49 protein-coding genes (2 of these 49 cut by a window edge) are annotated in these 56,111 nt (G+C 73.7%); 25 read left to right on the plus strand and 24 right to left on the minus strand.

The genetic code is table 11. From position 1 onward, the window contains the following. A protein-coding gene (locus tag ACIGAN_RS18360) for a S1 family peptidase (RefSeq protein ID WP_399858690.1) crosses the window boundary here: on the plus strand, positions 1–914 show its 3' portion. It extends 169 nt beyond the left edge of the window; 914 of the gene's 1,083 nt are visible here — the last part of the coding sequence; the start codon falls outside the window, past its left edge; the stop codon is at positions 912–914. 46 nt (positions 915–960) lie between these two features. Here ACIGAN_RS18360 and ACIGAN_RS18365 read toward each other — a convergent pair whose 3' ends face one another. Continuing rightward, positions 961–1,965, minus strand: a complete 1,005-nt coding sequence (locus tag ACIGAN_RS18365; RefSeq protein WP_399858693.1) for a DUF3533 domain-containing protein — start codon at positions 1,963–1,965, stop codon at positions 961–963. 152 nt (positions 1,966–2,117) lie between these two features. Between ACIGAN_RS18365 and ACIGAN_RS18370 the strand changes: the two genes are divergently transcribed. Further along, complete coding sequence (locus ACIGAN_RS18370; RefSeq protein WP_399858695.1) at positions 2,118–5,612, plus strand: DNA polymerase III subunit alpha; 3,495 nt, start codon at positions 2,118–2,120, stop codon at positions 5,610–5,612. After that, entirely contained in the window at positions 5,609–6,592 is a 984-nt protein-coding gene (locus ACIGAN_RS18375) for a DNA polymerase Y family protein (protein ID WP_399858698.1), read from the plus strand. The genes ACIGAN_RS18370 and ACIGAN_RS18375 overlap by 4 nt, the downstream gene beginning before the upstream one ends. Positions 6,593–6,632: 40 nt before the next feature. Here ACIGAN_RS18375 and pcaB read toward each other — a convergent pair whose 3' ends face one another. Together pcaB and ACIGAN_RS18385 are read right to left on the minus strand one after the other, a co-directional pair. Next, positions 6,633–8,048, minus strand: a complete 1,416-nt coding sequence (pcaB, locus tag ACIGAN_RS18380; RefSeq protein WP_399858701.1) for a 3-carboxy-cis,cis-muconate cycloisomerase — start codon at positions 8,046–8,048, stop codon at positions 6,633–6,635. Beyond that, positions 8,045–10,021, minus strand: a complete 1,977-nt coding sequence (locus ACIGAN_RS18385; RefSeq protein ID WP_399859180.1) for an FAD/NAD(P)-binding protein — start codon at positions 10,019–10,021, stop codon at positions 8,045–8,047. The genes pcaB and ACIGAN_RS18385 overlap by 4 nt, the downstream gene beginning before the upstream one ends. 517 nt (positions 10,022–10,538) lie before the next feature. On the opposite strand from ACIGAN_RS18385, the gene ACIGAN_RS18390 reads away from it, so the two are divergent. Continuing rightward, positions 10,539–11,399, plus strand: a complete 861-nt coding sequence (locus ACIGAN_RS18390; RefSeq protein WP_399858704.1) for an esterase/lipase family protein — start codon at positions 10,539–10,541, stop codon at positions 11,397–11,399. A 134-nt stretch (positions 11,400–11,533) separates the two neighbouring features. On the opposite strand, the gene ACIGAN_RS18395 is transcribed toward ACIGAN_RS18390, so the two are convergent. After that, the gene (locus ACIGAN_RS18395) at positions 11,534–12,589 is read right to left on the minus strand and encodes a lytic polysaccharide monooxygenase auxiliary activity family 9 protein (RefSeq protein WP_399858706.1); all 1,056 of its coding nucleotides are present in this window, start codon (positions 12,587–12,589) and stop codon (positions 11,534–11,536) included. Between the two features lie 181 nt (positions 12,590–12,770). On the opposite strand from ACIGAN_RS18395, the gene ACIGAN_RS18400 reads away from it, so the two are divergent. Beyond that, positions 12,771–13,229, plus strand: a complete 459-nt coding sequence (locus tag ACIGAN_RS18400) for a GNAT family N-acetyltransferase (RefSeq protein ID WP_399858709.1) — start codon at positions 12,771–12,773, stop codon at positions 13,227–13,229. A 16-nt stretch (positions 13,230–13,245) separates the two neighbouring features. On the opposite strand, the gene ACIGAN_RS18405 is transcribed toward ACIGAN_RS18400, so the two are convergent. Beyond that, positions 13,246–13,380 carry a hypothetical protein gene (locus tag ACIGAN_RS18405; protein ID WP_365737161.1) on the minus strand — a complete coding sequence of 45 codons (135 nt, stop codon included), beginning with the start codon at positions 13,378–13,380 and terminating at the stop codon, positions 13,246–13,248. A 159-nt stretch (positions 13,381–13,539) separates the two neighbouring features. Here ACIGAN_RS18405 and ACIGAN_RS18410 point away from each other — a divergent pair, with 159 nt between their 5' ends. After that, positions 13,540–14,148: a class I SAM-dependent methyltransferase gene (locus tag ACIGAN_RS18410; RefSeq protein ID WP_399858712.1), complete on the plus strand. Its 609-nt coding sequence runs from the start codon at positions 13,540–13,542 to the stop codon at positions 14,146–14,148. A gap of 76 nt (positions 14,149–14,224) precedes the next feature. Here ACIGAN_RS18410 and ACIGAN_RS18415 read toward each other — a convergent pair whose 3' ends face one another. After that, positions 14,225–14,725 (minus strand): DUF402 domain-containing protein, encoded by a 501-nt coding sequence (locus ACIGAN_RS18415; protein ID WP_399858714.1) that lies wholly within the window; start codon positions 14,723–14,725, stop codon positions 14,225–14,227. Then, positions 14,706–15,632, minus strand: a complete 927-nt coding sequence (locus tag ACIGAN_RS18420) for a GNAT family N-acetyltransferase (RefSeq protein WP_365737157.1) — start codon at positions 15,630–15,632, stop codon at positions 14,706–14,708. The genes ACIGAN_RS18415 and ACIGAN_RS18420 overlap by 20 nt, the downstream gene beginning before the upstream one ends. 72 nt (positions 15,633–15,704) lie before the next feature. Here ACIGAN_RS18420 and ACIGAN_RS18425 point away from each other — a divergent pair, with 72 nt between their 5' ends. Further along, positions 15,705–16,073, plus strand: coding sequence for a GntR family transcriptional regulator (locus ACIGAN_RS18425; protein ID WP_365089625.1), 369 nt, complete (start codon positions 15,705–15,707; stop codon positions 16,071–16,073). A 90-nt stretch (positions 16,074–16,163) separates the two neighbouring features. Here the strand turns inward: ACIGAN_RS18425 and ACIGAN_RS18430 are convergent, their stop codons facing one another. The 6 genes from ACIGAN_RS18430 to ACIGAN_RS18455 form a co-directional block, all read right to left on the minus strand. Next, complete coding sequence (locus tag ACIGAN_RS18430; protein WP_365737155.1) at positions 16,164–16,934, minus strand: DUF72 domain-containing protein; 771 nt, start codon at positions 16,932–16,934, stop codon at positions 16,164–16,166. A gap of 33 nt (positions 16,935–16,967) precedes the next feature. Next, the gene (locus ACIGAN_RS18435) at positions 16,968–18,062 is read right to left on the minus strand and encodes a DUF5925 domain-containing protein (RefSeq protein WP_365089621.1); all 1,095 of its coding nucleotides are present in this window, start codon (positions 18,060–18,062) and stop codon (positions 16,968–16,970) included. 73 nt (positions 18,063–18,135) lie between these two features. Continuing rightward, positions 18,136–18,909, minus strand: coding sequence for a polysaccharide deacetylase family protein (locus ACIGAN_RS18440; RefSeq protein ID WP_399859183.1), 774 nt, complete (start codon positions 18,907–18,909; stop codon positions 18,136–18,138). Positions 18,910–18,931: 22 nt separating this feature from the next. Then, positions 18,932–19,921, minus strand: coding sequence for a glycosyltransferase (locus ACIGAN_RS18445; protein ID WP_399858718.1), 990 nt, complete (start codon positions 19,919–19,921; stop codon positions 18,932–18,934). After that, the gene (locus ACIGAN_RS18450; protein ID WP_399858720.1) at positions 19,918–20,739 is read right to left on the minus strand and encodes a glycosyltransferase family 2 protein; all 822 of its coding nucleotides are present in this window, start codon (positions 20,737–20,739) and stop codon (positions 19,918–19,920) included. The genes ACIGAN_RS18445 and ACIGAN_RS18450 overlap by 4 nt, the downstream gene beginning before the upstream one ends. Positions 20,740–21,212: 473 nt before the next feature. Continuing rightward, positions 21,213–22,418, minus strand: a complete 1,206-nt coding sequence (locus tag ACIGAN_RS18455; protein WP_399858722.1) for a S8 family peptidase — start codon at positions 22,416–22,418, stop codon at positions 21,213–21,215. A gap of 335 nt (positions 22,419–22,753) precedes the next feature. Here ACIGAN_RS18455 and ACIGAN_RS18460 point away from each other — a divergent pair, with 335 nt between their 5' ends. Beyond that, the gene (locus tag ACIGAN_RS18460) at positions 22,754–23,560 is read left to right on the plus strand and encodes an SGNH/GDSL hydrolase family protein (protein ID WP_365737148.1); all 807 of its coding nucleotides are present in this window, start codon (positions 22,754–22,756) and stop codon (positions 23,558–23,560) included. Positions 23,561–23,564: 4 nt separating this feature from the next. On the opposite strand, the gene ACIGAN_RS18465 is transcribed toward ACIGAN_RS18460, so the two are convergent. The 4 genes from ACIGAN_RS18465 to ACIGAN_RS18480 all read right to left on the minus strand — a co-directional run bounded on the left by ACIGAN_RS18465 (position 23,565) and on the right by ACIGAN_RS18480 (position 30,308). Further along, a complete protein-coding gene (locus ACIGAN_RS18465; protein WP_399858725.1) occupies positions 23,565–25,229 on the minus strand; it encodes a serine/threonine-protein kinase in 1,665 nt (554 codons plus the stop codon). A 78-nt stretch (positions 25,230–25,307) separates the two neighbouring features. Beyond that, the gene (locus ACIGAN_RS18470; RefSeq protein WP_399858728.1) at positions 25,308–26,924 is read right to left on the minus strand and encodes a HoxN/HupN/NixA family nickel/cobalt transporter; all 1,617 of its coding nucleotides are present in this window, start codon (positions 26,922–26,924) and stop codon (positions 25,308–25,310) included. After that, on the minus strand, positions 26,921–28,663 hold the full coding sequence (locus ACIGAN_RS18475; protein ID WP_399858731.1) for a tetratricopeptide repeat protein: 1,743 nt from the start codon (positions 28,661–28,663) through the stop codon (positions 26,921–26,923). Before ACIGAN_RS18475 ends, ACIGAN_RS18470 begins: the two co-directional genes overlap by 4 nt. A 112-nt stretch (positions 28,664–28,775) precedes the next feature. Beyond that, a complete protein-coding gene (locus tag ACIGAN_RS18480; RefSeq protein WP_399858734.1) occupies positions 28,776–30,308 on the minus strand; it encodes a DUF4331 domain-containing protein in 1,533 nt (510 codons plus the stop codon). A 226-nt stretch (positions 30,309–30,534) separates the two neighbouring features. Between ACIGAN_RS18480 and ACIGAN_RS18485 the strand changes: the two genes are divergently transcribed. The 3 genes from ACIGAN_RS18485 (at position 30,535) to ACIGAN_RS18495 (ending at position 32,282) form a co-directional block, all read left to right on the plus strand. Then, positions 30,535–31,077 (plus strand): sigma-70 family RNA polymerase sigma factor, encoded by a 543-nt coding sequence (locus ACIGAN_RS18485; protein WP_365089607.1) that lies wholly within the window; start codon positions 30,535–30,537, stop codon positions 31,075–31,077. Next, positions 31,074–31,889 carry an anti-sigma factor gene (locus tag ACIGAN_RS18490; protein WP_365737139.1) on the plus strand — a complete coding sequence of 272 codons (816 nt, stop codon included), beginning with the start codon at positions 31,074–31,076 and terminating at the stop codon, positions 31,887–31,889. Before ACIGAN_RS18485 ends, ACIGAN_RS18490 begins: the two co-directional genes overlap by 4 nt. A 126-nt stretch (positions 31,890–32,015) precedes the next feature. Continuing rightward, on the plus strand, positions 32,016–32,282 hold the full coding sequence (locus ACIGAN_RS18495) for a hypothetical protein (RefSeq protein ID WP_365089603.1): 267 nt from the start codon (positions 32,016–32,018) through the stop codon (positions 32,280–32,282). 368 nt (positions 32,283–32,650) lie between these two features. Here the strand turns inward: ACIGAN_RS18495 and ACIGAN_RS18500 are convergent, their stop codons facing one another. The 3 genes from ACIGAN_RS18500 to hmgA all read right to left on the minus strand — a co-directional run bounded on the left by ACIGAN_RS18500 (position 32,651) and on the right by hmgA (position 35,950). Next, a complete protein-coding gene (locus tag ACIGAN_RS18500) occupies positions 32,651–33,796 on the minus strand; it encodes a type ISP restriction/modification enzyme (protein WP_365737137.1) in 1,146 nt (381 codons plus the stop codon). 61 nt (positions 33,797–33,857) lie between these two features. Beyond that, a complete protein-coding gene (locus ACIGAN_RS18505) occupies positions 33,858–34,607 on the minus strand; it encodes a GntR family transcriptional regulator (protein WP_365089596.1) in 750 nt (249 codons plus the stop codon). A gap of 26 nt (positions 34,608–34,633) precedes the next feature. Beyond that, positions 34,634–35,950, minus strand: a complete 1,317-nt coding sequence (gene hmgA / locus ACIGAN_RS18510) for a homogentisate 1,2-dioxygenase (RefSeq protein ID WP_365089594.1) — start codon at positions 35,948–35,950, stop codon at positions 34,634–34,636. A 152-nt stretch (positions 35,951–36,102) separates the two neighbouring features. On the opposite strand from hmgA, the gene ACIGAN_RS18515 reads away from it, so the two are divergent. The 11 genes from ACIGAN_RS18515 to ACIGAN_RS18565 all read left to right on the plus strand — a co-directional run bounded on the left by ACIGAN_RS18515 (position 36,103) and on the right by ACIGAN_RS18565 (position 51,399). Further along, complete coding sequence (locus tag ACIGAN_RS18515; protein WP_399858739.1) at positions 36,103–36,876, plus strand: hypothetical protein; 774 nt, start codon at positions 36,103–36,105, stop codon at positions 36,874–36,876. A 124-nt stretch (positions 36,877–37,000) separates the two neighbouring features. Next, complete coding sequence (locus tag ACIGAN_RS18520; RefSeq protein ID WP_365089593.1) at positions 37,001–37,618, plus strand: TetR/AcrR family transcriptional regulator; 618 nt, start codon at positions 37,001–37,003, stop codon at positions 37,616–37,618. A gap of 93 nt (positions 37,619–37,711) precedes the next feature. Further along, the gene (locus ACIGAN_RS18525) at positions 37,712–39,979 is read left to right on the plus strand and encodes a molybdopterin oxidoreductase family protein (protein ID WP_399858742.1); all 2,268 of its coding nucleotides are present in this window, start codon (positions 37,712–37,714) and stop codon (positions 39,977–39,979) included. A gap of 135 nt (positions 39,980–40,114) precedes the next feature. Next, entirely contained in the window at positions 40,115–41,542 is a 1,428-nt protein-coding gene (locus ACIGAN_RS18530; RefSeq protein WP_399858744.1) for a CitMHS family transporter, read from the plus strand. A gap of 32 nt (positions 41,543–41,574) precedes the next feature. Beyond that, a complete protein-coding gene (locus ACIGAN_RS18535; RefSeq protein WP_399859186.1) occupies positions 41,575–42,861 on the plus strand; it encodes an MFS transporter in 1,287 nt (428 codons plus the stop codon). A 100-nt stretch (positions 42,862–42,961) separates the two neighbouring features. Then, entirely contained in the window at positions 42,962–43,549 is a 588-nt protein-coding gene (locus tag ACIGAN_RS18540; protein ID WP_365089588.1) for a hypothetical protein, read from the plus strand. A gap of 1,057 nt (positions 43,550–44,606) precedes the next feature. Further along, positions 44,607–45,647, plus strand: a complete 1,041-nt coding sequence (locus ACIGAN_RS18545; protein WP_399858747.1) for a class F sortase — start codon at positions 44,607–44,609, stop codon at positions 45,645–45,647. A 200-nt stretch (positions 45,648–45,847) separates the two neighbouring features. After that, positions 45,848–47,188: an ABC transporter ATP-binding protein gene (locus ACIGAN_RS18550; RefSeq protein ID WP_365737129.1), complete on the plus strand. Its 1,341-nt coding sequence runs from the start codon at positions 45,848–45,850 to the stop codon at positions 47,186–47,188. Positions 47,189–47,347: 159 nt separating this feature from the next. Next, positions 47,348–48,736 (plus strand): aldehyde dehydrogenase family protein, encoded by a 1,389-nt coding sequence (locus tag ACIGAN_RS18555; protein ID WP_365089583.1) that lies wholly within the window; start codon positions 47,348–47,350, stop codon positions 48,734–48,736. 20 nt (positions 48,737–48,756) lie between these two features. After that, positions 48,757–49,839, plus strand: coding sequence for a Zn-dependent alcohol dehydrogenase (locus tag ACIGAN_RS18560; protein ID WP_365737126.1), 1,083 nt, complete (start codon positions 48,757–48,759; stop codon positions 49,837–49,839). A gap of 192 nt (positions 49,840–50,031) precedes the next feature. Next, positions 50,032–51,399 carry an MFS transporter gene (locus ACIGAN_RS18565; RefSeq protein ID WP_399858749.1) on the plus strand — a complete coding sequence of 456 codons (1,368 nt, stop codon included), beginning with the start codon at positions 50,032–50,034 and terminating at the stop codon, positions 51,397–51,399. Here the strand turns inward: ACIGAN_RS18565 and ACIGAN_RS18570 are convergent. Genes ACIGAN_RS18570 through ACIGAN_RS18580 form a run of 3 tightly spaced genes read right to left on the minus strand, consistent with a single transcriptional unit; the run spans position 51,388 to position 53,820 of the window. Beyond that, on the minus strand, positions 51,388–52,344 hold the full coding sequence (locus ACIGAN_RS18570) for a DMT family transporter (protein ID WP_399858751.1): 957 nt from the start codon (positions 52,342–52,344) through the stop codon (positions 51,388–51,390). The two genes, ACIGAN_RS18565 and ACIGAN_RS18570, sit on opposite strands and share 12 nt — an antisense overlap. After that, a complete protein-coding gene (locus ACIGAN_RS18575) occupies positions 52,344–53,120 on the minus strand; it encodes an ArsR/SmtB family transcription factor (RefSeq protein ID WP_399858753.1) in 777 nt (258 codons plus the stop codon). The genes ACIGAN_RS18570 and ACIGAN_RS18575 overlap by 1 nt, the downstream gene beginning before the upstream one ends. Before the next feature lie 58 nt (positions 53,121–53,178). Then, the gene (locus tag ACIGAN_RS18580; RefSeq protein ID WP_365089573.1) at positions 53,179–53,820 is read right to left on the minus strand and encodes a TetR/AcrR family transcriptional regulator; all 642 of its coding nucleotides are present in this window, start codon (positions 53,818–53,820) and stop codon (positions 53,179–53,181) included. Between the two features lie 93 nt (positions 53,821–53,913). Here ACIGAN_RS18580 and ACIGAN_RS18585 point away from each other — a divergent pair, with 93 nt between their 5' ends. The 3 genes from ACIGAN_RS18585 to ACIGAN_RS18595 all read left to right on the plus strand — a co-directional run bounded on the left by ACIGAN_RS18585 (position 53,914) and on the right by ACIGAN_RS18595 (position 56,084). Next, positions 53,914–55,065 carry an acyl-CoA dehydrogenase family protein gene (locus ACIGAN_RS18585; protein ID WP_399858756.1) on the plus strand — a complete coding sequence of 384 codons (1,152 nt, stop codon included), beginning with the start codon at positions 53,914–53,916 and terminating at the stop codon, positions 55,063–55,065. A 58-nt stretch (positions 55,066–55,123) separates the two neighbouring features. Next, positions 55,124–55,372, plus strand: a complete 249-nt coding sequence (locus ACIGAN_RS18590; protein WP_399858757.1) for a YiaA/YiaB family inner membrane protein — start codon at positions 55,124–55,126, stop codon at positions 55,370–55,372. Positions 55,373–55,454: 82 nt separating this feature from the next. Then, entirely contained in the window at positions 55,455–56,084 is a 630-nt protein-coding gene (locus ACIGAN_RS18595) for a TetR/AcrR family transcriptional regulator (RefSeq protein WP_365089568.1), read from the plus strand. Here ACIGAN_RS18595 and ACIGAN_RS18600 read toward each other — a convergent pair. Continuing rightward, positions 56,075–56,111 carry the 3' end of a MaoC family dehydratase gene (locus tag ACIGAN_RS18600; protein ID WP_365089566.1) on the minus strand. 425 nt of this gene lie beyond the right edge of the window, so the window shows 37 of its 462 coding nt (coding positions 426–462); the start codon falls outside the window, past its right edge; its stop codon occupies positions 56,075–56,077. The genes ACIGAN_RS18595 and ACIGAN_RS18600 overlap by 10 nt on opposite strands.

Below are 56,111 nucleotides of genomic sequence, written 5' to 3' on the forward strand. Positions count from 1 at the left end.
TGGCGCAGGACCTGGGCGCCGACTCGGCCGGGACGTACTACGACACCGAGAGCCGGACCCTCGTGGTGAACGTGCTGGACGAGGCCGCCGCGCGGGCCGTCGAGCAGGCCGGCGCCGAGGCGAGAGTCGTGGCGAACTCCCTCGCCGAGCTCAGGAGCGCCCGCAGCACGCTGAAGCGGGACGCGACGATCCCGGGTACCTCCTGGGTGACCGACCCGACGACGAACAAGGTCGTGGTGACCGCCGACCGCACGGTTACCGAGGCCGAGTGGGCGACCCTGACGAAGGTCGTGGACGGGCTCGGGGCGAAGGCCGAACTGAAGCGGACGCGGGGGGAGTACAAGCCCTTCATCGCCGGTGGCGACGCGATCACCGGGGGCAGCGGCCGCTGCTCGCTGGGCTTCAACGTGGTCAAGGGCGGCAAGCCCTTCTTCCTCACCGCGGGGCACTGCACCGAGGGCATCTCCACGTGGTCCGACTCCAGCGGCAACCAGATCGGGACCAACGCGGACTCCAGCTTCCCGGGCGACGACTACGGGCTGGTCGAGTACACCGCGGACGTGGCCCACCCGAGCGAGGTGAACCTCTACGACGGGTCCACTCAGAAGATCTCCGGTGCCGCTGAGGCGACCGTCGGCATGCAGGTCACCCGGAGCGGGTCGACCACGCAGGTGCACGACGGGAAGGTCACGGGACTGGACGCCACGGTGAACTACGGCAACGGCGACATCGTGAACGGGCTGATCCAGACCGACGTGTGCGCCGAGCCGGGGGACAGCGGTGGTTCGCTGTTCTCGGGTGACAAGGCGATCGGGCTCACGTCCGGTGGCAGCGGCGACTGCACCTCCGGCGGGGAGACGTTCTTCCAGCCGGTGACCGAGGCGCTGTCCGCCACGGGGACGCAGATCGGCTGATCGTACGTCGGTGAGCCCCGCCCCCCTTGCTCCGGGGGCGGGGCTTTCACGGCGTCCTGCGGCGCGTCGCCGCCGCCATCGTGACGGCTGTGCCGACCGCTGCCCAGGCCGCCAGTACGAGGAGGGGGCCGGTCATCGCGTTGCTGTCGAAGTAGGCGATCGAGCGGGCCGACCAGGTGCCGGCGCCCGGGGGCAGGGCCGGGCCGATCGCCTGCCAGAAGGGCGGGAGCAGGGGTGGGGGCAGGGCGCCGCCCGCGCTCGGGTTGCCGAGGACGACCACCAGCAGGATGACCAGGCCGATGCCGATCGTGCCGAAGAGGCCCTGCAGAGCGAGGGTGGCCGCTCCCACGGCGAAGATGACCAGCGCGCCCAGGCCCCAGAGGGCGGCCGTGCCGCCGGGGAGGGCGTCGAGGACCGGGCCGGCGATGAGGGCTCCGCCGAGGCCGCCGACGATCGCGATCAGGGCCGTCGCCCCCAGGCGGATCGCGGCACGGGAGAGGTTGGAGGGCTTGGCGCCGGCGCTGACGGCGAGGGCCGCGGCGCCCAGGTAGCCGCCCACGCACCAGCCGATCACCAGGTAGAAGGACGACAGGCCGTTGGGGTCGTGGGGCGCGGACGGGATCACGTCGACGGTGCGCAGGGCGCGCCGCTCGGACTTCTCCAGCTTCGTGACGAGGGCCGTCAGCGTGGTGGACAGGACCCGGCCGCCGCCGGAGGCGACCAGGAGCGTGTCGGTGGTGCCGGACGGGTCGACGATCAGGGCGGCGTCGATGTCGCGGTTGCGGATCCGGTCCCGGGCCGTCCTCTCGTCCGGCAGCGTGCGGGGGTCCAGGGGGGAGCCGGGGAGCCGTGCCAGGCGGGTCGCCGTCTGCTCGGCCGCGGCCCGCGGGGCCACCACGCCGATCGGCACGTCCCGGGGTTTCGGGTCGTGCAGCGCCCCCACGTAGGAGGCGATGAAGAGCAGCTGGAGCGCGACCACACCGAGGATGAGCAGGGTGGCACGGGGGGTGACGGCGTCGGTCACCTCGGCGCGGAACGAGCGGGGCGGCATGCCTCCACGGTCGGGGGCCGCCGGGTGTTTCCGCAGGTGGGGCGGGGCCGAACGGATGTCGCACATACATTCGAGGATGGGGGTATGGTGGGGGTGAGGTAGCTGGGAACAGATGTTCGAGAGCAGGTTGCTCACGAGTGCGGGAGGTGCGTGTGCCGGGGTTCACGCATCTGCACACCGTCTCCGGATTCTCGTTGCGCCATGGAGCCTCGCACCCGGAACGGCTGGCCGAACGTGCCTCCGAGCGGGGCATGGAAGCCCTGGCCCTCACCGACCGCGACACGGTCGCCGGTGCCGTCCGGTTCGCCAAGGCGTGCGCCGGGCAGGGGATCCGTCCGCTGTTCGGGGCGGACCTGGCGGTCGGGCTCGGGGCCGGGAAGCAGGAGCGGCGCCGGACCCCGGTGAGGGGAGGCGCCTTCGTCGACGAGTCCGCCCCCCGCGCGGTCTTCCTCGCCCGGGACGGAGCCCGGGGGTGGGCCGCGCTGTGCCGGCTCGTCTCGGCGGCGCACGAGGGCGAGGGAGCGACGCCCCTGCTGCCCTGGGAACGCAACCGGGGCGAGGGGCTGACCGTGCTGCTCGGGCCCGGCTCCGACGTCGGGCGCGCCCTGGCCGCGGGACGCCCCGACCGGGCGGCCCGGCTGCTGGCGCCCTGGCGCGAGGTCTACGGCGACGACCTGCGGCTGGAGGCGGTCTGGCACGGCCGGAACGGGACCGGCCCCGGATCGCTGCGGCTGGCCGCCCGTACCGTCGGGTTCGCCGCCGAGCAGGGCGTCCGGCCCGTGCTCACCAACGCCGTACGGTACGCCGACCCCGGGATGGGGCCGGTCGCCGACGTCCTGGACGCGGCCCGGCGCCTGGTGCCCATCGACCCCACCAGGGAGCTGGACTCCGGCGAGGCCTGGCTCAAGGACCCGGAGGCCATGGCGCACGCGGCCGAGCGGATCGTGGAGGCCGCCGGGTTCCGGCGGGAGCTCGCGCACCGGCTGCTGGAGCAGACCGCGGCCACCGCCGCCGCGTGCCGGGTCGACCCCGAGGACGACCTCGGGATCGGCACCGTCCGCTTCCCCGAGCCGCACCTGGTCGGCGCCGGGCGCCGCACCGCCCAGCGGGCCCTGGCCTCACGGGCGGCGGCGGGGATGGTGCTGCGCGGGTACGAGCGGCGGCGGGAGTACTGGGAGCGGATGCACCACGAGCTGGACATCATCGCCCACCACGGGTTCGCCTCCTACTTCCTCACCGTCGCCCAGGTGGTCGACGACGTCCGGGAGATGGGTATCCGGGTGGCCGCCCGGGGGTCCGGGGCCGGGTCGCTGGTCAACCATCTGCTCGGCATCGCGCACGCCGACCCGATCGAGCACCGGCTGCTGATGGAGCGGTTCCTGTCCAAGGAGCGGGTCGTGCTGCCCGACATCGACATCGACGTGGAGTCCGCGCGCCGGCTGGAGGTGTACCGCAAGATCATCGGCCGGTTCGGCGCCGAGCGGGTCGCCACGGTCGCGATGCCGGAGACGTACCGCGTACGGCACGCGATCCGGGACGTGGGGGCCGCCCTGTCCATGGACCCGGCCGAGATCGACCGGATCGCCAAATCCTTTCCGCACATCCGGGCGCGGGACGCCCGGGCCGCGCTGGAGGAACTGCCCGAGCTGCGCGCGCTGGCCGGGGAGAAGGAGAAGTACGGCAGGCTGTGGGAGCTGGTCGAGGCGCTGGACGCCCTGCCGCGCGGGGTCGCCATGCACCCGTGCGGGGTGCTGCTGTCCGACGCCTCCCTGCTCGCGCGCACGCCGGTCGTGCCGACCAGCGGCGAGGGCTTGCCGATGTCGCAGTTCGACAAGGACGACGTCGAGGACCTCGGGCTGCTGAAGCTGGACGTGCTGGGCGTGCGGATGCAGTCGGCCATGGCGCACGCGGTGCGGGAGGTGGAGCGGGTCTCGGGGGAGAAGGTCGACCTGGACGCCCTGCCCGAGGGGGACCCGGAGACCTACCGGCTGATCCGGTCCACCGAGACGCTCGGCTGCTTCCAGATCGAGTCGCCCGGGCAGCGGGACCTGGTCGGGCGGCTGCAGCCGGCCGGCTTCCACGATCTCGTCGTCGACATCTCGCTGTTCCGGCCCGGGCCGGTCGCCGCCGACATGGTGCGGCCGTTCATCGAGGCCCGGCACGGGCGGGCGCCCGTCCGTTACCCGCACCCGGATCTGGAAGGGCCGCTGAAGGAGACGTACGGGGTCGTCGTCTTCCACGAGCAGATCATCGACATCGTCGACATCATGACCGGCTGCGGGCGCGGCGAGGCCGACCGGGTGCGGCGCGGGCTGTCCGACGCCGAGTCGCAGGGGCGGATCAAGGTGTGGTTCGCCCAGCACGCGGCGGCGAACGGCTATGACGCGGAAACGATTCAGCGCACCTGGGAGATCGTCGAGGCCTTCGGTTCCTACGGCTTCTGCAAGGCGCACGCGGTCGCCTTCGCCGTGCCGACGTACCAGTCGGCGTGGCTGAAGGCGCATCACCCGGCCGCCTTCTACGCGGGCCTGCTCACGCACGACCCCGGGATGTACCCGAAGCGGCTGCTGCTGGCGGACGCGCGGCGGCGCGGGGTGCCCGTGCTGCCGCTGGACGTGAACAAGTCGGGGGTCGCCCACCGTATCGAACTGGTGTCCGGTAAGTGGGGTCTGCGGCTGGCGCTCTCCGATGTGCACGGCATCAGCGAGGCCGAGGCGGCGCGGATCGCCGAGGGCCAGCCGTACGCCTCACTGCTCGACTTCTGGGAGCGGGGCCGGCCCAGCCGTCCGCTGGCCCAGCGGCTCGCGCAGGTGGGCGCGCTGGACGCGTTCGGCGCCAACCGCCGGGACCTGCAACTGCACCTGACCGAACTGCACCGGGGCGCGCGGGGCGGAGGCGGTGGCCAGCTGCCGCTGGCCGGCGGGCGGAAGACGGCCCCGGCGGGACTGCCCGACCTCACCTCCTCGGAACGGCTCAGTGCCGAGCTGGGTGTGCTCTCCATGGACGCCTCGCGCCATCTCATGGACGACCACCGGCCGTTCCTCGACGAACTGGGCGTGGTGTCGGCCCGTCGGCTGCGCGAGGTGCGGCACGGCGAGACGGTGCTGGTCGCGGGCGCCAAGGCGGCCACCCAGACACCGCCGGTCCGGTCCGGCCGGCGGGTCATCTTCTCCACCCTGGACGACGGCACGGGCCTGGTTGACCTCGCCTTCTTCGACGACTCCCACGACGCCTGCGCCCACACCGTCTTCCACTCCTGGCTGCTGCTGGTGCGCGGGGTGGTGCAACGGCGCGGGCCGCGCAGTTTCAGCGTGGTGGGCAGCGCCGTCTGGAACCTCGCGGACCTGCTCGACGTGCGCCGGGAGGAAGGGCTCGAGGGGGTCGCGGCCCGGCTGGCCGGGGGCGGGGAGGCCGGCGGTGGCGACGGTTTCGGTGACGACGGCGAGGGGGCCGCGCGCCGGCGGCTCGCCGGGTCGGAGGGCGCGCCCGCGCCGACGGGTTCCGCCGCCCAGGACCCGATGGAGCGGCGGAGGATCCGCATGGCCACGGGGTACGAGATGCACCCCTGGGCCGATCTGCGTCCCGCGGGTGAAGGACCCGCGGTGGGAAGGAAGTTGTGGCACCGGAGTCCGGGGAGTGCGGGATGACCATTCTTTGCGTACGTTTCCAGCTGCCTCCGACGAGCGAGGCCGATCTGCCGCGGCTGCTCGGGCTGCTGGAGGAGTTCACCCCCGTCGTCCAGGCCCTGCCCCCGGACGGGGCCCTGGCCGATCTGCGGGGCGCCGAGCGGTACTTCGGGCGGGACGCCGTCGAACTGGCCTCGGTGATCCGGGTGCGCGCCCTCGCCCTGTACGGCGTGGACTGCGTGATCGGCGCGGGGCCCGGGCCGATGCTGGCCCGGGTGGCGCTGCGTCACGCCGTGCCCGGGGTGACGTGCGCGGTGCCCGGGGAGCCGGACGCCATCGCGGAGTTCCTCGCGGACCAGCCGGTCTCGGTGCTGCCCGGCGTGGGCGCCGCGACCGCGCGCACCCTGACCGACTACGGCCTCGACACCCTCGGCCGGGTCGCCGCCGCGCCGCTGTCCACGCTCCAGCGGCTGGTCGGCGCGAAGGCGGGCCGCGAGCTGCGCGAGAAGGCGAGCGGTGTCGACCGCGGCCGGGTCGTACCGAACGCCGTCTCCCGCTCCCTCGCCGCCGAACGCCCCTTCGGGCGCGACGAGCTGGACCCGGACCGGCACCGCCGGGCGCTGCTCTCGGCCGTCGAGGAGATCGGCGCCCGGCTGCGCGCCCTGGAGAAGGTCTGCCGCTCGCTCACCCTGACCGTGCGCTACGCCGACCGCTCGGCCACCACCCGCAGCCGCACCCTGACCGAGCCGACCGCGCACTCGCCGGCGCTGACCAGGACCGCGTACGGCATGTACGAGGCGCTCGGGCTGCAACGCGCCCGGGTGCGGGCGATCGCCCTGCGCGCCGAGGGGCTCGACCCCGCCGAGCAGGCCGCCCACCAGCTGACCTTCGACCCCGTGGACGAGAAGGTCCGGCGCATCGAGGAGGTCGCGGACCGCGCGCGGGCGAAGTTCGGGCCGCGGGCGGTGATGCCCGGGGGGTTGGGCGGGGTGGCGGCGTAGGCGTGTGGTTCGGCACGTAGTCCGCAGGAGGAACGGCCTCTCAGCGCCGCAAGGCCTGCTCCACCAGTACGGCCGCAGCGCCCGTGTAGTCGGTCGGGTCGCACAGCGTGACCAGCCGGTCCACAAGCGAGCGGGGCACTTCCGGCATGCGGGCGAGCACCGTGGCCAAGGGCTGCCCCGTGGTCTGCGCTTCCTGCGTGGCGCGCGTCAGCAGCGCTTTGGCAGGGGCCTTGCCCAAGGCGGGCGCCAGATGGGCGACCAGCCGCTCGGACACCACCTGACTGTCCGTCAAGTCCAGGTTGGAGCGCATGCGGTCCGGCCGCACCTTCAGCCCTTCGACGAGTTCCGCAGCGGTCTGCGCGGCGCCACCGGTCAGCCGTAGACAGTCCCGGAGCAGCGGCCACTCCGCGTGCCACACCCCGGCGGACCGTTCGTCCTCGGTGACCAGGCACTGTGCCAGTGCCGCCGAGAGGGCGGGCACTTGCAGCGCGGCACTGCGAACGAGCGTCGCGAGCACGGGGTTGCGCTTGTGCGGCATGGCCGAAGAGGCACCGCGGCCGGACGCGGCCGGTTCGGTGACCTCACCCACCTCGGTACGGGTCAACGCCTGGACGTCCACGGCGATCTTGCCGAGCGCCCCGGCGGCGAAGGCCAGTGCAGCGGCCAGGTCGGCCACGGGTGTGCGCAGCGCGTGCCAGGGCAGTGCCGGCCGGGCCAGTCCCGTTTCGTCGGCATAGGCGTCCACCAGCCCTGTCACGTAGCCGTCCGGGTCGGCCAGGGTGCCCCCCTCGGCGAGTGCCGCGTACTCCAGGTATCCAGCCAGCGTGCCCGCCGCTCCGCCCAGGGAGGCGGGGAGGTTCCGCTGGACGCGGGCGACGCGCTCCTGCGCGTCCAGCACCAACTCCCGCCAGCCGGCGGCGCGCAGCCCGAAGGTGGTCGGTACGGCGTGCAGCGCCAGGGTACGTGCGACGGCGGGAGTCCGCCGGTGTGCTGTCGCCAGCGCTGTCAGCGCATCGGCCGTACGCCGCAGATCGGCGAGGATCAGGTCGAGTGTCCTCCTCGCGACGAGCATGGTGCCGGTGTCGAGCACGTCCTGGCTGGTCGAGCCCCGGTGCACGTACTCGGCTGCCTCGGGGTCCTCGGCCGCGACGACCTCGGTGAACGCCTGCACCAGGCCGACCACCGGGTTGGCCGTCTCCCGCGCCGCCAGCGCCAGTGCTCTGACATCGAGCCGGTCGGCACGAGCCACTCGCGTGATCACCTCGGCCGCCGCAGCGGGGAGCGTACCCACCTTCGCCTGTGCGCGGGCGAGCGCCGCTTCCGCGTCCAGCATGGCCTGTACCCAGGCCAGGTCACTGGTGGCGGCCTCCACCCGCGTGCCCGCGCGCACCGGTGCGAGCAGGCCGGCATCCGTCAGGTGCGTCGCGGTGGCCGGAGTCGCGTGCGTGAGTGTCACACGATCACCCCGGACAGCTCCCCTTCGGCGTCCACCCGACGCACTTCCGCCGGTACGTGCGCCGTCTGCGGCAGGGCGAGAACGGCACGGGCGATCGCGTCGGAGTCGCCGAGCGTCACCGAGTCCACCCCGGGCCGGATGCCCGCTGCCGTCACCCAGTGCACCGCTTCCGTGGGCACCCCGTACGCGAATCGGCGGGGGTGAGGGCGGCCTCGTCCGTCCAGCAGCCGGTAGGGCCGCTCGGTCACCGCGAGTCCTCCGGTCACGTAACCGGTGCCGTCAGCGGTCGCGATCCGGTACGGCGCCGCCTGGTCCGTATCCAGCAGGTGCTTGAGCAGAGGGTCCTCCGTGCGGCGCAGGTCGGGCTCGGGCAACCGTGCCTCTATCAGGACGCGGGCACGTACCGCTTCACCGGGCACAACCGTCGAGTGCGCCACGTACACCTGGGCGGTGGTGTCGATCCGCACCTGAGTGCCCGGACCCGTCACGGTCAGCACGCCCGCTTCGATCAGCGCGATCATCTCCTCGATGCGGGACGCCGGCGGCCCGATCGACAGGAAGGCGTTCAACGGCGTGTACCAGCCCTCGAGGTCGTCCCGGTGGGAGTTCCCCTCGAGGCCTCCGTGGTCGACGGCGAGACGGATTTCGTTGCGCAGGTCACGCAGCACGTCCAAGGCGGCTTTCAGAGGACCGCTGACGTTGCCGAGCCGGGCTGCGGCGACATCGCGCCGCAAGTAGTCCAGCAGCCAGGCGGTGAATTCCCGGCGGTCGGTGAACTCGCGCTCCCCGTACGGTCGCGAAAGCCGCTCCCAACTCCAGTGCTGATCGGCCGGGATGCCGTACTCGTCCAGCAGTTCCCGCCGGTCCCCTTCGGTTTCCGTGGTGAGGAAAGCCTCGGTGAATTCCTCCCGCAGCGCGGCGTCTCCTCGGGAGGCCAGCAGCGTACTGTAATAAACGCTCTGCACCTCCAGGGAGATCAACGGCCACAGGTCCTCGGTGAAGTTGACCGGTTGTCCGGCCGAACCGCGTCGCCGCAGACCGGCGATGTACTCGGCGGTCAGCTTGCGCGGGAAGTAGCGACCGGTGGCACCCTTCTCGTTCTCCCCGCGCGCGTGGTAGGGCACGCCGCGGCGGGAGAACGCGAACAGACGCGGCTCCTGGCCCGAGGGCCGGTACACCAACCGGTCGCCTTCTCGTACCATCCGGCCGCCACGGCCCACCGTGAACAGCGCCATGTGATCGAAGAAGTTCAGCCCCAGCCCTCGCAGCAGTACGTTCTCGCCCGGCTTGATGCCGCTGAGGTCCAGGTCGGCGGGGTTGGCGGGGGTGATGTAGGTCAGGTGGTGAATGCGGGACAGGCTCGCCGTGCGTGCTTCACGCGAGGACAGGCGCGCCGGGACGTGCCCCTGGGCCAGCACGACCGCGTCCAGTGTGTCCAGCCGAGTGCCGTCTTGGAGCCGCACACCCTGCGGCCCACCGGGCACGCCGTGGGTGTCGGCGGCGGCCACCGCGCGGGAACGGTGCACCCGTACCGTGACATGGTGCGGGGCCGAGGCCACGATCCGCTCGAAGCAGCCTTTGAGGTAGTGGCCGTAGAAGGCACGTGTCGGATAGGAGTCGGGCCCCAGCTTCCGTGCCTCCTCCATGACCTCCGTGCCGAAGTCGGCCGGGTCGCCCAGCAGGGCGAGGGACTTGGCCCACTCGTACAGGGTGGGGCCCGGCTCGATGGGCCCGTCGATGTGCGCGCTGTCGTCGGTGAAGACCGTGATCTGCGAAGCCACCGTGTTCATCAGCAGGTGCTGGGACTGCTCAGGGCGCCATACGGCACCCGCGCCCGGGGCGGCCGGATCCACCACATGCACGGTCACAGCCGAATGCGTCGGTGCGGTGCGCTCATTGGCCAGCAGGCGCTCGAGCACCGACAGCCCGCGCGGGCCCGCGCCGACAATGCACACCTCGAAATTGCCGTGCATGCAGGGAATCCCTTCCAGGTGGGGAGGAAACCAGTGAGGAATCAGCGGCCTTCGGCCGGGCCGCCGAAGGTTGCCGGGGGAATGTCGCACAGCCGGACCACGAATGGTCGGCGAGGTGGTCGGCGGGAGGCGCGACGGAGATATGTGTCCGTGTGCGCGCCCCTGCGGGCCGGGACCTCGATGACGGGACGGTCGCTTTCCGTTGCCTCGGCGGATAAGTGATATCCCATGGCCAAGAGCATGGCGATGCCGTACTGGCGGCGGCAAGGCGCCTCTTTCCAGTCCGTCAGGTCCGTGAGGGACCGTCAGATGCCGGCAGTGAGGGACCGTCGGCTGCCGGCGGTGGCGAGCACAGGAGCGGCGCCGCCGGTACGGGTTACCGCCGCAAGTTTTTACTGACGCGTAACTTCCCCCTTTGACTACTCACCCGTAACTTGACGAGTGAACAGCATCCCGTGATCCGGATCACAGGGCGTCGTGCCGTCGCACCTCCCTTGAGCCGCAAGGAGATCACCCGATGCTGCCCTGGAAACGAGTGCTCAGACCCCTGGCCGCGCTGCTGCTGACCGCCGCGGCCGTCACCGTCCCCGCCACCACCGCCCAGGCCGCCGGTGCCCCGAGCTCCGGCTGGAACGACTACTCCTGCAAGCCCTCCGCCGCCCACCCCCGCCCCGTGATCCTGGTCCACGGCACCCTGGGGAACTCCGTCGACAACTGGCTCGGCCTCGCGCCCTACCTGGAGGTCCGCGGCTACTGCGTCTTCTCCCTCGACTACGGGCAGTTGGAAGGCGTCCCCTTCTTCCACGGGCTCGGGCCCGTCGAGAAGTCCGCCGCGCAGCTGAGGGACTTCGTCGACCGGGTGCTCGCCGCGACCGGCGCCACCGAGACCGACCTCGTCGGCCACTCGCAGGGCGGCATGATGCCCCGCTGGTACCTGCGCTTCCTCGGCGGAGCCGCCAAGGTGAACGCCCTCGTCGGCATCGCGCCCAGCAACCACGGCACCGACCTGGGCGGCTTCACCCGCCTGCTGCCCTACTTCCCGGGCGCCGCGGACCTGCTCTCGAAGAACACGCCCGCCCTCGCCGACCAGGTCGCCGGCTCCGACTTCCTGACCAAGCTCAACGCCGGCGGCGACACCGTCCCCGGCGTGCGCTACACCGTCATCGCCACCCGCTACGACGAGGTCGTCACACCGTGGCGCACCCAGTACCTGAGCGGGCCGGACGTACGCAACGTCCTCCTCCAGGACCTGTGCCCGCTGGACCTGTCCGAGCACGTGGCCGTCGGGCTGTTCGACCGGATCGTTTTCCACGAGGTGGCCAACGCCCTCGACCCGGGCCGCGCCACGCCCACCACCTGCGCCTCCGCCGTCGAATGACACGTGCCGTCGGATGACACGTGCCGTCGGATGACACGCGCCGTCGGATGACACGTGCCGTCGGATGACACGTGTCAGGGAAGCGTTTCGGGGCCTGTCCGGCCTGAGCCGCCGGACAGGCCCCGAGTCCTGGGTCAGCGGCCGTGCCGCCCGCCGCTCACCGCCCGGCGCCGGGCCGACAGGAACAGGGCCGACGCACCCAGCGCCAGCGCCGCCGCGCCGCCGATCGCGACGTACGGGGTGCTGCCGTCACCGCCGGTCTCGGCGAGGTTCGCCGTGGCACCGGCGGCCTTCGGCGCGTTGGGGGCGGGGGCGGCCGCCTCCGTCTCGTCCCCGCCGGCCTCCCGGGTGGCCTCCTCCCGCGGGGCCGCCGCGGGCTCCGCCGAGGTGCTGGGGTCGTCGTCGCCGTGCCCGCCGTGCTCGATCGTCGACTTGTCGTTGCCCTGCTCGATCTGCTCCTCGGTGGGGGCCGAGGCGGACGGGGCCGGTGCGGCACCCCCGCCGGCGGACCCGCCGTCACCGGCCGGGGCACCGCCACCGGCCGGCGCGCCGCCCCCGCCGAAGCTGACGTCCGAGCAGGAGTAGAACGCCTCCGGGCTGTCCGAGCGCTGCCAGACCGCGTACAGCACGTGCTTGCCGGAACGCTCGGGCAGACTGCCGGAGAAGGTGTAGAAACCGCCCGTGGCCGCCGGGTCGGTGGACGTGGCCACCGGGTTCTGCAGGTCGAGGTCGCCCCAGGCAAGGGGCTCGGCCGGGTCGAAGCCGGGCTTGGTGATGTACACCTTGAAGGTGCCCTTGTGCGGGGCCGTCACGCGGTACTTGAAGGTGTGCGCGCCGCTCTTCACGGTGGTCGCGGGCCAGTCGGCGCGGGCCAGGTCGAGCCCCTTGAACTGCTCGTTGTTCGCGCTGCACAGCTTGCCGTCGGGTATGAGCTGCTGGTGGCGGCCGCCCGCGTCGCCGATGCGGATGCCGTTCCAGTCGTAGAGGGCCTGGGTGCCGCCCGCCGCCACCGCCGCCTTGCAGGCGGCCGACTTCGGGCTCTCGGGGCCCTCGGCGTAGCACTGCGAGACCCGGCTGACCGGGTCGCCCATCGAACCGTGCGCGGCCGCCGGTGCGGCGGTCAGCGCCGTGAGGGCGAGCGGGAGGGCGCCGAGGGCGGCGACGCTGGCTACCGTGCGGCGTGCGGGCATACGGGAACTCCTCGAAGCGGTGCGTGGATCAGGGCCGGGCCCGAACGGGCCGAATCCCGTGGGGTGATCCGAAGCTAGCCCCCGACGAGCGGGAAATCGCCTGCTGAGGGCGGGTGGAGGAGATCCTTATGCTCGCGTTAAGGGAGTGCTCAGACTGGCATCAGGTAGATACCGTCACGGCATGACCGACGAGGAGATCCGGCCGGCCGGCGCCGCCGACGCACCGGCCGTCGCGGAGGTGGTCGACGCGGCCTTCCGCCCCTACATCGAGCGCATCGGCCAAGTGCCGCAGCCCATGCGTGAGGACCACGCGGCGAACGTGGCCGCGGGCCGGGTCTTCGTGACCGGCGACCCGGTGCTCGGTCTCGTGGTCGTCGAGGCGTTCGAGGATCACCTGTACCTCGACACCATCGCCGTCCACCCCTCCGCGCACGGCAGGGGAGTGGGACGGCGGCTGCTGCGCTTCGTGGACGCACACGCGCGTGCCCTGGGCCTGCCCGAGGTCAGGCTCTGCACGAACGCGCTGATGTGGGAGAACCAGAAGATCTGTGCGAAATACGGCTACGAGCCGGTGGAACGCCGCGTCGACGGCCCCTACGACCGGATCCACTACCGCAAGCGGCTGCTCCGGCGCGTCTGATGGGGGCATCGGGCGTTCAGCTGTCCGGCCACCAGGTGCGCGCGATGTCCTTGCGGACCTCGGGGCGCCCCGCGGGGCGCTCGTCGGCCTCCTCGCGGATCCGGCGGACGTCCGACTTCTTCAGGGGCTTCTGCACGGTCGCACGGCGCATGGCTGCCTCCTTCAGGGTCTACCGGGTTCCGCGTTCTCACGGAGGTAGACCTTTCGGGGGAGAGTTCCTCATCGCTCCTGGTCTGTCTGTGGCCGCAGTCACGAATCGAGTGTCAGTGGCGGGTGTCACTCTTGGGCCCATGACGAACGACAGGACGGGATGACCTCGGTGAACACCGCCGGCGCCGTGGACTGGGACGCGCAGGCCGCGGTCTTCGACGAGCAGCCGGACCACGGGCTGCGCGACCCCGCGGTCCGCCGCGCCTGGGCCCAGCGGCTGCGCGGCTGGCTGCCCGGGCGCGCGGGCGACGTCCTCGACCTCGGCTGCGGCACGGGCAGCCTGTCACTGCTCGCCGCCGAGCAGGGACACCGGGTGACGGGCGTGGACCTCTCCCCGGCCATGGTGCGGCGCGCCCGGGAGAAACCGGCCGGCCGTGACGCCGTGTTCCTCGTCGGTGACGCGGCGGCACCGCCGGTCGGGGAGCAGCGCTTCGACGCCGTGCTGGTACGGCACGTGCTGTGGGCCCTGCCCGACCCCGCCCGCGCCCTGCGGCACTGGTCCGGGCTGCTGCGGCCGGGCGGACGGCTCGTGCTGGTCGAGGGCGTGTGGGGGAGCGCCGACCCGGTGGGCATACCGGCTGAGCGGCTCACCGCCCTGCTCGCCCCGATCGCCGGGCCGGTGCGCGTGGAGCGGCTGTCGGACGACGCGTCGCTGTGGGGCGGCCCGGTCACGGACGAGCGGTACGCGGTCCTCGCGCCGGTGCCCTGACGGACGGACGCGCCGGGCCGCACCGGCACGCCGGGTGCGGTGCGCCGGGCTCAGCCGGCAGCGCGGTGCGCCGAGCTCAGGCCAGCAGCGCGGTGAAGCCGTCGCCGCGGGCCAGGGAGTCCAGCTCGTCGAGCGCGGCCAGGGCGGCCCGTGCCGCCTCGGGGTCCGTGGCGGCGAGGCCGTTCGCCGCGAACTCGTCCTCGTCCAGGCGCCGCACGTCCGCGCCGTCCGCGGAGCGCCACAGGTCCAGGTCGAGGTCCTCCACGACCAGCTCCGCGCCGGACCGGACGGCAGGGCGGGTGACGTCGCAGTACCAGCCCTTGAGCCCGCCCGTGGCGGAGCGGACCTCCTTGACCGCGTACCAGCGGTCGCGCCAGTAGTACTCGGTGAAGACGTCACCGGGCTCGAAGCGGACGAACCCGAAGTCGCGCACGCCGGCGCCCGCCCACGCGGCCCGGACGGCGAGCCGGGTGCCGTCGTCCGCAAGGAGCTCACCGGCGTACCGGATCTTCGTGCGGCCCGCCTTGACGAGCACGACGTCCAGCCGCGCGGGACGCTCAGCCGAGTTCGCGGACATGGCGCACCTCCGTCGCGCCGATCTCGTAGCCGAACCACTTGTTGATGGCGATCATCGGCTCGTTGCCCGTGTCGTTCCCGGTGAACGCCTCCGTGTACCCCGCGGCGCGCGCCCGGTGCAGGGAGTCGTTCTTGGCGAGCTTCGCCAGGCCCCGGCCGCGGAACTCCCGGGCGGTGCCGGTCATGGCGGTGCCGTAGCGGGTGCCGTCGGTGTGGGCCACGCTGAAGGCGGCCGGCCGGCCGTCGACGACGGCGACCGTCGTCAGGTCGCGGTTCAGCAGCGGGTGCCGCCAGTTCTCCGCCAGCCACGCCTCGTAGTCGGTGAACTCGACGGCGATGTCGCCCGGTTCGTCCGCCACCACCTCCGCGTCCAGTGCGAACAGGGGACGCGGGTCGTCGGCGAAGTCGGCGGCGGTGCGCAGCTCCACGCCGGGCGGCAGGTCCTGGCGGGGCGGCAGGCCGCCGGACGTCAGGTCGAGGCGGAGGAAGTAGGCGGACCGGCTGGCCCGGAAGCCGCGGCGCTCGGCGAAGGCGCGGTTCTCCGGCTCGTCCAGCACCCAGGCGAACACCTTGGTCACGCCCAGCGCCGCGAGACGCTCCTCGGCGGTGCGCAGCAGGAGCGAACCGGCGCCCCGCTGCCTGCGGTCGGGCCGCACGTAGATGTTGGCGGAGCCCTGGCCGGGTTCCGGGCTCTCGTGCGCGACGCTGACCTGGGCCGTGCCGATGATCTCCCCGTCCTCCTCGGCGACGAGCTGGGTGAAGTGGGCGTCCGGGTGGGCGTGGGTCACGGTGTGCAGCACGGACTCCGGAGTGGAGAGCATGTAGGGGAGGGCGAGGCGGCGGGTGGTGGAGAACCCCTCGGCGTCGGCTCGGACATCGGGTCGCAGGTCGCGCACGATCACGGTCATGGAGGCGCACGTTACGTCGGGGGGCGCCCCGGGTGCCTCTCATTTTCCGTCCCGTGCGGGACAATCGGCCCTGTGACCCTGAAGATCGACATCGACGACAGCGCGCCGCCGTACGAGCAGGTGCGGGCGCGGATCTCCGAGCAGGCGCGGTCGGGCGAACTGCCGGTGGGATACCGGCTGCCGACCGTGCGAGGGCTGGCCGAGTCGCTGGGCCTCGCGGCGAACACGGTCGCGAAGGCGTACCGCGCGCTGGAGGCGGACGGGGTGATCGAGACGCGGGGCCGCAACGGCACGTTCGTGGCCGCCGCCGGCCCGGCGGCGGAACGGGAGCTGGCGGCCGCCGCCCAGGCGTACGTCGAGCGGGCCCGGCGCCTGGGGCAGGGGGAGGACGCGGCACTCGCCGCCGTACGGGACGCCCTGCGGGCGGCCTACGGGGCTTGAGGTGCGTGACGGCCCGCCGGCGGGACCGTCCCCCCGGGCGGGCGAAGGGGCGGTGCGGACCGGCCCGGGCGGTGCCGCGTGGCGTACTGCTCAGGCCCGGACCAGGTGCTCCGGCGTGCGGGTGATCTTCAGGCCCGCCGCTCTCCCCGCCCGCGCGAACGCCATCGCGTCCACGACCGCGGCGCCGCCCGGGTCGTTGTTGAAGTACGCGTAGACGTCCTCGCCGTCGTGCCAGGTCGTGGCGATGCGGTCGAGCCAGGTGGCGAGGGAGCGGCGGCCGTAGCGGGGCCAGGGCCGGGCGCGGCCCTGGTGGAAGCGGACGTAGCCCCAGTCGGCCGTGCGCCACAGCGGTGTGACGGGGCGGGCCAGGACGTCGGCCCAGCACAGGGCGGCGCGCCGGGACTCCAGGACCGCGCGGACCTGCGGGGTCCACCAGGAGTCGTGACGGGGTTCGACCGCGACCCGCGTCGCGGCCGGGAAGCAGGCCAGGCAGGCGTCGAGCAGACCGGGGTCGGCGCGCAGGGTGGGCGGGAGCTGCAGCAGGACCGGGCCGAGCCGGTCGCCGAGGCCCGCCGCGTGGGTCATCAGCCGGTGCACCGGCTCCTCGGGCTCCTTGAGCCGCTTGATGTGGGTCAGATAGCGGCTGGCCTTGACCGCCACGACGAAGTCCGGCGGCACCCTGCCGCGCCAGTCCTCGAAGGTCTCCCGCGCCGGCAGCCGGTAGAAGGCGTTGTTGATCTCGACGGTGGCGAAGTGCCCCGCGTACTCCTCCAGCCAGAGCCGCACCGGCAGCCCGGACGGATACAGGACGTCCCGCCAGTCCTTGTACTGCCATCCGGACGTGCCGACGAACAGGGTCATAGCCCCATCAAAGCACCGGCGGGCGCGGACCTCCTACAGATACAGGCCCGCGTCGACGTCCCCGCGCGGCTCGGGCAGCGACGTCGGGGACGTGCCCCGGCGCAGCGCGTACAGCTCCGCCAGGGTGGCGCCCTCGCGGCCGACACCCTCCTCGCGGCCCAGCCAGCCCACCGCCTCCGCGCGGGTCAGCGGGCCCACCTCGATCCGGGCGAGACACCGCCCGGGGCGGACGACCGCGGGGTGCAGGCGTTCCAGGTCCTCGTTGGTGGTGACGCCGACCAGCACGTTGCGGCCCTGGCCGAGCAGACCGTCGGTCAGGTTCAGCAGCCGCGACAGGGCCTGGCCCGCCGTGTGCTTGGCCTCGCCGCGGATCAGCTCGTCGCAGTCCTCCAGGAGCAGCAGCCGCCAGCGGCCCTTGCCGGAGGCGTCCTCCTCGCCGATGGCGATGTCCATGAGGTAGCCGACGTCGCTGAACAGCCGCTCCGGGTCCAGGACGCAGTCCACCTGGCACCAGTCGCGCCAGGACCGGGCGAGCGTGCGCAGCGCCGAGGTCTTGCCGGTGCCCGGCGGGCCGTGCAGCAGCAGCAGCCGGCCCGCGATGTCCTCCGGGGTCGTCTTCATCAGCCGGTCCATGGCGTCCGCCACCGGAGCCGTGTAGTTGGGCCGGACCTCGTCCCAGGTGCCCGCCGCGATCTGGCGGGTCGTGCGGTGCGGGCCGCGGCGCGGGGAGACGTACCAGAAGCCCATCGTGACGTTCTCCGGCTGCGGTTCGGGCTCGTCCGCCGCGCCGTCCGTGGCCTGGTCGAGGACCTTCTTCGCCAGCTCCGCGCTGGTGGCCGTCACCGTGACGTCGGCGCCCCGGTTCCAGCGGGAGACCAGCAGCGTCCAGCCCTCGCCCTCCGCCAGGGTGGCGCTGCGGTCGTCGTCCCGGGCGGCGCGCAGCACCCGGGCGCCGGACGGCATAAGCGTCGCGCCGGAGCGGACGCGGTCGATGTTCGCCGCGTGGGAGTACGGCTGCTCGCCCGTGGCGAAGCGGCCGAGGAACAGCGCGTCGACGACGTCGGCCGGGGAGTCGGAGTCGTCGACGGTGAGCCGGATCGGCAGCGCCTCGTGCGGGTTGTCAGCCATGCCGCCATGATCCGGCACGGGCGCGCCGCGTGCACCCGGTTTCCGGGTGCACGCGGCGGGCCGCCCGCGCAGGTCAGCCTCCCGGGCGGGGGAGGAGCCGGCGCGCCTGCCGGGCCCTGCGGACCAGGGCGTAGCCCTTCGTCAGGGCCCGGTCGCCGGCGAACGTACGGGCGATCGCGCGGCCCTCGGCCAGCCGCGCGAACTCCTCGATACCCGTGCCGCGCCGCACCGTCACGCGCCGCAGGGCGTACGGCCCCTGCGCCCGGCGCGCCAGGGCGTTGCCGACGGCGAGGGCCTGCGCGTAGCCCGTCTCGCGCACCGCTCGGCGGACCCGGCGGCTGGAGTAGCCGTACGGGTAGGCGAACGAGCCCGGGACACTGCCCAGTTGGTCGGAGACGATCTCCTTGCAGTGGATCAACTCGAACCGCAGGGTGGCGTCGGAGACCTGGTCGAGCTGCGGGTGGCTGTGGCTGTGCCCGCCGATCTCGACGCCCGCCGCCGCGAGTTCGCGGACCTGGTCCCAGTCGAGCATGGTGTCCAGGCCGCCGCCGGTGTCGTACGGGCCCCTGAGCCAGCCGGTCGAGACGAACAGGGTGGCCGGGAAGCCGTGCTTGGCGAGGGCGGGCAGGGCGTACCGGTGCACGCCCTCGTAGCCGTCGTCGAAGGTGATGAGGACCGGCCGGTCGGGCAGCGGGCGCCCGGAGCGCCAGCGGGCCGCGAGGTCGGCCGTGGTGAGCGGGGTCATGCCCCGGTCGGCGAGCACCGCCAGCTGCCCGGCGAACGCCTCCGGGGTCACGGACAGGGCGCGGGTCGCCTCGTTCGGGTCGGTGGCGACCGCGTGGTACATCAGGATCGGTACGCGGGTGTCGTCACTCACGGGCCGTCACCTCCACCCGGGGCACCTGGAAGGCGGTGCCGCCGCGGCGCGCGCGGACGCTGCCGGCGACGTAGCCGCCCGCCGCCGTCAGCACCCCGGCCACGATCGCGCCCGCCCGCCCCGCGCCCCCGGGCCGGGCCAGCAGGGCGTCCCGCAGCCCCCGGGCCACCCCGGCCGGCAGCACGCGGGTGGCGTACCGGCGTTCGGACTCCAGGCCCTTGTCCGCGCCGACGCTCCGGGCCACCAGGGCCTTGGACAGGCCCTCGGCGTAGGTGCGCGTGCGGAAGTAGCGGAAGCGCTCGCGGATGTCCGGCACCCGGTGGTGGATGACGGCCCGGTCGTCGATCAGCAGCACCGCGTCGGGCCGGGCGCGGCTGAGGCGGATGCACAGCTCCGTCTCCTCGCAGCCCAGCGGGCGTTTGTCGCCGTCCCGGCCGATGCCGGTGGCGAAGCCGCCCGCCGCGTCGAAGGCGCTGCGCCGGAACGAGGCGTTGCCGCCCAGCACGTTGCGCACCCGGACCCGGCCGCGCGGCAGGCCCCGGTAGCTGCAGCCCACCACCCAGTCGAACTCCTCCGGGAACCACTCCGGGCGCCGCCCCGACGCCCACACCGGCACCGTGCGCCCGCCGACCGCCAGCACCCGGGGGTCGTCGTACGCCTCGGCGAAGTACCGCAGCCAGTCGCGCTCGGCCACGGCGTCGTCGTCGAGGAACGCCACGATCTCGCCGCGCGCGGCGGCGATGCCGGTGTTGCGGCCCGCGGACAGGCCGCGGGGGCCCGCGTTGGCGAGCACCCGCACCTCGGCGGCTTCCTTGTACTCCTTGCCGAGCCGGTCCAGCAGGGCCTGGTTGTGGTCGACGACCAGCAGCGTCTCCAGGGCCGGCCGGGACTGTGCCCGCACCGAGGAGACCGCCGCGAGGACGTCCTCCCAGCGGTCCTCGGTGTAGGCGCAGATCACGACGGAGACGTCGGGACCGCTCAACGCGCCTCTCCCCGGACGGCGTCGAGCATCGGCGACGGTGCCGTACGGCGGCGCAGCGCCCGGCGGTTGGAGCGCTCCTGGAGGATCACCCGGAGCACGCGCAGCCCGTCGCGCACGGCCCGCAGGTTGCTGGTGCCGTGGATGCGCAGGTACTCGTGGCTCGGGATCTCCTGCACCTTGAGGCCGGCCTTGACGACCCGGATGTTCATCAGGGTCTCGACCTCGAAGCCGGTGCAGTCCAGGTCGATCCTGTCGAGGCAGTGCCGCCAGAAGGCGTTGTAGCCGTAGCACAGGTCGGTGTAGCGGGCACCGAACTTGCGGTTGACGACCGCGCACAGCGCCCGGTTGCCCATCTTGCGGATGAAGGTCATGTCGTCGGTGCCGCCGCCGTTGGCGAAGCGGGAGCCCTTGGCGAAGTCGGCGCCCGAGACCAGGGCGGAGACGTAGGAGAGGATCTCCCCGCCGTCGGCCGAGCCGTCCGCGTCGACCATCACGATGATGTCGCCGGTGCAGGCCTGGAAGCCGGTGATCAGGGCGTCGCCCTTGCCCTTGCCGCGCTGCTCGACCACCTTCACCTCGGGCCACAGCTCGCGGGCCACGTGGACGGTGTCGTCGGTGGAGTTGCCGTCGACCAGGACCACTTCGTGGATCCAGTCGGGCAGGGTCTTGAAGACGTACGGAAGGTTCTCCGCCTCGTTCATGGCCGGGATCACCACGCTCACCGGCGGGGCTATCGCCAGGTGCGAGGAGACGGGCCGGTATGTGGCAGCGGCCGGCGGATGCTCGTCCGTCACGGCCGGCTGCAGAACTGAGCTCATGAGTCTGGTCCCTCTCGTCCGGTGGACCGCCCCCCCAGGGCAGTCCGGATCCAGTCCGGTTCGAAAGGGGGGTTCTCACCCGGGGCGCGCCGAGATGGACCTTCGGCACGCCGGGTGAGCTGGCAAAGCTGGCCGGCCTCCGGAAAACGGCAGCCGACCGCGCGGCACGGCCCGGAGACCGGTGCGGTCACCGAGCACGGCACCCCCCTACCGCGCCCCGCGCCGGTACGTCGCGGTCCTTGAGCCCTCCCCTAGAGCCGCGTACTGACGGACCGATGCGGGTGAGATGTATGACGGTATTGACGATTGAACCCGTATGGCAAGACCTGGAACGGCCGCTCACGTTTTTGTTGGTTTGGTCGTTGCGTCAGGTGATGTGTGGGACGCAAGTTGACTGGTTCCCGACCGGTATACGGCCGTTCCCCGGCAGGCGTGTCATGCCTGCCGGGGAACGGTCGTTCAGCTGTTCGTGCTTACGGGACGAGCTGCAGGAGCCGGTTCGGCGAGCCCGAACCCGCGCTCGTGACCTTGCCGGTGACGGCGCCGGCCACCAGGGCCGAGGCGACCTGGGCCGGGGTGGAGGTGGTGTGCCCGGCCAGGTACACCGCCGCCGCGCCCGCCACGTGCGGGGTCGCCATCGAGGTGCCGGAGATGGTGTTGGTGGCGGTGTCGCTGGTGTGCCAGCCGGCCGTGATGGAGGAGCCGGGCGCGAAGATGTCCAGGGCCGAGCCGTAGTTGGAGTAGCTCGCCTTGGCGTCCGTGCTGGTGGTGGCGCCCACCGTGATCGCCTCGGCGACCCGGGCGGGGGAGGACGAGGAGGCGGTGGTGCTGCTGTTGCCCGCGGCGACCGCGTAGGTGACGCCGCTGGCTATGGAGTTGCGGACGGCCGTGTCGAGGCTGGAGGAGGCGCCGCCGCCGAGCGACATGTTGGCGACCGAGGGGCCGGAGTGGTTCCGCGTCACCCAGTCGATGCCCGCGATCACGCCGGCCGTGGTGCCGGAGCCGCTGTTGTTCAGCACGCGCACGCCCACGATCCGCGCCTTCTTGGCGACGCCGTAGGTCGAGCCGGCGATCGTGGTGGCCACATGGGTGCCGTGGCCGTTGCCGTCGGAGGCGTTGGTGTCGCCGTCGACGGCGTCGTAGCCGTGCGCCGCACGGCCGCTGATCTGCTGGTGGGTGATGCGCACACCGGTGTCGATCACATAGACCGTCACGCCGCTGCCCGCGCTGTCCGGGTAGGTGTAGGTGCCGGAGAGCGGGAGCGAGGGCTGGTCGATGCGGTCCAGGCCCCAGGGGGCATTGGTCTGGGTGGCGGCGAGCGAGACGCGCTGGTTCTGCTCGACGGAGGCCACGGCCGGGTCGGCGGCCAGCCGCCGGGCCTCGGCGGCGGAGAGCTCGGCGGAGTAGCCGTTCAGAGCCGTGCCGAACGTCCTCTCGACCGTGCCGCCGTACTCCTTGACGAGGCCCTTGCCCGCGGCCGAGGACGCCTTGAGGCCCGCGCTCTTCTTGAGCGTGACGATGTAGCTGTCCTTGATCGCGGCCGGGGAGTCCGCGGCGAGCACCCGGCCCTCGGCCGGGGCGGCCTGGGCGGGGAGGGCGGTGAGCCCGCCGACGAGGGCGGCGGTCGCCGACAGGGTGATCGCGGCCAGTCCGAGTCTCTTGCTACGCAGTTGTGCCATTACGAGGGAGTCCTCCTCTAGGCGGCGCGTGCCTGGGTGGGGCGCGCGTCATGTGGGGGAGTGCGCGTGCTCGCGCACACGGCCGGGGGAGCGTCGCGTTCCGCTCCCGGCCGAGGTAAAGCGTCGACCATCTACCGGGGTAGAACAAGGGAGTTGAACAGCCATCAACAAATCTGACATGAACACGCAACACGAGTGGCCGGATACGTGGTCACAGGCGCGGTGAACACGCCATGTGTCGTGAAAAGGGCCGAAAGACTTGGCATGGACACTTCCGGTCAACACGCGTAGCTGCTACGACGGTCGTGGCAGAGATCCTGCTAAAGGGAGGTTCCATGAGACGTTCCCGATTTGTCGTCCTCGTGAGCTCGCTCCTCCTCGCCGTCGGCACCGCCCTGACCGGGGCAGCCACGGCGCAGGCGTCCTCACTCGCCGCAACTGGCGGCTATGTGGCCCTCGGTGACTCCTATTCGTCCGGAGTCGGAGCCGGCAGCTACATCAGCTCCAGCGGCGACTGCAAGCGCAGCACTAAGGCCTATCCCTACCTCTGGGCCGCCGCCAACTCACCCTCCACCTTCGATTTCACGGCCTGTTCCGGCGCCCGAACGGGTGATGTTCTCTCCGGACAGCTCGGCCCGCTCTCCACCGCCACCGCCCTCGTCTCCGTCAGCGTCGGCGGCAACGACGCCGGGTTCGCCGACGTCATGACGACCTGTGTCACCCAGTCCGACAGCGCCTGCATCTCCCGCATCAACACCGCCCGCGCCTACGTCGACTCCACGCTGCCCGGCAAGCTCGACAGCGTGTACTCGGCGATCCGCTCCAAGGCACCGAGCGCCCGGGTCGTCGTCCTCGGCTACCCCCGCTTCTACCAGCTCGGCACCACGTGCCTCGGTCTGTCCGAGGCCAAGCGCAAGGCCATCAACGACGCCTCCGACCACCTGAACACCGCCATCGGCAAGCGCGCCGCGAACCACGGCTTCGTCTTCGGCGACGTCCGCACCACCTTCGCCGGCCACGAGATCTGCTCCGGCGACTCCTGGCTCCACAGCGTCAACTGGCTCAACATCGGCGAGTCCTACCACCCGAAGGCCCCCGGCCAGTCGGGCGGCTACCTGCCCGTGCTCAACGCCAACGACTGACCGCTCAGCCGGACCCGGACCCGGACCCGGAGCCCGACCCGGACCCGCCGTCCGGGCCGTCCTCCGTGTCCGGCTCCGTGTCCGAGGGAGAAGGGGAGGCCCCGCCCGTCGGGGTCTCCGTCTCGCACGTGAGCGAGAACGGCACCGACTCGGACGTCGTGCGCACCGGCTCCCGCACCTCGACGGCGATCTCGTTCTCGATCGTGCCGGACCGCGCCTCGGTCGTGACCGTCACGGTGTCCCGCTTCGTCCGGCCGCCGCCCTCGGGGAACGACGCCGTCTTCCAGCCCCCGTCCAGCACCGAGCCGTCCTGCGTGATCCAGCGGTAGCGCACCTCGGCCGGCAGTCGCCCCACCGTGAGCGTCGCCGTGAACCTCGGCGCCCGCGCGTCCGGCGGCGGGCACGAACCCGTGTAGTCCGTGTGCGATCCCTCCAGCGCGACCCGTACCGACTGCGGCGGCGGACTGCTCCGCCCGCTCCCGCTCGGCGCCGGCGAAGGACTGGACTTCCCGCTCCCGGTGTTCCGCGGCGGGTCCTGTGTCCCGGCGGGCGTGCTCGCCCCCGCGCCCCGGTCGCCGTCCCCGCCGTCGCCACCGTTGTTCAGCAACGCGTACGTCAGCCCGCCCACCGCCAGCGCCAGCACGACCACGCCCGCGACCAGCACCCGGCCGGCCCGCCGGTCGCGGTCCCGGTGGGCGGCCGGCGCCGTCGCGTCCGGGCCCGGCGGTGCCGGCTGTCCCGGGAAGGGCATCGGCGGCGTCGGCGACGTCCCCGACGACTCCGGGCGCGCCGCCACCGTCGGCGGAAACGGGACCGCCCGCACGGTGTCCGCCCGGGGCGAGCCGCCCGCGCCGATCACCCGCAGCTCCTGCTCGGCCCGCTCGGCCGGCAGCCGCTGCTCCGGCTCCTTGCGCAACAGCCCCTCGATCACCGGGGCCAGCGGACCGGCCCGGTACGGCGGCGGCAGCTCCTCGTCCACGATCGCCCGCAGCGTGCTCAGCGGCGTGTCGTGACGGAAGGGGGAGTGGCCCTCCACCGCCGCGTACAGCAGCACACCGAGCGACCACAGATCGGACTCGGGACCCGGCGTGCGCCCGAGCGCGCGCTCCGGGGCGAGGAACTCGGGCGAGCCGATCACTTCCCCGGTCATGGTCAGCGCGGAGCTGCCCTCCACCATGGCGATGCCGAAGTCGGTGAGCACGATCCGGCCGTCGTTGGCGATCAGCACGTTGGCCGGCTTCACGTCCCGGTGCAGCACCCCGGCCTCGTGCGCGGCCCGCAGCGCGGCCAGCACCTCGGCACCGATGTGCGCGGCGCGCTGCGGCGACAGCGGGCCCTCGGCGTCCAGCACTTCGGCCAGGGACAGGCCCCGGACCAGCTCCATCACGACCCAGGGCCGGCCCTCGTCGGTCGCCACGTCGTACACGGTGACCACGTTCCGGTTGGTGATCCGGGCCGCCGCCCACGCCTCCCGCTCCAACCGGGCGTACATCCGCCGCACGTCGTCGCCCCCCAGCCCGGCCGGGGCGCGCACCTCCTTGACGGCGACCTCGCGGTGCAGCAGCTCGTCGCGGGCGCGCCAGACCGTGCCCATGCCGCCCTCGCCGAGCGGTGCCAGGAGCCGGTAGCGGTCCGCGATCACCCGCTCATGGCCCGGTACTTCGGACACGGCGCCCCCTTCGCAGCCGGGCGGAATCTCTCTGAGACCTGTATTCCCCAGGACGTCGGATTTCCTCACGAACGTAACTCAGCCCAGCGCGGATGCCGCCCCCTTGAACACGAGTCCGGCCCCGAGGACGACGACGGCGAAGGCCGAGCCGAGGGGGGCGGTCCGGCGCACCAGGGCCGCCAGCGGGCCCGCCGTCCAGCCGGGGCGCCGGTCCAGCAGCCGGGTCATGCCGCTGCCGGCCTTGACGACGGCGTAGCCGGCGGCCGTGAGGGTGAGGGCGAGGCCCACGCCGTAGGCCACGACGAGCAGCAGGCCGAACCAGGCCTGCCCGAGCGCCGCGGCACCGACCAGCACCACCACGGCCGAGGGGCTGGGCACGAGCCCGCCCGCGAAACCCATGAGGATCGTGCCGCGCAGGGTCGGGGCGACGGGGTGGCTGTGCGTGAACCCGCCGTGGGTGTGCTCGATCGCGTGGGGGTGGCGATGGGGGTGGGGATGGGCGCGGTCGTGGTCGTGCGGGTGGATGTGGTCGTGGTCGTGGCTGTGGTGGTGGTCATGGACGTGGTCGTGGTCGTGACGGTGATCGTCGTGCTCGTGCTCGTGCTCGTGACCATGTGCGTGTCCGTGGCCCGGGGCGTGGGAGTGCGGGTGGGGGCGTGGGCGGTTGCGCAGGGCGCGGCGGAGCAGGCTCGCGCCCGCCAGGGTCACCAGGATCCCGCTCGCGACGCCGAGCCAGGCGATCACCGAGGGGGCCGCCGCGGAACCGGCCGTGACGAGGAGCCCCAGGGCGACCACGCCGAGGGTGTGGGTGACCGTCACCGAGGCGGCCATGGGCAGGACGTCCTTCATCCGGGCCCGGCCGCCCCGGGCCGCAGCCGTCGCGGCCATGATGGTCTTGCCGTGGCCCGGGGCGAGCGCGTGCAGCGCGCCGAGGACCACGGCGATGCCGAGGGCCAGCGCGGCGAAGCCCGCGGTGAGGTCGTGCCGGGCGACCAGCTCGTCCAGCGCACGCGTCCAGCGGTCGGCGCCGCGCGGCAGCACCGAGGCGGCGGGGGCGTCGGTCTCCTCGTCGGCCAGAGCGGGTCCGCCCGGGCGGACCCGCAGCGCGGCGGCGGCCGTGTCGGCCGGGGACGACAGCAACTCCTGCGGATACCGGGTCAGTTCGCCCGACACCGACGTCTTCGGCACGTCGGAAGCGGTGAGTGTCATCCGGTCGCCGCGGGCCGTGATCTCCCGCCAGCCCGGCCCGGAGGAGGCCCCCGCGCCGCGGAAACCGAGCGCGACGGACTCCCGGTCCGCGGGGAGGGGAGCGGTCAGCGCGCACTCCACCCGGAGGGTGTCCAGCCCCGCCTGCCCGGGCCGCACGCGCGCGTGGCTGCGCCCGGCGGTCAGGGTGACCGCGCGGCCGTCGACGGTGACGCGGCTGTCCCCGGCGGCCGTGGCGCACCGCTGCCGGGCCCACATCTGCATGCCGAGGCGCTCGATGTCGGGCTTCGCCTGGGTCGCCGGGATCTCGGCGAGGTCCTCGACGTGCCGGACCCGCAGTTCGCCGGGCGCGGCGACCAGGCCGTCGTAGCGGTTGACGGTGAAGTTGCCCAGCGGGTGGGCGCTCGCCGTGGCGGCGGGCAGCAGGGTGAGCGCGCAGGCGGCCGTGAGGACGGCGGCGCCGGACGCGAACAGCCGGCGCACGGTCACCGGTTCCCCTCCAGGTCGTCGAGTGCGGTCCGGGCCTCGCGCGCGCCGAGGGGCGAGAAGCCGGGGTTCAGATCGAGCGCGGCCTGCAGCTGCGCGCGGGCCGCGCGCTCGTTGCCGGTGGCGCGCTCGATGATCCCGCGGTGGTACAGGAACGCCGCGTTGCGGTAGCCGGTGGCGGTGGCCCGCCGGGCGTACGGCAGGGCCTCCTCGTCGCGGCCGTTGACGTGCAGCGCCCAGGCGAGGGCGTCGGCGGTGTGCACGCTGCGGCGGCGGTCCCACTCGGCGCGGGCGGCGCGCAGGGCCGTCTCGCGGTCGCCGTGGTCGGCGGCGGCCAGGGCCGCGTCGAGGTCGGCGTTGACACCGCCCGCCCGGGCGAGGGACGTCCAGGCGTCCACCAGGGCGTACTGGTCACCGGCCCGGGCGCGGTCGCCGTCGGCGCCGCGGTCCTCGTACAGCTCGCCGAGCGCGACGAGCGGGCCGGGCAGCGGGGAGCGCGCGACGACCTGTTCGAGGCCCCGCACCGCGGCTGCCCGGTCGCCCCGTCCGGCCTGGGCGCGGGCGCGGCCCTCCAGGGCGGGGAGGTACTCGTCGTCGGCGGCGAGGGCGCGGGCGTAGTGGCCGAGGGCGGACTCGTAGTCGCCCTGGCTCCAGGCGAGTTGACCGAGGGCCGTGGCCACGTAGGCGACATCGGCGGGAGCGCTCGCGGCGTCCAGGGCGCGCTGGAGCACCTCGCGCGCCGTGCGGACGTCGCCGCGCAGTTCGTGCACGTACGCGTACCGGGTGAAGACCGGCACCCCGGGGCGCCGTTCGTCGGCGGTCCCGGCGGCCTCGGCGGCGTCGTCGTAACGGCCGAGTTCGACGAGCGCGTCGATACGGGTGCACAGGGCGCGTTCGTTGTAGGGGTTCTGCTTCAGGGCCCGGTCGGCGTGGGCCAGGGCGCCGGGGAAGTCGTGCCGGGCGGCGGCCAGGGCGGCCCGGCCGGCCAGGGCCTGGTCGTTGCCGGGCCGCAGGGCGAGGGAGCGCCGGAGCGCGCGTTCGGCCTGCGGGTAACGCGAGGGGTCGCCCTTGGTGCGGGCCTGCTCGACGTAGGCGACGCCGAGGGTGGCCCAGCTGCCGAAGTCCCGGGGCTGGGCACGCAGGTGCCGCTGCAGGGACGCGATGCCCGCGTCGAGATCGCCCCGGGCGAGGTCGCCGGGCGACAGAGCCCCGGCGGCGGACACGGCGGCGGCTCCGCCGCCCTCGCCCCCCGAGCCCCCGAACGCCACGGCCCCGCCGGTCAGCGCGACGGCCAGCAGCGCGGCACACCCGGCCACATGAGCGGCCCGCCAGCGCCGCCCCCGGTCGGCGGCCCGCCGCAGCACGGCGACGCGCCGGCCGGGATCCACGCCCTCGGAGGTTTCGCCGCCGTCGCCCCCGTCGCCGCCGTCGCCCCCGTCGCCGCCGTCGCCGCCGTCGCGGCCGTCGCCCTCCCTGCCGTCCCAGCTGTCGGAGGTGTCAGAGGGGTCAGAGGGGTCGGAGGGGTCAGAGAGGTCAGAGCCGTCGGTGCTGCCGGAGGTATGGGCGCAGGGCTCCGTCGTGCTCCCCGCCTCCGCACCCCGCGTCCCGTCAGCGGCGCCCCCGGCCGGTTCAGCTCGCCCTGTTCCCGCCGAGCCGTGCCCGCCGGTCGCGGTGTCCGGGTCCGGCGACGGCGGCCGGTCGTCGGGCCTGCCGGGTGTGCTGTCGGTCGTACGCGCAGGCATGACCTCTCCTCGGTCGGATGTGCGGTGGGGACACGGGTGGTGGCGGCGCGGCCCGTGCCGTGGGGAAGCGGGGATACGGGGAACGGGCCGCGCCAGTCGTCGGCGGAGCGGGTCAGTACGCCCGGTTCCGCATGCGGCGCCACCACATCAGGGCCGCGCCGATCAGGACGATGCCGCCTGCCCCCGCGCCGGCCGACGCGGCGATCAGGCGCATGTCGTCCCCGCCCTGCGCACCGGCCGGCTGGAGCGCGTCGCCCAGCTGGCTGCGCACGTCGTTGCCGCCGTCCACGCCCTTGGCGAGCGGGCCGCGCGAACCCTCCGTGGGCAGCGCCACGTACGGGAAGGACTTCTCGAACTCCTTGTCGTTCTTGTCGACCGCGTCGCCCAGGTCGTTCTTCGCGCCCAGCAGCTCACCCTCGACGACCTGGAGCGAGGCGTCGATCACGTCGTCGGTGAGGCGGCGGCCGTTCGGGAAGCCCGCGGTGTCACCGTCCAGGACGCCCAGCCGCTTGGGCTCGGCGGCCGGCTTGACGGACGTGTTCAGCCGCAGCTGCTCCGACGGCGTCACGTGCGGCGGCTGGTTGAGGTCCTTGACACCCTTGAGGAAGACGTCGACCAGGTCGTTGCGCGGCTCGTCCGGGGCCGGGATCTTGTAGATCGCCTCGATGAGCTTCGGCAGCTCCGGGTTGGTGACGTTCTTCAGGAACTGGGCGTCGTCCCGGGGGGAGGACGCGTTGAACTTGTCCTTGTCCTTCAGCGGGTTGACGACCTCGTTGACCAGTGGGTTGCCCAGGCGCGAGACCTGCGAGAAGTAGCCCCGCGCGTTCTTGCGCTGGGTCGTGGACCAGATGCCGACGACCGGCTGGTCGTGCGACTCGGTGAGGAAGCTGCTCGGAACCTGCAGGGCTATGGAGTTGACGTTGTAGCCCTTGAGCGTGTCGTTGCCGACCTCGGAGAGGTTCCCGCCGTACAGCAGGTCGAAGACGCGCAGGTCGAGGAAGAACGGGTCGTCGGCCTGACCGGCGAACGTGCGGGCGCCCCCGGCGAGTTCGTGCACCGCCTGCTTGCGCAGCGCGGCGTAGTCCGGCATCGACGCCTTGCCGACGTTCGACGGTGCCACGGGCACGTCGTCGGCGACCTTGGTCTTCGACACCGCCTTCAGATGGCGCAGCTTGATCAGTTCCAGGTCGTACGTCTGCGTGATGTTCAGGTCCGGGTCGTCCAGGCTCTCGACGGGACCGGTGTTGTAGAGGAACGTCTTGTCGTTCTTCGTGTGCGTCCGGAACGTGTACCGGAACAGCAGGTCCTCCTGCGCGTCCCCGTCCTTGTCGATGCGCAGGTCGTACTGCGCGTCCTCGGCGAACGTGAAGAAGTTGGGCCCGCCGGCCGGTTCCTCGAAGGGGATCCAGTTGGCGATGATGGTCGTCGTGTCCGGCTTGTCCGGGCTGACGAACGCGTACACGTCCGTGTTGTCGTACTGCGGGGTCCCCGAGATCAGCGGGGCCTCCCGGTGACTGGAGGCGGAGGCCGCCTCAGGTTCCAGCGCGGTCACGCCGGCGGCCGCGAGCCCGCCGGCGGCCAGCGCACCACAGATCGCGGTCGCGATGCTCCTGCGTCCCGCACCGGTCCTGGAGATAGGTGTCATGCCGTCCGTCCTCCGTGCCAACTTGCCTGACACACACCGTTCGGAGCGGCCGGCGAAGCGGATTGGTCGAATCTCAAACGTTCTTACGGCGCGTCTGAAAAGTTGTTTCATCGCCGGCGACCCGCGTTTTCGGCGCGCTGATCCGTAACCCCGTCCGGAGGTGTGTGCGTTGCGAATGCCTCGCGTGAGGGGACAGGCCCGGTGCGGCCTCGGAGAGGGGGACCGAGTGGAGGCGGACGAACTGCTGCTGCTCGTGGCGAGCGGGGACCAGAGGGCGTTCGAGGATCTGTACGGACTGGTGTCGGGACCGGTGTTCGGGCTCGTACGGCGTGTGGTGCGCGACCCGGCCCAGTCGGAGGAGGTGGCTCAGGAGGTGCTGCTCGAACTGTGGCGCTCGGCCGCGAGGTTCGACCCGGGGCGCGGCAGCGCCATGTCCTGGATCCTCACCCTCGCCCACCGCCGTGCCGTCGACCGGGTGCGCAGCGCCCGCGCGGCCGGGGAGCGCGAGCAGCGCGAGGCGCTGCGCTCCGGCCAGCCCGCCTTCGACCACGTCACCGAGGAGGTCGAGGCGGGCCTGGAGCGCGAGTGGGTGCGCCGTTGCCTGGACCGGCTCACGGTCCTGCAGCGCCAGTCCGTCACGCTCGCCTACTACGAGGGTTACACCTACCGGGAGGTGGCCGAGCAGCTCTCGCTGCCGCTCGGCACGGTCAAGACGCGGATGCGCGACGGGCTGACCCGGATGCGCGAGTGCCTGGGAGGCGTGGCATGAGCCTGTTCCGCCGCGAGGACCCGCACTCGCTCGCCGCGCCCTACGCGCTCGACGCCCTCGAACCGCCCGAGCGCGTCCGCTTCGAGCGGCATCTGAAGGACTGCGACCGCTGCGCCGCCGAGGTGCGCGCGCTGTCCGAGGACGCCGTGCGGCTGGCGTGGTCCACGGCCGTGCCCGCCCCGGCCGCGCTGCGCGACCGGGTGATGGCCGCCGTCCGGACGACGCCCCAGGAGCCCGCGCCCCAGGAGGCGCGGGAGCCGGCACGCGCGCGTGCGCGCCGGTTGCCGCCGCACGTGTGGGGCGTCCAGCCGCCGCCCCGGCAGCGGGCGGGGCGGCGGCTGCCGCTGTTCGTGCCGTTCGCCACGATCACCGCCGCCGCGGCCCTCGTCGTCGCCGCGCTGTTCGCCGTGCAGACGAACCGGACCCAGGACGAACTGGCCGCCGAGCGCGACCGGTCACGTGAGATCGCCCACGTTCTCGCAGCTCCGGACGCCCGTGCGAGCAGCGGACGGGACGGGCGCGGACGCACGATCGGAGTGATCGCTTCCGCCACGGAGGGGAGCGCGGTGGTCACGCTCGGCGGATACGGCGCCCCGCCGGGCGGCCGCGTGCACCAGCTGTGGCTCATGCGCCCGGGTGCGCAACCGCGCTCCCTGGGCCTCTTCCAGGGCGACACGCCGCTGGTCGCGACCGGTCTCGGCACCTCCGCGACGTCACTGGCCGTGACCGTCGAGCCCGCGGGCGGATCGCCGCGGCCCACTACGCAGCCGATCGTCCAACTCGCCCTGAAATCTGTCGGATTCGGAGAGTGACCGGGGATACATCGTCAACCCCCTTATGGGGAAGGTGAATCCTGTGACCGCGATACACGTGTGCCCGGACGGGGCGATAGGGTTAACCTGCCCGGGCCGGGTGGACTCGTACGGGTGGGGAGTGACATGGAACAGATAACAGTGCGCAGCAGGGCCAGGGTCCCTGCGATCACCTGCGGGAGCAGCGCGACCAGTTCGCGCCTCGACCGCCACCTCTCGGTGCTCGGCGGCCCCGCCGTCCCGCAGCGGGAGACGCTCGAGGCGACCTCGCTGATGCGTGAACTGACCGCGCGTCAGCCGCACGACCGCAGTGGCAGGGGCGCGCGCGTACGTCGCGTCTCGCTCTTCGCGCCGCTGCGCCGACTGCGCCGTTCCCTCTTCGGCAGCAGGTAGGGGCCCGCGCTCGGGCGGTCGCACCGCCCCCGGCGCACGCTGCGCACTCGTCGTCCGTCATCCCCGCGGCACGCAGCGACGCCAGGTGTGTTTCCCGAGCGCGGTACGCCTCCGTCGGTGTCCCTACCCACCCGGCAGCGACGGGGGCTCCGCGCGCCCGGTGCCCGAACCGCCCGCGCCACCGCTCGCCGCTCCCCGCGCGCGGACCGACGCACGGCCGGCGGCACGAACACGAACACCCACTCGGCGATCTTCCGCAGCCCGTCCGGCGGTCGGCCCGCTCCGACGGCTCCGCCCCGTCCCGCAGCCCGTCCGGCGGTCGGCCCCCTCCGACGGCCCCGCCGCAGCCCGGTGGGGGGCCTTCAGGGCTAGAGCAGCGCGAGCTGGCCCTCCGGGCCCTCCTCGGGGCCGGCCAGGACCGAGGCGGGACGGCGGGCCGTCGCCGGTACGGGGAGCACGCCCGCCGCGCGCAGTTCCGCCACCGTGATCGGGTCGGGCACCGGGGACTCCGCCGACGGCCCCAGGTCGGACAGCAGGGCCAGGACCGTGATCAGCTCCAGGAGTTCCGACGTCCACACCTGCGGCCAGGTCGCCGGGCGGATCGCCGCCAGCGTGCCCGGCTCGGGGACGGTGACCCGGGCCGCGAACCACTGCTCCAGGACGCGCACGCCACCCACCTCGTAGTCCCAGGCCTCCGGCGGCACCGGGGAGATGCGGCCCTCGTCCAGCAGCAGCGCCTCCTCGTCCCGGTCGTAGCGCAGGGCCACGGGCCGGGACGGCAGCGGGGCGCGCACGTACGGGCGGCGGCCGCCGGGGAGCTTCGGGCGCTCGCCGTCGCGGCGCATCAGCCACAGCAGCCGGTGACCGCGCTCCAGGCCCCGCTCCCACGCCCCGGCGTTCCCGGTGAGCGGGACGGTGCCGTCCGGGCGGGCCGCGGCCGTGATCCAGGCCAGGACGTCGAGCGGCGCGGGAACGCCGCCCAGGCGCCCGGCCAGGTGCTCCAGCAGACCCGGGGCCAGGTTCGGCTCCAGGCCGCCGGGCCGGCGGAACAGCGGACGGACGCGGCCGGGGCGGAGCAGGGGCAGCAGCGAGGTGGCCAGAAGGGCCTCCGGCGCCTCCACGAGGAAGACCTGCCGCTCGTCCGACACCCGCCACAGCTCCGGACGGGCCGCGTCGATCAGCCGCTGGTCGGGGATGAGCCACTGCTCGTCGAAGGGCGCGTACAGCACCCGTACCGGCTCCGGGCACGGCCCCGAGGCGCGGACCAGCCGCTCCGTGCCGCTGTCCGCCCGGCCGGGCAGCTGACCGACCGCGGTGTGCAGCGTGCGCGCGCGGCTCGGCTCGAACAGGGCCTCGCGGTCGGGTCCTTCGGCCTTCACCAGGGCGTCCCAGCGGGCCTTCAGGGACGCCGCGTCGGGTCCCGCCGGCCAGCCCCGGCCGAGCCGCGGCGGTGCGACGGACCACGGCATGAGGTCCGCCAGCAGCGGAGCGTCGTCGTGCGTCACGCCCCGCATCGTACGACGTGCCCCGTGCTCCCCCGGGGCGCGGGGAAGCCCGCTCGCGGGCCCGCCGTGCTCACGTGGCCTCCAGGGTCACCGTGAAGGAGAACCGGTCGCCGCGGTAGTGGATGACGGCCACGTCCAGGGGACGCCCCTCGACGTCGTACGTGACGCCCGTGTAGTGCAGGATCGGGCTCAGCAGGGGCACGTGCAGCAGCCGGGCCGTCTCCGGATCGGCCAGCCGCGCCTCGACCGTGTCCGTGATGCGGCTGATGTCCGCCCCCACCACGTCCCGCAGCACCTTGGTCATCGGCCAGCGCACCAGATCGTCCAGGTCGATCCGCGCGGCCAGTTCGGGACGCACGTAGTTGCGGGCGTGGTTGGTCGGCTCGCCGGTCTTCTCGTCGCTGCGCAGCCGGTGGTACGTGGCGACCTCCGCCAGTTCCGGGAAGAACTCGGCGAGTTCACCCGGCACGGGGGCCGTGCCGTGGTCCAGCAGCCGGGTCGTCATGCCGGACTGCTGGGCCACGATCGCGTCCACCGAGCCGAGCAGCCGCACCGGCGAGCCCCGGCGCGCGTCCGGCTCGATGAACGTGCCCCGCCGCCGGTGGCGCGAGATCAGCCCCTCGTCCTCCAGTTCCTTCAGTGCCTGCCGCATGGTCAGCACGCTCACCCCGTAATGCCCCGCCAGCTGCTCCTCCGTGGGCAGCCGCAGCGGGTCCCGGGGCGAGCGGCCGAGGATCGAGGCGCGCAGCGACTGCGACACCTGGTACCAGAGCGGCAGCTTGCGGTTCAGGACGATCGAGTCCGGGGCGAAGGAGGTCACGGGCCATCCGTACCGTCAGGAAATGATCAGTGCAAGGGGCGGAAGTGCCGCTGCAGGCCCTGCCACACGTCGTCGTAGCGTTCCTGCAGGTGCTCGGCCCGGGCCGCGTGCGGGGTGAGGGCCACCGGCCAGCGGGTCTCGAACATGAACGCCAGGCCGTCGTCGATCTTCTGCGGCTTCAGCTCGGCGGCGCTCGCCCGGTCGAAGGTCTCCCGGTCCGGGCCGTGCGCCGACATCATGTTGTGCAGCGAGCCGCCGCCCGGCACGAAGCCCTCGGCCTTGGCGTCGTAGGCGCCCTCGATCAGGCCCATGTACTCGCTCATCACGTTCCGGTGGAAGTACGGCGGACGGAAGGTGTCCTCGCCCACCAGCCAGCGCGGCGCGAACACCACGAAGTCGACCCCGGCCAGGCCCGGGGTGTCCGAGGGGGAGGTCAGCACCGTGAAGATCGACGGGTCCGGGTGGTCGTAGGTGATGGAGCCGATCACATTGAACCGGCGCAGGTCATAGACGTAGGGCACATGGTTGCCGTGCCAGGCCACGACGTCGAGCGGGGAGTGGTCGTAGGTGGCGGTCCACAGGTTGCCGCAGAACTTGTTCACCACCTCCACCGGGCCCTCGACGTCCTCGTAGGCGGCGACCGGGGCCCGGAAGTCCCGGGGGTTGGCCAGGCCGTTGGCGCCGATCGGGCCCAGGTCGGGCAGCCGGAAAGGCGCGCCGTAGTTCTCGCACACATAGCCGCGGGCGGACGCGTCGAGCAACTCCACACGGAAGCGGACCCCACGTGGAATCAGCGCCACATGTCCCGGCTCCACATGGAGCAGACCGAACTCCGTGCGCAGCAGCAGTCCGCCGCGCTCCGGGACGATCAGCAGCTCGCCGTCGGCGTCGCTGAACACCCGCTCCATGGAGGCGTTGGCCGAGTAGAGGTGGATGGCGATGCCGGTGCGCTGGGTGGCGTCGCCGTTGCCGCCGAGCGTCCACAGGCCCGCGAGGAAGTCCGTCTCGGGCGCCGGGTCGGGCAGGGGGTTCCAGCGCAGGCGGTTGGGGTCCGGCACGGTCTGGGTGAAGGGGGCCGTGCGGAGCGTGCCGTGGTGGGTCCGGGTGAACGCCGGATGCGCCGCCGACGGGCGGATCCGGTACAGCCACGAGCGGCGGTTGTGCGCCCGGGGCTCGGTGAAGGCCGTGCCGCTCAGCTGTTCCGCGTACAACCCGAGCGGGGCCCGCTGGGGCGAGTTGCGCCCCTCGGGCAGCGCGCCCGGGACGGCCTCGGAGCTGTGCTCGTTGCCGAAGCCGGAGAGGTAGGTCAGCCCTTCGGCGGTCTTCCGCGCGTCCGCGCCCATATCCACTGCTCCTTGCGGTCCGATTCCTATGCAACACCGTAGGATTGCGTTTTCCCGGACGCAAGGGGGACGCGGCCCTCCTCTCGACGGATGACCCGAACCCGACTTGAGGACGATCCGCCGTGCCGGACGTGTGTTCTAGGCTCCCCGGCATGTCGTGGACACGCGGACCCCTCGCCGTGCTCGCGGTCTGTGTCCTCTCCCTGGCCGGATCGGCGGGCTGCGGCTCCAGCTCCGGCGGCGCACCGGACGATGGTGCGTCGCCCTCGCCGGTGGGCAGGCTCCTGGACGACCGGGACACGGAGGGGCGGCCCTATCGCGAGGTGGAGCGCGACGGCGCCCCCGATGTCGGTGTCGAGGTGCAGCCCGACGCGGGCGGCGGCTGGGACGTGCGCCTGACCGTGCGCAACTTCCGCTTCTCGCCCGCCGGGTCGGCGGCACGGGCGGTGGCCGGGCGCGGCCTCGCGCACCTCTACGTCGACGGCCGCCTGGTCGCCCGGCTGCGCGCCCCCGAGTACCGGCTGCCGGCCCGGCTCGTCCCGCGCGGCACGCACCAGGTCACGGCCCGCCTCTACGCCGACGACGGCACGGTGTGGGCGGTGGACGGCGAACCGGTGGAGACCACGGCCGACGTCACGACCTCCCAGCCGGGCCCGGCCGGGACCTCGCCCCCGGCCGGCCGGCGATGGACACGCGCCCAGGTGACGGGGCACGAGACCGCCGCCCGGGAGCGGGCCCGCGCGCACGCGGCACAGCCTGACCGCCGGACCCGCGCGCTCGCGGCGGCCGCCCGGGGGCCGCACCCCGCCGACGCGGCGGGGGCCCGGCCGGGGGTGTGGGCCGAGGCGGGAGGCGCCCGCCCGGTGACGGGGACCGAGGCGACGGACGCCCGGCTGAGGTCGCGTGCCCAGGTGGCGAGGCGGTGAGGGCCGAGCCGGGGGCGCGTGCCGGGGTGGCGGGGGTCCGGGCGTGGGTGCGCGGCGGGGGCGTGGATGCCGGGCAGGCGGCGGCGTGGGGGCGAGGTTCACCCGAGCGGGGCGGAAGGGCATCATGAAGCCCGTGCCCCACGCGACATCGCTCCGTCGCGCGCCCGTGCAGCGGCGCAGCGCCGAACGTCTGGCCAGGATCCTCGACGCCTGCGCCGACCTCCTCGACGAGGTCGGCTACGACGCCCTGAGCACCCGCGCGGTCGCCGAACGCGCCGGTGTCCCCATCGGCTCCGTCTACCGCTTCTTCGGCAACAAGCGCCAGATGGCCGACGCACTGGCCCAGCGCAACCTGGAGCGGTACTCCGCACGCGTCACCGAGCGCCTGCGCGCGACCGGCGGCGGGGGCTGGCGCGCGGCCATGGACGCCGTGCTCGACGAGTACCTGGAGATGAAGCGCACCGCGCCCGGCTTCTCCCTCGTCGACTTCGGCAACCAGATACCGGTCGGCGCCCGCGACGCCGAACCGAACCACCGCGTCGCCGACCGCCTCACCGAACTGCTCTCCGGCTACCTGGACCGCGAGCCCGACGAGGACCTGCGCCGGGTGTTCCTGATCGCCGTGGAGACCGCCGACACCCTCGTCCACCTGGCCTTCCGGGTCGCGCCCGAAGGGGATCCGAAGATCATCGAGGAGGCCCGGCAACTGCTCCGCTCCTATCTGGCCCGGGCGCTCGACTGACCTCACGGCACCCGGGGACTCCCCGCCATGCATACCGGTCGGTATGCTCGGCCGCGTCAGCGCGTCACCGTAGCCGCCGCCCCGGGAGGACCCGTGTCCCGCACCGCCCTGCGAATCTGCCCCCTGTGCGAGGCCACCTGCGGCCTGACCCTCACCATCGAGGGAACGCGCGTCACCCACGCCCGGGGGGACCGCGACGACGTGTTCAGCCGCGGGTTCATCTGCCCCAAGGGCGCCTCCTTCGGAGCCGTCGACTCCGACCCGGACCGGCTGCGCACCCCCCTCGTACGCCGGGACGGCGAACTGCGCGAGGCCACCTGGGAGGAGGCCTTCGACGCGGTCGCCGCCGGTATCCGGCCGGTCGTCGAGCGGCACGGCCCGCACGCGGTCGGCGTCGTCCTCGGCAACCCCAACGTGCACACCATGGCCGGCGGCCTCTACCCGCCGGTGCTGCTCGCCGGGCTCGGCACCCGCAGCGTCTTCACCGCCTCCACCGTCGACCAGATGCCCAAGCACGTCTCCAGCGGCCTGCTCTACGGCGACGCCAACCTCATCCCCGTGCCCGACCTGGACCGCACCGACCACCTGCTCCTCATCGGCGCCAACCCGCTGGAGTCCAACGGCAGTCTGTGCACCGCCCCCGACTTCCCCGGCAAGCTCAAGGCCCTCAAGGCCCGCGGCGGCACCCTCGTCGTGATCGACCCGCGGCGCACCCGCACCGCCAAGCTCGCCGACCGGCACATCGCCGTACGGCCTGGCACCGACGCGCTGCTGCTCGCGGCGATGGCCCGGGTGCTCTTCGACGAGGGCCTGACCGAGCCCACCCCGCACGTCGAGGGCCTCGCGGAACTCTCCGACGCCCTGCGGGACTTCACCCCCGAGGCCGTCGCCGGGGCCTGCGACGTCGACGCCGGGCTCATCCGCACCCTCGCCCGCGACCTGGCCGCCGCCCCGACCGCCGCCGTCTACGGCCGCATCGGCAGCTGCACCGTCCCGCACGGCACCCTCGCCAGCTGGCTCGTCGACGTCCTGAACATCCTCACCGGCAACCTCGACCGCCCCGGCGGCGCGCTCTTCCCGCAGGCCGCCACCGACCGGACCCCGCGCCCGGCCGGACCGGGCCGCGGCTTCGCCCTCGGACGCTGGCACTCCCGGGTGAGCCGGCACCCGGAGGCGAAGGGCGAACTGCCCCTGTCCGCCCTGGCCGAGGAGATCGACACGGCCACCGAGGAGGGCGAGCCGGTCCGGGCCCTGATCGCCGTCGCCGCCAACCCCGTGCTGTCCGCCCCCGACGGCGACCGGCTCGACAAGGCGCTCGCCTCGCTCGACTTCATGGTCAGCGTCGACCCGTACCTCAACGAGACCTCGCGCCACGCCGACGTGATCCTGCCCCCGCCCCCGCCCGCCCAGAGCCCGCACCACGACTTCGCCTTCAACACCCTCGCCGTGCGCAACCAGGTCCGCTACACCCGCCCCGCCGTCCCGCTGGAGCCGGGCCGCATGGCCGAGACGGAGATCCTGGCCCGGCTGATCCTCGCCGCGACCGGGATGCACGGGGCCGATCCGGCCGCCGTGGACGCGATGGTCGTGGACCAGACCCTCGGCAAGGCGGTGCGGGAGCCCCACTCGCCCGTGCACGGCCGCGACCCGCGCGAACTCGCCGCCCGGCTCACCGGTGAGACCGGCCCCGAACGACGCCTGGACCTGATGCTGCGCCTCGGCCCCTACGGCGACGGCTTCGGCGCCACGCCGGACGGCCTCACCCTGGAGAAACTGCTCGCCCACCCGCACGGCATCGACCTCGGCCCGCTGCGCCCCCGCCTGCCGCAGCCGCTGAAGACCACCAGCGGGAAGGTGGAGCTGCTGCCCGCCCCGATCGCCGCCGACCTGCCCCGGCTGCGCGCGGCCCTCGCCGCACGCCCCGACGGATTCGTCCTGGTGGGCCGCCGGCACCTGCGCTCGAACAACAGCTGGATGCACAACGTGCCCGCCCTCACCGGCGGGTCGAACCGCTGCACCCTGCACATCCACCCCGAGGACGCCGAGCGGCTGGGCGTCGAGGACGGCGCGCCGGTGCGGGTGCGGGGCGCCGGGGGAGAGGTCACCGCGCCCGCCGAGGTCACGGACGCCGTCCGGCGGGGCGTGGTGAGCCTGCCGCACGGCTGGGGCCACGACCGCCCCGGAACCCGTCTGCGCCATGCCGCGACGGACCCGGGCGTCAACGTCAACCAGCTCCTCGACGGCCGGCTGCTCGACCCGCTGTCGGGCAACGCCGTGCTCAACGGAGTGCCCGTCGACCTCGCCCCCGCGGCGGCCCCGGGAGGTCCGGCGCTGCCCGAAAAGCGCACCGCCCTGGCCTGAGCAAAGCTGTGACCAGCAGTTTTGCGCTTATTGCTCGCACGTCAACGTCTTGTTAACGCTGCTTGAACGCACCTAACGTCTCGGACACCGCCGGCCCTGGTGGGATGTTCAAGGGCGAACGTTAGGTGTCCACTCATGCTGACCATCCTCGGCTTCGCCATGATCGCGACCTTCCTGGTCCTGATCATGATGAAGAAGATGTCGCCGATCGCGGCGCTCGTGCTGATCCCCGCGCTGTTCTGCGTGTTCGTCGGCAAGGGCGCCCACCTCGGCGACTACGTCATCGACGGCGTGACCAGCCTCGCACCCACCGCGGCGATGCTGATGTTCGCGATCGTCTACTTCGGCGTGATGATCGACGTCGGTCTCTTCGACCCGATCGTGCGCGGCATCCTCAAGTTCTGCAAAGCCGACCCGATGCGCATCGTCGTCGGCACCGCCGTGCTCGCCGCGATCGTCTCGCTGGACGGCGACGGCTCCACCACCTTCATGATCACCGTCTCGGCCATGTACCCGCTCTACAAGCGCCTGAAGATGAGCCTGGTCGTGATGACCGGTGTCGCCGCCATGGCCAACGGCGTGATGAACACCCTCCCCTGGGGCGGCCCGACCGCCCGCGCCGCGACCGCGCTCAAGCTCGACGCCGGCGACATCTTCGTCCCGATGATCCCCGCGCTCCTGACCGGCCTGCTCTTCGTCTTCGGTCTGTCCTACGTCCTCGGAGTGCGCGAGCGCCGGCGGCTGGGCGTGCTGACGCTGGACGAGGTGCTGGAGGAGGAGAAGGCGGCCGAGACGGTCCTCGTCGGCGCCGGCGGCGACGGCACGGTCTCCCTGCGCAAGACCGGCTCCGGCGGCTCCGGTTCCGGCACGGACGCCCCCGAGAACACGGGCGGCGCCGGGAACCCCGTCGAGGACGACGGCTTCCAGGGCCTCGACCCGCACCGCGCCACCCTGCGCCCGAGGCTCTACTGGTTCAACGCGCTGCTCACGGTCGCCCTGCTGACGGCCATGATCATGGAGCTGCTGCCGATCCCGGTCCTGTTCCTGCTCGGTGCCGCGCTCGCCCTCTCGGTGAACTTCCCGCACATCCCCGACCAGAAGGCCCGTATCGCCGCCCACGCCGACAACGTCCTGAACGTCTCCGGCATGGTCTTCGCCGCCGCCGTCTTCACCGGCGTCCTCCAGGGCACCGGCATGGTCGACCACATGGCCACGTGGATGGTGGACGTCATCCCAGGCAGCATGGGCCCGCACATGGCCCTGGTCACCGGCCTCCTGAGCCTGCCGCTGACCTACTTCATGTCGAACGACGGCTTCTACTTCGGTGTCCTGCCCGTCCTCGCCGAGGCCGGTGCCGCGCACGGCGTCTCCCCGGTCGAGATGGCCCGGGCCTCCCTGGTCGGCCAGCCGCTGCACATGTCCAGCCCGCTCGTCCCCGCCGTCTACGTCCTGGTCGGCATGGCCAAGGTCGAGTTCGGCGACCACACCCGGTTCGTCGTGAAGTGGGCCGCCCTCACCTGCCTGGTCATCCTGGCGGCGGGCATGCTCTTCGGCATCATCTGACCGCGCGTACGACACCTTCCATGGAGGACATCGTGAGGCCCGGTGGGAACCGCGGCTGGCTGCTCCGCCTCGTCATCGCCTTCTCCTTCGCGCAGGGGGCGGTGTCGATGGCCCGGCCCGCCGTCTCCTACCGGGCCCTCGCGCTGGGCGCGGACGAGCGGGCGGTCGGTGTGATCGCCGGCGTGTACGCGCTGCTGCCCCTGTTCGCGGCCGTGCCGCTGGGCCGCCGCACCGACCACGGCCGCTGCGCCCCCCTGCTGCCCCTCGGGGTGGTCCTGATCGCCGGCGGCTGCGCCCTGAGCGGCGTGGCCGGGTCCCTGTGGACGATGGGACTGTGGAGCGGGGTGATGGGGCTCGGCCACCTCTGCTTCGTCATCGGCTCGCAGTCGCTCGTCGCCCGCCAGTCCGCGCCGCACGAACAGGACCGCAACTTCGGCCACTTCACCATCGGCGCGGCGCTCGGCCAGCTGGTCGGCCCCGTCGCCGCCGGCGCGCTGATCGGCGGCGCGGACATGGCCGGCACCAGCGCCCTGGCCCTGCTCACGGCCGGTGCGACGGCCGCCGTCGCGTTCACCTCGCTGTGGCGCATCGAGCACCGGCCCGCGGTGTTCCCGCCCCGCGCGGCCAAGGGCGACCGGGTCCCCGTGCGGGGCATCCTGCGCACCCGGGGCGTGCCCGCCGGCATCTTCGTCAGCCTCGCCGTGCTGTCCGCGACCGACATCCTCACCGCCTACCTCCCCGTGGTCGGTGAGCACCGGGGCATCGCGCCGTCGGTGATCGGTGTCCTGCTCAGCCTGCGCGCGGCGGCCACCATCGCCTGCCGGCTGGTCCTCACGCCCCTGCTGCGGCTGCTCGGCCGGACCCTGCTGCTCACCGTGACCTGCCTGCTGGCGGCCCTGCTGTGCGCGGGCATCGCCCTGCCGGTGCCGGTGTGGGCGCTCGGGCTGCTGCTGGTGCTCCTCGGCTTCTGCCTCGGCGTCGGGCAGCCGCTGTCCATGACGACGGTCGTCCAGGCCTCGCCGGAGGACGCGCGCTCCACGGCCCTCGCGCTGCGCCTGACGGGCAACCGGCTCGGCCAGGTCGCCGCGCCCGCCTCGGCCGGTCTGATCGCCGGGGTCGCGGGAGTGGCGGCGCCGTTCGTGATGCTGGGGGCGCTGCTGCTGGTCTCCGCCGGGGTGGCGCTGCGGTCGCGGGGCGGCGGACCGCCCGAGCCGGACCGAGCGGGGGCGAAGCCGGGCGGTGAGGAAGCGAAGCCGGACGGTGAGGGGGCGAAGCCGGGCCGACGGCGGGTGTCACTGCGCCGTAAGAGCGATATCTGACGCGTCGCAGGGCGGTGCTGCACGCCTTTCGGCGGTGAGGTGACACAGAGTCAGATGACGAGGAGTTTGTATGAAAATCGTCTGACTTGGAGGCATCTTCATGCCCGTCGTACCCCTCGCGCGCCGTGTCGGCACCCGTACCGCCGTCCTCGCCGCCCTCACCCTCGCAGGGACCACCCTGAGCGGTGTGCCCGCCGTCGCCGCTCCCATCCCGGGGGACAACGGAGACGTCAAGATCCACGCCACCACGACCCGGGCCGACGACCAGCGCAACGACCCGAAGGTCTGCGACTTCTACCTCGCCGCGTTCAACTTCGGCGCGGGGGAGAAGGTCAACTGGACCATCCAGACGCAGCCCGAGGTTCCGGGCGGAGCCACCCGCACCGGAACGTTCACGGCCGACGCGAGCGGCGCCGGCCGCACCAAGGCCGTGGACCTGCCCAACGGCCAGTACAAGCTCACCTGGCTGACCGACCAGGCCCACGGAGCGGGCAAGTTCAAGGTCTTCAAGGTCGACTGCCCGACGTCCAAGCCGACGACACCGGTCGGCGGCCCGCCCGCGGGCGGTGGCGGCATCGCCCGCGGCGAGGCGTTCACGCCGGTCGCGGGAGCCGCCGCCGTCGGCCTCGCGGCCGTCGCGGGAACGGTCTGGTTCCGGCTCCGCCGCCGCCCTGATGGCGCCGCGTAGGACGCGTTCCGCGGATCGCCCCGCCCCGACGACAGGGCGGGGCGGGGGCGGGGCGGGCACGGGTGACTCCGTCGGTTTCCCGGCCGGGGTGAGCGCCCGGCGTGCGACCGGGACCCGCGGGATCCCGGCGGAGCGGCGCGCGACCGGGGCCGAGGGCGCGGCCACCCCGGCCCGGGGCGCATCCGGCTCCGACGGCGTGGCCGCGGGGCCGGCTCGGTCTGCGCCGGGGGCCTGGGGCGATGTCACCGGGCCCGCTCGGCGCGTGTCCGGAGCCGGGCCCGGCGGTGGTTCGACGGCTCGCCGTGAGACCGGGGGCGGTGTCGGGACGACGGGCGGGCGTCATGCCGGTGGCCGGGTCGGGGTGACGCCCGGGCGTGGTGCCGGGACCGGTGCCGGTGTCGGTGCGGGATCTACGGCTCGGCGTGCCGACAGGGCCGGGGCCACCGCTGCGCCGGGCAACCGGCGGGGGGCCGGAAACGGGCCCCTTGCCCAGGAGGGCTCCGGGCGTGGAGCCGGAACCGGGCCCGTCGCCGGGTCGGGGGCCTGGCGCGACGGCGGGGTCGCTTCCGTCACCCGGGCGGGGGCCCGACGGGGGGACGGCGTCGGGTACCAGTCGGGGTCCCGGCGTGGGGACGGCGTCGGGTACGAGTCGGGGTCCCGGCGTGGAGCCGGAACCGAGCCCGTTGCCGGGTCGCAGGCCTGGCGCGACGGCGGGGCCGCTTCCGTCACCCGGGCGGGGTCCCGGCGTGGGGACGGCGTCGGGTACGAGTCGGGGTCCCGGCGCGGGGACGGCGGCGGGTACGAGTCCGGGGCCCGGCGTGGCGCGGGGGCCGGGGCCGTCGGCGTCTCCGGTGTCCGGCGCGAGGGCCTACTCGGCGGCGAGCCGGTGGTTCGGCCGGGCGGCTGGGCCCCTCCTGGCCGGGAGCCGGTTCCGTGGAGCCGGAGTGGTTCGGCTGGGCGGCATGGCCGTGGGCCCGGCGGTCGTGGGCCCGGCGGCGGTGGTGGCCCCGGCGGCGGTCGTGGGGCGGGCGGCGGTGGTGGGGCGTGGACTCCCCGCGTGCGCAGGCCCTGGCGCCGCAGGCGGGCCTACCGGCTGGCGCGGACGATCGTGCTGGCCGTCTCGCTGCTGGTCGGCTGCCTCTGCTGGGACCGGGGCGAAGCCCCGAGCGACACCGTCACGGCCCTGCCCCAGGGCGCCGCAGGAGCCGCGGCGACCTCCCCGAGCGGCACGCCCGCCGAGCCCGCGGCGGACCAAGACGGTGGGACGACATCGAGCACGGGCACCGGCTCACGCACCGGCCCACGCACCGGCACGGGCACCGGCCTCAACACCCCCACCAGCACGGGCACCGGCACCGGCACCGGTCTCAGCGCCCTCACCCCCACCCGCCCCGCCTCACCCCCGAAACCCGCGCCACGCACGCCCCCGCCCCCGCCCCCGAAGCCGGCACCTCCCAAGTCCGCGCCCGTCCGCCCGGCTTCCCGTCCCCCCGGCCCCTCCCCCCGACGGCCCGGCGCCGCGCCGGTCGGCGGTGAACGCACGGCACGGGCCGAGCCGGGCACCAGGCCCGCGCCGCGCAAGCCGCCCGTACGGCCGGTCGCCGAGCCGCCCCCGAGACGTCACCCCGCCCTGCGCCCCCTGCCCCCCTCCCGCGCCACACGCCTCCTCATCCCCTACCTCCGCCTCGACGCGCCCGTGATGCAACTGGGCCTCGACCGCGAGCACCGGCTCACCGCGCCCCCGGAGGACGACCCGAAACTGGTCGGCTGGTACCAGCAGGGCGCCTCGCCCGGGGAGCAGGGCACCGCCGTGGCCGTCGGGCATCTGGACACGGACAGCGGCCCGGCCGTGTTCGCGGGGCTCACCGAGCTGAAGCGCGGACGGATCGTCAAGGCCCGCCGGGCCGACGGGCGGACCGCCGTCTACACCGTGTACCGGATCAGGTCGTACGAGAAGTCGGACTTCCCGAGCCAGGAGGTGTACGGCGCCCGGGGCCGCCCCGAGCTGCGCCTGATCACCTGCGGCGGCACCTACGACCGCCGCAAGGGCTACTCGGGCAACGTCGTGGTCTTCGCCCGGCTCACCGGCATCCGCTGACGCCAGGACACCGGCACCGCCGCCGCCCGAATCCGGGGTTCCGTCTTCTCACCGGTCGGAACGCGGACCCGGATCCCGTCCGGTGTCTTCCCCCGGCCGGGCACATTCCGTTAACTTCCGTGACCCACAGCCCCGTACGGCCCGCACGGGGCTTCCGACCGCGGAGCACCAGCGCCCTGAAGACCCCTCGGGGGCACCTCATGACACGCGCCATCTCCCTGCACGACGTGAGCAAGGCCTACACGCGAGGCACCCGCGTGGTGGACCGGCTCTCGCTGGACATCGCACCCGGCGAGTTCCTCGTCCTGCTCGGCCCGTCCGGCTGCGGCAAGTCGACCGTGCTCAGGATGATCGCCGGCCTGGAGGAGATCGACGAGGGCGAGCTGCTGCTCGACGGCGAGTACGCCAACGACCTGCCGCCGTCCGGCCGGGACATGGCGATGGTGTTCCAGAACTTCGCCCTCTACCCGAACATGACCAGCCGGAACAACATCGGTTTCCCGCTGCGGATCGAGTCCCCGGGCACCGACCCCGCCCCCCGCGTGGACGCCACCGCCCGCATGCTGGGCATCGAGGACCTCCTCGACCGCCTGCCCGGCCAGCTCTCCGGCGGTGAACGCCAGCGGGTCGCCATGGGCCGGGCCATCGCCCGCCACCCCTCCGCGTTCCTCATGGACGAGCCGCTGTCCAACCTGGACGCCAAGCTCCGCACCCATCTGCGTGCCGAGATCTCCCGGCTGACCAGGGAACTGGGCGTCACCACCCTCTACGTCACCCACGACCAGGCCGAGGCCATGTCGCTCGGCGACCGGGTCGCGGTACTGCGCGGCGGTGTGCTCCAGCAGGTCGGCACCCCCCGGGCCGTCTACGCGCTGCCCGGCAACGTCTTCGTCGCCGCCTTCATCGGCACCCCGCGCATCAACCTGCTGCGCGGCCTGGTCCGCGCCCCGCTGGACGGGGCGATGACCATCAGCCTGGGCAAGCAGTTCCTGCGCCTGCCCGAGCCGCTCTCCCTCGACCACCAGCTGCTGCGGGTCCAGCAGGGCCGCGAGGTCATCGTGGGCCTGCGTTCGGAGGCCGTGCGCATCGCCAAGCACAGCGCGGCCCGCCCCGGCGAGGTGCCGCTCACCGGCCTGGTCGAGCACGTGGAGTTCCAGGGGCACGAGATCCTCGTCCACTTCGACACCGGCTCCAGCCCCGCCGTCGTGCCCGAGCTGGAGGCCCCTCGCCCGCGCCCCGGCCGGCCCGTGCGGCGCCGCCGCCGGGAGGGCTCGGTCCTCACCCGGCTGCGGGAGCGGACCGGAGCCGGCCGGGCCGGGCCCGTGGTGGCCCTGGAGCACCCCGCCGACGCCGAGCCGCGCCCCACGCCCGCCGAACCCCGGCTGCCCGGCGACCTCATCGTCCGCACCACCCCGGACCTGGCCCTGCGGCACGGTATGCAGGTGCCGCTCCTGGTCGACCTCGCCCACCTGTTCGTCTTCGACCAGCACGGCGACCGCATCTGCCCGAGCCCGGCGCACCTGCCCGACCTGGAGGAGTGAGCGGCGGCGAGTGAGCAGCCGCACACCCGGGGCCGGTCCCGGCCGTGCTGAGATGGCCGGGACCGGGTGCGCCCGGCACCCCGGGACGTCTGGCGCCGGAAAACTATCGCCGCTAGTTTATGTGCCGGACGACGACGCCCCCGCCCCGGAGGAAGCGCGATGAAGGCACACGACGGCATGTACATCCAGGGCGCCTGGCGCCCCGCCGCCGGCCAGGACGTGATCGAGGTCGTGAACCCGGTCGACGAACAGGTCATCGGCACGGTCCCGGCCGGCACCGCCGAGGACGTGGACGCCGCCGTACGGGCCGCCCGCGCGGCCCTGCCCGGCTGGGCCGCGACCCCGCCGGCCGAGCGGGCCGCCCGCCTCGCCGCCCTGCGGGACGTCCTCGCGGCCCGCGCCGACGAGATCGCCGAGACCGTGACGGCCGAACTCGGCTCGCCCCTGAAGTTCTCGCAGGCCGTCCACGCGGCCGTGCCCCTCGCGGTCGCCGGCTCCTACGCCGAGCTGGCGGCGACGTACGCCTTCGAGGAGAAGATCGGCAACTCCGTCGTGCACCACGAGCCGATCGGGGTCGTGGCCGCGATCACGCCGTGGAACTACCCCCTGCACCAGATCGTCGCCAAGGTCGCCCCCGCCCTCGCGGCGGGCTGCACGGTCGTGGTGAAGCCCGCCGAGGACACCCCGCTGGTGGCCCGGCTGTTCGCCGAGGCGGTGCACGAGGCCGGGGTCCCCGCGGGCGTCTTCAACCTGGTCACCGGCCTCGGCCCGGTCGCCGGGCAGGCGCTCGCCGAACACCCCGGTGTCGACCTGGTCTCCTTCACCGGCTCCACCGCCGTCGGGCGCGGGATCGCCGCGATCGCCGCCGGGCAGGTCAAGAAGGTCGCCCTGGAACTCGGCGGCAAGTCCGCCAACGTCATCCTGCCGAGCGCCGACCTGGCCAGGGCCGTCCACGTCGGCGTCGCCAACGTCATGTCCAACTCCGGGCAGACGTGCAGCGCCTGGACCCGGATGCTGGTCCACCGCGAGCAGTACGACGAGGCGGTGGAGCTCGCCGCCGCGGCCGCCGCCAAGTACGGCGACCGCATCGGCCCGGTCGTCAACGCCAAGCAGCGGGACCGGGTGCGCGGCTACATCGAGAAGGGCCTCGCCGAGGGCGCCCGCCTGGTCGCCGGCGGCCCCGAATCCCCGCGCGAGAGGGGCTACTTCGTCAGCCCGACCGTCTTCGCCGACGTCACCGAGGACATGACCGTCGCGCAGGAGGAGATCTTCGGCCCGGTCCTGTCGATCCTCCGCTACGAGGACGAGGAGGACGCCCTGCGGATCGCCAACGGCACGGTCTACGGCCTGGCCGGCGCCGTCTGGGCCGGGGACGAGGCCGAGGCGGTGGCCTTCGCCCGCCGGATGGAGACCGGCCAGGTCGACATCAACGGCGGCCGCTTCAATCCGCTCGCCCCCTTCGGCGGCTACAAGCAGTCCGGCGTCGGCCGCGAACTCGGCGTGCACGGCCTGGCCGAGTACCTCCAGACCAAGTCCCTCCAGTTCTAGTCAGGGGAGTCCCTTCCGTCATGGCTGTCCGCGCCGCCGTCCTGCCCGCCGTCGGCTCCCCGCTGGAGATCACCGGCATCGAGCTGCCCGACCCCGGACCCGGCCAGGTCCGCGTCCGGCTCGCCGCCGCCGGGGTCTGCCACTCCGACCTGTCCCTGTCCAACGGCACCATGCGCCTGCCCGTCCCGGCCGTCCTCGGCCACGAGGGCGCCGGCACGGTCGTCGCCGTCGGCGAGGGCGTCACCCACGTCGCGCCCGGCGACGGGGCCGTCCTCAACTGGGCCCCGTCCTGCGGCGTCTGCCACGCCTGCTCGCTCGGGGAGGTCTGGCTGTGCGCCGACGCCCTGAGCGGCGCCGGGCGCGTCCACGCCCGTACCGCCGAGGGCACCGAGCTCCATCCCGGATTGAACGTCGCCGCGTTCGCCGAGGAGACGGTCGTCCCGGCGTCCTGCGTGCTGCCCGCCCCGGACGGCGTCCCGCTGACCGACGCGGCCCTGCTGGGCTGCGCGGTCCTCACCGGCTACGGCGCCGTGCACCACTCCGCCCGCGTCCGGCGGGGCGAGACGGTCGCCGTCTTCGGCGTCGGGGGAGTGGGCCTCGCCGCCCTCCAGGCCGCCCGGATCGCCGGTGCCTCGAAGATCGTCGCGGTGGACGTCTCCCCGGCCAAGGAGGAACTGGCCCGCACGGCCGGCGCCACCGACTACCTCGTCGCCTCGGACACCACCGCCCGCGAGATCCGCGGCCTGACCGGCAAGCAGGGCGTGGACGTGGCCGTCGAGTGCGCCGGGCGGGCCGTCACCATCCGCGCGGCCTGGGACTCCACCCGGCGCGGCGGCCGCACCACGGTCGTCGGCATCGGCGGCAAGGACCAGCAGGTCACCTTCAACGCCCTGGAGATCTTCCACTGGGGCCGCACCCTCACCGGCTGCGTCTACGGCAACTCCGACCCGGCCCGGGACCTGCCGGTCCTGGCCGAACACGTCCGGGCGGGCCGCCTCGACCTCGGCGCCCTGGTGACCGAACGCATCTCCCTGGACGGCATCCCGGCGGCCTTCGAGAACATGCTCGCGGGCAAGGGCGGCCGCGCCCTGGTCGTCTTCTAGTCCCTCCTCTTCCGCGCCCCGGCCTCCCACGAGGCCGGGGCCTCAGCCGTGTCCGCACTCGGTCGGAATGCCACGTACAGGCAAAAAGTCCTGGTGCACGACCCGTTGACGTCCATACCGTCCGGTCAGTACGTTCCCCGGAACCCCGCGCCACCCCCCGTTCCGTCCCCGCACCCCCGGAGCGCGCACCGCATGGACACGGCACCTTCCGCTCAGCCCGCCCCCACCCCGCCCGCCGCCGGCAGCCGCCGCCGGGTCGCCACCGCGGCCGCCCTCGCCTCGGCCGTCGAGTGGTACGACTACTTCGTCTTCGGCATCGCCGCCGCCCTCGTCCTGGGCGACCTGTACTTCCCCGCGGGCAGCCCCACCGCGGGCGTCCTCGCCTCGTTCGCCACCTTCGCCGTCGGGTTCCTCGCCCGGCCCCTCGGCGGCATCGTCGCCGGACACCTCGGCGACCGGCGCGGCCGCAAGCCGATGCTGGTCCTCGCCCTCACGCTCATGGGCGTGGCCACCACCGGCATCGGCCTGCTCCCGACGTACGACACCATCGGCGTCGCCGCCCCGATCCTGCTCGTGCTGCTCCGCGTCGCCCAGGGCGTCGCCGTCGGCGCCCAGTGGGGCGGCGCGATGCTCCTGGCCACCGAGTACGCCCCCGAGGGCAAGCGCGGCGTCTACGGCAGCGTCGTCCAGCTCGGCGTCCCCATCGGCGTGGTCACCGCCAACACCGTCTTCCTGGTCGCCGGGGCGTTCACCACCGACGCGGCGTTCACCGCCTGGGGCTGGCGCGTGCCGTTCCTGGCCGGCCTGCTGGTGCTCGGCCTCGCCTGGTACATCCACACCCGCGTCGAGGAGACCCCGGCGTTCCGCGAGGCCGAGCGGGCGCTCGCGCAGCGGGAGAAGTCCGAGCAGGGCTCACCGCTGCGCACCATCCTGCGCGGCCACCTCGGCACGGTGCTCCTGGCCGGCGGCTCCTTCGCCGTGAACACCGCGACCTTCTACATCCTCATCACGGGCGTCCTCGACTACACGACCCGCGAACTGGACATGGCCAAGGGCCCGGTCCTGCTGGTCTCGCTCTGCGTCAGCCTGACCCAGCTCGTGCTGATCCCGGCCGCCGCCGCGCTCTCCGACCGGCTCGGCCGCATCCGGATCTACGCCCTCGGCGCGGCCGGCATCGCCCTGTGGGCCGTCCCACTGTTCCTGCTGATCGACACCGGCTCGCTGCTGTGGCTCGCCGTCGGCACGTTCGTCGCCAGCTGCTTTTTGAGCATCATGTACGGGCCGCAGGCGGCGCTGTTCGCCGAGCTGTTCACGCCTGAGATGCGCTACACCGGCGCCTCCCTCGGCTACCAGATCGCGGCCGTCGCGGGCGGCGGGCTCGCCCCCTTCGTGATGGTGCTGCTGCTGGAGGCGACCGGCACCTCGATGGCGGTCTCCGGCTACATCATCGCCCTGTCGGTGATCGCGCTGGTGTCCATCAAGGTGCTCGCGGACCGGGCCCGGGCGGCGCGGCCAAAGGACGCGTCCCAGGCGCGCGCGCAGGCCGGGTCAGCGAGCTGAGTCGGGCGCCCGTCCGGGCCGGGACTCCACAACCGCTGCCGGAGTCCCGGCCCGGGCCGCCCGCGACCGGGACACCGCCACGCCCGCCAGGCACAGCGCGCCGCCGAGCAGGGTGAGCAGCCCCGGCACCTCGCCGAGGAACAGCCAGGACATCAGGACGACCAGCGCGGGCGCCGCGTACGTGGTCGCGCCCATCCGGCTCGCGGTCGTCCGGGACAGGGCGTAGGCCCACGTGGTGAAGGCGAGGGCGGTCGGGAAGACGCCCAGGTAGACCATGTTGAGCGTGGCGGAGGCCGGCGCCCGCGCCGCCTCCTGCACCAGCTGCCCCGCGAACGGCAGGCACACCACCGCGCCGACCAGGCAGCCGAACGTCGTCACCTGCAGCGGACCGGCCGAGCCCAGCGCCGGCTTCTGCGCCACCACACCACCGGCGTACGCGACCGCCGCCAGCAGGCACAGCACCACCCCGAGCACCGAGGAACCGCCCTCGCCGGACATCGACAGACCCACGGTCACCGCACCGGCGAACGACACCGCCATCCCCGCCAGCAGCTGCGGCGGCATCGGGTCGCCGAGCAGCCGGGACCCGAGCAGTGCGATCAGGATCGGCCCGGTGTTCACCACCAGTGCGGCCGTGCCCGCGTCCACCTGCTGCTCGCCCCAGTTGAGGGCGACCATGTAGAAGCCGAACCACAGCACGCCCGACAGCGCGATCCCGCGCCAGGCCGAGCGCGGTGGCCAGGCCTCCCGCCGCACCAGGCAGATCACCCCCAGCGTCAGCGCGCCCGCCAGCAGCCGCCCGAGCGCCAGCGCGCCCGGCGAGTAGGCGTCGCCCGCGCTGCGGATCGAGACGAAGGCGGACGCCCACAGCACGACGGTGACCGCGGCCGCGGCGGCGGCCGGCAGCTCGGCGCGACGGGCGGACGCGGGAGGAGGGGTGCTCATCATGCTCCTGAGGCCAGGCGGAGGCGGGGCGGGAGGCTCGCGGATTGCGGACGGGGCACCGGCGGCAGGCGCAGGGCGTCGGGCTCGACGCCCAGCAGGTCGCGGAGGGCACGTTCACCGGCCGCTGTCACCTTCACCGCCCGCTCGGAGCCGATGCGCACGCACCAGCCCGCCTCCAGGGCGTGCCGGCACAGGGCCGCGCCCGCCGCGCCCGCCAGATGCGGCCGGCGCTCGGTCCAGTCCAGACAGGCCCGGGCCAGCGGCCGCCGCCCCCGCCGGTCGAGGCCGATCCCGGCCGCCTCGAACCAGGCGAGCCCGGCGTCGGTGAGCGCGAACCCGGTCTCCTGCACCAGCAGGCCGCGGGCCGTCAGCGCGTCGGTGACCACGATGCCGAGCCGTCCGGCGAGATGGTCGTAGCAGGTGCGGCCCCGGGCCATCGCCGCACCGGCGCTGGACTCCCGCAGGGTGCGCGGCCGTGCCGGCCGGTCCGGCGCGACCTGGGCGGCCAGGTCCTCGACCAGCTGCGCCACCCGCGCGTCGGCCAGCCGGACGTACCGGTGCCGGCCCTGCCGCTCCTCGGTGAGCAGGCCGCCGGCGACGAGCCTGCCGAGGTGCTCGCTCAGCGTGGAGGCGGCGACCCCGGCGTGCCGCGCCAGCTCGCCCGCCGTCCAGGCCCGCCCGTCGAGCAGCGCGAGCAGGCAGATGGCCCGCGTCTCGTCGGCGATCAGCCCGGCGAGCCGGGCCAGGGCCGTGGCCTGTGGGTCCCTCGTCGTCATGCCCCCAGCATGGAACACGGATTCTTCGGCCGGTGCCGAAGTGTCCGGCCGGGCGGGCCTACGCGGTCCGCCGCACCTGCTCGTACTGGCGGGTCAGTCCGTCCAGCAGTGCCGTCAGGCCGGTCTCGAAGGCCCGCTCGTCGATCTTCTCCTGCTGCTCGGCGAGCAGGTGCGCCTGCTGGAGGTGCGGGTAGTCGGCGGGGTCGTAGGCGCTCGCGTCGTCCACGAAGCCGCCGGCGAAGGAGCCGAGCGCGGAGCCCATCACGAAGTAGCGCATCAGCGCGCCGATGGAGGTGGCCTGCGCCGGGGGCCAGCCCGCGTCGACCATCGCGCCGTAGACCGCGTCCGCGAGGCGCAGCCCGGCCGGGCGCCGGCCGGGGCCGCGGGCCAGCACCGGGACGATGTTGGGGTGGTCGCGCAGCGCGGCCCGGTAGGAAACGGCCCAGTCGTGCAGCGCGGTCCGCCAGTCCCGGCCGTCCTGGAACATCGACAGGTCGACCTGGCCGCTCACCGAGTCGGCGACCGCCTCCAGGATCTCGTCCTTGGTGCGGAAGTGGTTGTAGAGCGAGGGCCCGCTGACGCCCAGTTCGGCGGCGAGCCGGCGGGTGGAGACGGCCGCGAGGCCCTCCGCGTCCACGAGCGCGCGGGCCGCCTCGACGATCCGGTCGGTGCTGAGCAAGGGCTTGCGCGGTCGGGCCATGGCGCACATAGTAGGGCTGCCGCCATAAACTAGCAGTGCTAATTAAAAGGTGCGGCATCCGCGTCGTGCACGGTTTTCGAGGGGTGGCTTGTGGTGAACCTGGAGCTCAGCGAGGAGCAGACCGCCGTACGGCAGCTCGCCCGGGACTTCGTGGCGCGCGAGGTCGCCCCGCACGCCGTCGCCTGGGACCGCGCCGAGGAGGTCGACCGGTCGATCGTGAAGAAGCTCGGCGAGGTCGGCTTCCTGGGACTGACCATCGACGAGGAGTACGGCGGCTCCGGCGGTGACCACCTCGCCTACTGCCTGGTCACGGAGGAACTCGGCCGGGGCGACTCCTCCGTGCGCGGCATCGTCTCCGTCTCCCTCGGGCTCGTCGCCAAGACCGTCGCCGCCTGGGGGAGCGAGGAGCACAAGCGGCGGTGGCTGCCCGCGCTGACCTCCGGCGCGGCGGTGGGCTGCTTCGGGCTGACCGAGCCGGGCACGGGCTCGGACGCGGGCAACCTCACGACCCGCGCGGTGCGCGACGGCGACGAGTACGTCATCGACGGCATCAAGATGTTCATCACCAACGGCACCTGGGCCGATGTCGTCCTGCTCTTCGCCCGCTCCACGGACGCCCCCGGCCACCGGGGCGTCTCCGCCTTCCTGGTCCCCACCGACACACCCGGCCTGACCCGCCGCACGATCCACGGCAAGCTCGGGCTGCGCGGCCAGGCCACGGCGGAACTCGTCCTGGAGGGCGTGCGCGTTCCCGCCTCGTCGCTGCTCGGGCCGGAGGGCAAGGGTTTCTCCGTCGCCATGTCGGCCTTGGCCAAGGGGCGGATGTCGGTGGCCGCGGGCTGTGTCGGCATAGCCCAGGCCGCCCTGGACGCGGCGGTGCGCTACGCGGGGGAGCGCGAGCAGTTCGGCAGGACCATCGCCCACCACCAGCTGGTCCAGGAACTGCTCAGCGACATCGCCGTGGACGTCGACGCCGCCCGGCTGCTGACCTGGCGGGTCGCCGATCTGATCGACCGGGGGCAGCCGTTCGCCGTCGAGTCCTCCAAGGCCAAGCTGTTCGCCTCGGAGGCCGCCGTCCGCGCCGCGAACAACGCGCTGCAGGTCTTCGGCGGTTACGGCTACATCGACGAGTACCCCGCCGGCAAGCTGCTGCGGGACGCCCGCGTGATGACCCTGTACGAGGGCACGAGCCAGATCCAGAAGCTGGTCATCGGGCGCGCCCTGACGGGGGTCTCCGCGTTCTGAGTAGCGCCTGAGTACTTCGGCGGATGTGGCGCGGGCCACCCCGGCCGACACTGTCGCCATGAGTGAGACACCGGGCAAGCAGCAGAACACGGCCGCCTTCTACGGCCAGGCCGTCGCCTCCTTCGCCGTCGCCATGGCGGCCACCGCGATCGGCATCTACCGGCTGAGCGCCGACGCCTGGGTGCGGGGCTTCCTCGCCGTCGCCGTGCTGTACCTCGTCACCTCGTCCTTCACCCTGGCCAAGGTCGTCCGCGACCGGCAGGAGGGAGCCGGGGCACCCGCCTACCCGCCCTTCGAGAAGCGCTGAGGCCGCCGCCGGGCGGCCGCGCTAAGCGCTCGCTCACCTTCGGCGGTATGGTGGTGGCCCTGTCAGTGGAGAGGGGCGTGTGATGAGTACGGCGGAGGAGACGGCCGACGGCGAGGCGCAGGCGTGGGGCGAGGTCACGCCCGACGCGGCGCGGCGGTTGCTGGTCGCCGCGGTGGAGGCCTTCGCCGAGCGCGGCTACCACGCCACGACGACCCGTGACATCGCGAGCCGGGCCGGGATGAGCCCGGCCGCGCTCTACATCCACTACAAGACCAAGGAAGAGCTGCTGCACCGCATCAGCAGGATCGGGCACGAGAAGGCCCTGGAGATCCTGCGCACGGCGTCCCGCCGCGAGGGCAGCGCGACCGAGCGGCTCGCCGACGCGGTCAGCTCCTTCGTGCGCTGGCACGCGGGCGGGCGGACCACCGCGCGGGTGGTGCAGTACGAACTCGACTCGCTCGGCCCCGGCGCCCGCGCCGAGATCCTCGCGCTGCGGCGTCAGGTCGACGCGGAGGTGCGCGGGATCATCGAGGAGGGCGTGCGCTCGGGCGAGTTCGACGTCATCGACGTGCACGGGACGACGCTGGCCGTGCTGTCGCTGTGCATCGACGTCGCGCGGTGGTTCAACGTGGGCGGCCCGCGGACGCCGGAGGAGGTCGGCGCGCTCTACGCCGACCTCGTGCTGCGGATGGTGGGCGCGTCTCAGACGTAGTAGCGCGAGACGGACTCGGCGACGCAG

It is taken from the genome of Streptomyces sp. NPDC085931 (assembly GCF_044540565.1).
Classification (GTDB): domain Bacteria; phylum Actinomycetota; class Actinomycetes; order Streptomycetales; family Streptomycetaceae; genus Streptomyces.

Coding starts and splice junctions, on each gene's coding strand:
- ACIGAN_RS18560 (WP_365737126.1), top strand. CDS start 48,757: ATGGCTGTCCGCGCCGCCGTCCTGCCCGCCGTCGGCTCCCCGCTGGAG.
- ACIGAN_RS18530 (WP_399858744.1), top strand. CDS start 40,115: ATGCTGACCATCCTCGGCTTCGCCATGATCGCGACCTTCCTGGTCCTG.
- ACIGAN_RS18430 (WP_365737155.1), bottom strand. CDS start 16,934: ATGACCCTGTTCGTCGGCACGTCCGGATGGCAGTACAAGGACTGGCGG.
- ACIGAN_RS18435 (WP_365089621.1), bottom strand. CDS start 18,062: ATGGCTGACAACCCGCACGAGGCGCTGCCGATCCGGCTCACCGTCGAC.
- ACIGAN_RS18415 (WP_399858714.1), bottom strand. CDS start 14,725: ATGTCCGCGAACTCGGCTGAGCGTCCCGCGCGGCTGGACGTCGTGCTC.
- hmgA (WP_365089594.1), bottom strand. CDS start 35,950: ATGGGCGCGGACGCGCGGAAGACCGCCGAAGGGCTGACCTACCTCTCC.
- ACIGAN_RS18555 (WP_365089583.1), top strand. CDS start 47,348: ATGAAGGCACACGACGGCATGTACATCCAGGGCGCCTGGCGCCCCGCC.
- ACIGAN_RS18365 (WP_399858693.1), bottom strand. CDS start 1,965: ATGCCGCCCCGCTCGTTCCGCGCCGAGGTGACCGACGCCGTCACCCCC.
- ACIGAN_RS18475 (WP_399858731.1), bottom strand. CDS start 28,663: ATGCCTGCGCGTACGACCGACAGCACACCCGGCAGGCCCGACGACCGG.
- ACIGAN_RS18515 (WP_399858739.1), top strand. CDS start 36,103: ATGTCGTGGACACGCGGACCCCTCGCCGTGCTCGCGGTCTGTGTCCTC.
- ACIGAN_RS18575 (WP_399858753.1), bottom strand. CDS start 53,120: ATGACGACGAGGGACCCACAGGCCACGGCCCTGGCCCGGCTCGCCGGG.
- ACIGAN_RS18520 (WP_365089593.1), top strand. CDS start 37,001: ATGAAGCCCGTGCCCCACGCGACATCGCTCCGTCGCGCGCCCGTGCAG.
- ACIGAN_RS18460 (WP_365737148.1), top strand. CDS start 22,754: ATGAGACGTTCCCGATTTGTCGTCCTCGTGAGCTCGCTCCTCCTCGCC.
- ACIGAN_RS18410 (WP_399858712.1), top strand. CDS start 13,540: ATGACCTCGGTGAACACCGCCGGCGCCGTGGACTGGGACGCGCAGGCC.
- ACIGAN_RS18540 (WP_365089588.1), top strand. CDS start 42,962: ATGCCCGTCGTACCCCTCGCGCGCCGTGTCGGCACCCGTACCGCCGTC.
- ACIGAN_RS18550 (WP_365737129.1), top strand. CDS start 45,848: ATGACACGCGCCATCTCCCTGCACGACGTGAGCAAGGCCTACACGCGA.
- ACIGAN_RS18440 (WP_399859183.1), bottom strand. CDS start 18,909: ATGTACCACGCGGTCGCCACCGACCCGAACGAGGCGACCCGCGCCCTG.
- ACIGAN_RS18455 (WP_399858722.1), bottom strand. CDS start 22,418: ATGGCACAACTGCGTAGCAAGAGACTCGGACTGGCCGCGATCACCCTG.
- ACIGAN_RS18405 (WP_365737161.1), bottom strand. CDS start 13,380: ATGCGCCGTGCGACCGTGCAGAAGCCCCTGAAGAAGTCGGACGTCCGC.
- ACIGAN_RS18395 (WP_399858706.1), bottom strand. CDS start 12,589: ATGCCCGCACGCCGCACGGTAGCCAGCGTCGCCGCCCTCGGCGCCCTC.
- ACIGAN_RS18450 (WP_399858720.1), bottom strand. CDS start 20,739: ATGAGCTCAGTTCTGCAGCCGGCCGTGACGGACGAGCATCCGCCGGCC.
- ACIGAN_RS18420 (WP_365737157.1), bottom strand. CDS start 15,632: ATGACCGTGATCGTGCGCGACCTGCGACCCGATGTCCGAGCCGACGCC.
- ACIGAN_RS18565 (WP_399858749.1), top strand. CDS start 50,032: ATGGACACGGCACCTTCCGCTCAGCCCGCCCCCACCCCGCCCGCCGCC.
- ACIGAN_RS18500 (WP_365737137.1), bottom strand. CDS start 33,796: ATGCGGGGCGTGACGCACGACGACGCTCCGCTGCTGGCGGACCTCATG.
- ACIGAN_RS18590 (WP_399858757.1), top strand. CDS start 55,124: ATGAGTGAGACACCGGGCAAGCAGCAGAACACGGCCGCCTTCTACGGC.
- ACIGAN_RS18480 (WP_399858734.1), bottom strand. CDS start 30,308: ATGACACCTATCTCCAGGACCGGTGCGGGACGCAGGAGCATCGCGACC.
- ACIGAN_RS18595 (WP_365089568.1), top strand. CDS start 55,455: ATGAGTACGGCGGAGGAGACGGCCGACGGCGAGGCGCAGGCGTGGGGC.
- ACIGAN_RS18390 (WP_399858704.1), top strand. CDS start 10,539: ATGCTGCCCTGGAAACGAGTGCTCAGACCCCTGGCCGCGCTGCTGCTG.
- ACIGAN_RS18570 (WP_399858751.1), bottom strand. CDS start 52,344: ATGAGCACCCCTCCTCCCGCGTCCGCCCGTCGCGCCGAGCTGCCGGCC.
- ACIGAN_RS18580 (WP_365089573.1), bottom strand. CDS start 53,820: ATGGCCCGACCGCGCAAGCCCTTGCTCAGCACCGACCGGATCGTCGAG.
- ACIGAN_RS18495 (WP_365089603.1), top strand. CDS start 32,016: ATGGAACAGATAACAGTGCGCAGCAGGGCCAGGGTCCCTGCGATCACC.
- ACIGAN_RS18400 (WP_399858709.1), top strand. CDS start 12,771: ATGACCGACGAGGAGATCCGGCCGGCCGGCGCCGCCGACGCACCGGCC.
- ACIGAN_RS18375 (WP_399858698.1), top strand. CDS start 5,609: ATGACCATTCTTTGCGTACGTTTCCAGCTGCCTCCGACGAGCGAGGCC.
- ACIGAN_RS18385 (WP_399859180.1), bottom strand. CDS start 10,021: ATGCACGGCAATTTCGAGGTGTGCATTGTCGGCGCGGGCCCGCGCGGG.
- ACIGAN_RS18490 (WP_365737139.1), top strand. CDS start 31,074: ATGAGCCTGTTCCGCCGCGAGGACCCGCACTCGCTCGCCGCGCCCTAC.